Raw genomic sequence first — 57671 nt, forward strand, 5'->3', positions numbered from 1 at the left:
CGCGTTCTGTAAGTTCATAGCGGCGACGTGACATCAAAGACCTCCAAATCCGAAACCTTTGAATCACTAATCCATTCAAATAGCTAGACTATTTATGAGTGCACGACCTAGAACTTAAAGCCGCGTTTGGGCATCCAGGAGAATGCACAACGCCTGAATTATTGACTCAGATGCGAATTCCGTTCTCATCGCAAAACAGATGCATTGCCGATGTTTCAAACGAAAGGCCGACTGTAGTTCCGGCTCTAACATCGCTCCGCCCCTGAAGAACGAATAAAATTTCAGGTTCCGTTTTAAGCGAAATAAATGTCGATGAGCCTGTCGTCTCAACTGTTGCGACTTCAAGACTAAGACACGTGTCACTCGATGAAGACAGGCTGATATGTTCTGGCCGTACCCCGACAACAACACGTCGCCCTGATTGCAGAACCTGTGGTGCGCGTAACGGTTTCACAGTATCTGCACCCAATTCCAGCAGCAAGGTGAGTCCGTCCGCACCAACAATAGCAGGAATAAAATTCATTGCGGGAGAACCAATGAAGCCGGCGACAAAGCGATTGACCGGCTTATCATAAAGATCGATTGGTGTGCCCTGCTGTTCAATCAAGCCATCTTTCATCACAACAACATGATCTGCCATTGTCATGGCTTCAATCTGGTCATGCGTAACATAGACTGATGTGGCGTGAAGCCGATCATGAAGCGCACGGATTTCCTTACGCATATGCACACGCAAAGCAGCGTCCAAATTGGACAACGGCTCATCAAACAAAAAAGCTTGCGGATTACGAATTATCGCCCGGCTCATAGCCACACGCTGTCGCTGACCACCCGACAATTCGCGCGGATAACGTTTCATGAGATGAGAAAGCCCTGTCGTAGCCGCGACTTCTTCAGCTGCCTTTCGCGCCTCACGTTTGTTCACACCACGTACTTTAAGTGAATAAGTCAGGTTCTCCTCGACCGTCATATGCGGATATAGCGCGTAGGACTGGAAGACCATTGCGACATCTCGTTTGCGAGGTGGCACACCATTCATCAACCTGCCGCCAATACGCATATCCCCACCGGAAATGCTTTCAAGTCCTGCGAGAGATCGCAGCAAAGTCGACTTTCCGCAACCTGAAGGGCCGACCAGCGCTACGAACATGCCCTTTTCAATAGAAAGGTTGATATTCTTCAGCGCATGATAATTACCATAATGCTTATTCACGTTAGATAATTCGATCTGGAGGGTCATTTGAGCGCTCCCGAGGTTAGGCCGGATACAATACGGCGCTGCAAGAGGATGAAAAGAGCAAGAATGGGAGTCACATACATAGCCGCGTAAGCCATGATGTTGTTCCATTCACTCGTATTGGGCCCCATGAAGGAATTAAGCCCGACACTGGCTGGCTGAAGTTCGACAGCTTGAATGAGCGATTTCGAATAAACAAACTCGCCAAAGGCCTGCATGAAGATCAGGATCGCGCTGACGAGAATGCCGTTGCGTGCGAGTGGCAACACTATGTGGAAGAAAGCACCGATTCTGGAGTTGCCATCCACAAGGGCTGCTTCCTCAAGCTCTTGCGGCACGGCCATAAATGTCGCGCGCACCAGAACGACAAAGAATGGCAGGCTCTTGGCAGCGATGGCCAAAACAACAGCAAATCGCGGATAATCAAGAAGACCAACCTGCGAGAACCCGACAAAAATTGGCGTTATCATGAGCGATGGCGGCAACACCTGAAGTGTCAGGATCAGAAAAAGTCCGATATCAATCCAGACATTGCGATAGCGCGCAAGCACATAGGCACATCCAACACCAAGAACAGTTATCAGGCTGACTGCACCGAGCGCAATAACGATCGAGTTCCACAGATAGCGCCCCAAATTGCGGCCTTGCCAGACATTCGCGTAAGTCTCCCATTGTGCGGAATGCGGCAGCAACGTTGGCGGCGTGGCAAACATCTCCGAACCGCTTTTAAGCGATGTAATATACATCCAATAAAGCGGAAACAAATACACCGTTGCCAGAACCAGTCCGATCACGAGCATGAGGCGATTACGGGTTTTCCGGCTCATCCTCGCACCTCATGACGAGTCGAGCGCACATAGACAACTGAAGCGAGCATGACAAAACCGAGCATGATGGCCGAGATTGTAGCGCCCTTACCAAAGTCATATTGCCGGAACGATAGATCCCAAGCCCAATATTGAGCCACGTTTGATGTATTGTTAGGGCCACCGTCAGTGATAGCAGCAAAAAGATCAAATTGTTGAAGGGTGAAAATCAGCCCGAGCGCGATCATTGCACCAATTGTCGACCGCATCATCGGCAGCGTAATTGTGTAAAAGCGCTGCCATGCATTCGCACCATCAAGCTCCGCGGCTTCATAAAGATCTGCCGGTATGGCGGCAAGTCCAACCGATAACAGGATCATATTGAAAGATGTTCCCAGCCATATGTTGGCAATAACAACCGCCCAAAGCGAAAAATCAGGGTCCGAACGCCAGAAAATATTGCCATCGATAATACCACTCTCTCGGAGCATGAAGTTGAGTACGCCGAAGTCACCGGAAAGTATCCAGTTCCATATCGCACCCACCACAAGTCCGGGCATTACCCAGGACACGAGAAACACACCACGCAACCATGTTGAGCCAGGAAAATCATTCCAGAAAAATAATGCGAGTCCAAATCCGATCAGAAACTGCCCGACGATGGAAGCAACAACAAACACGAGTGTATTGATCAGTATGGGGAGCGTTTCGGGCTGTTTGAACAAATCAATATAATTCTGAAACCCAACAAAAGGCCTGGCAAAAGTGCCAAGGCTAAACATGTCAACTTCCTGAAAGCTCATTACAATGTTGTAAACAAGCGGTATGCCGGCCAACACGAATAGAAACGCAAATGGCACGGCTAGCAACATGATATCGAAGCCGCGACCATCGCTCATGCTGGAAAATATCTTCTTCATCTGACATCCCTTGGTTCCAATTGAGCTGCCTGTCACTCAGTGACAAACAGCCCATCCGGGAGGATAAAGCTCGGTTTTGTTGCGAAAGGCTGACCATGCAAACATGGTACGTTTCAGGATCCTCAGCCCTCAATAAGCTTGATCTTATCTGCAGCCTGATTGAGCGCTTCTTTTGCCGACATTTGGCCCGTTAATGTGGCTTGAATTGCATCCTGTACCGCCTTTGAAATCTTAGGCCATTGCGGCGACGGCCCACGCGGCTGAGCATATTGCAGCTGTTCGACAAAGACCTTAAGTGCTTTGTCTTTCATCTGGTTACCAGTCGAAGGCGCCGCGATATCAGATCTTGCTGGCAACTGCCCAAAGTTCTTGAACATGTCTTTGTCCTGGGACACGAAATATTCGAGGACTTTGAATGCTTGATCTGGATGCTTGCTGGTAGAGAAGATCGCCCAGTTGTAATCCCCCATCGCAGATGAACGTGGAGCATCTGCATTCGGCACAGGTAAGAGCGCCACACCCCAGCTAAATTTTGCGTCGTTGACCATTCGGTCAATTTCCCATGGACCGGAGATAGCCATACCGGCATTGCCGGCGTTAAAGGTCGCTGTTGCGTCCCACTGGCTGCGTGTGAGCGTATCCGGAGAGGCCAACTTTTCGTCAAGAATGGTTTTCCAGGTTTCCAGCGCCTTCACCGCACCATCGGCATTGATGTTCTTATAAGAACCACCGGCCATCTGCACCCATGGAAGAAACTGGAATGTTCCTTCTTCGTTGGCTTTGGCAGAGAACGCCAGTCCGTAAACATTCTTTGATGGATCGGTCAGTTTACGTGCAACATCTACCAACTCCTCCCAAGTTTTCGGTGGGCTTTCCGGGTCAAGTCCTGCGGCTTTAAACAAATCCTTATTATAATAGAGCGCAATCGTATTGGTGGCTTTCGGGATACCGTAATATTTGCCATCCCACATTGTCGATTTGAGAGGTCCTGGAAAATAATTCTCCACCGTCACCACGTCTGATGCAGCGATCCTATCAGTCAGGTCTAGAAAAGCGTTACGCGACGCAAACATGGCATGGTTGGGATTATCGATTGAAATAATATCGGGTGCATTGCCCGTGGAATAGGCGCGCATCGCCTCACTAACGACATCATCAAACTGGATTTGCCGGTATTCTACACGGATACCAGTGTTAAGCTTATTGAAGTCTTTGATCATATTAGGGGCAGGCTGGATCTCTCTATCCACTGCCCAGACATTGATTGTGATGTCTTCAGCCTGGGCTTCAATCAATGGAAACGAAACCCCGGTCAGCACCAAAACGCCAACTGCTAAATAGTTTACGATACCCATAGTCTCCTCCTCTTTGGTTATCGCGTTCAATAGTTTGACAGGTGCCGCTCCCTCGGCCACCTATCCGCTCAGTCATACCGGATCGACGATAAATTCTCCCCCACGGCATTTTTTAAGATAATTCAATCCGTGGACCTGTCCTGTCATTTCAAGTTCATCCCGATATACCGGGTCATGCCAACCCTCGATATCGATAGATCCCGACCAGCCAGCCAGACGCAGTTCCGAAATGACATCCGTCCAGTTCGTGTCGCCAAAGCCCGGCGTCCGCATGAAAACAAACTTTTCTTTCCCAAAAATCCCATGCTCTTTGATGACATCCCAGCGAATGGTCGCATCTTTGCCATGGACGTGGAAAATTTTGCTAGCCCATTTGCGGATCTGCGGTATTGGGTCAATCAGATAAACCATCTGATGGCACGGCTCCCATTCGATGCCAATGTGATCATCCGTGGTTTCATTGAACATCAATTCCCAAGCATCAGGATTATGGGCGATGTTCCAGTCACCAGTTGCCCAGTTGCCATCCATCGCACAATTTTCAAATGCGATTTTTAAACCTTTGTCAGCGGCCCGCTTGGCCAGCTCACTCCAGATTTCCTTGTAGCGCGGCAGACTGTCCGTCAGCGGCTTGCCGCGCACACGCCCCGTAAAACCAGCAACACAAGTCGCACCGAAGTGATGCGCATTATCGATGCAATCTTTCCAGCCCTGCAACGTCTCAAGATCTACATCCGTGGTTTCCAGAGGATTACCAAACATGCCAAGCGTTGAGATCGTAATATCGCGATCTCCAATTGCCTCAACACAACGTTTGCCCAGTTCTGCCAGATCCTGACTATTTGTAGTTTGCCAGAAAAATGGCTCGAAACTCTCAAAGCCCAGATCGGCAATCTGCCCGATGCGCTTTGCCGCGTCGCCCTTGGTAGCGCTGACCATTGTACCGATGCGAACGGATTTTGCCGGATTGTTCACTGTCTGCACCTCATGCTGCAATTGTTACGCGCTGCCGCAGGCGGGCGCTTTCAATCGCGCCAACCACCATCGCCAGACTGTTGATATTGTCGAAGGATACGGTTTCTGGAACCGTTCCATTTTGAACCGCATGCAGGAACGACGAGATAACGCTCGCATGCCCCTGTGTTTCGCGCGCACTCTTCGGCTCAGAAACGTTTACGGTCACAAAACCATGCAGAAGCCCCTCTTCATGCCCCGAGACGGAGGCCCGCAGATGATCCTCGCCGTCCCAGGTAATCATCCCCTTTGAACCGACAAGACGCCAGTGACTTTCCCAACTCGTCCGTTCTCCTTCCGCGCACCACGACCCGCGATACGTGAAAACCACATTGTTGGAAAACTCGAAAACCGCATTGGCAACCGCGCCATGTGCATACCACGAACCTGTCGGATTGGTTTCGAGACAATAGACGGCTTCCGGCTTCTCACCAGCAACGAACCTTGCCGCATCGAATGTGTGTATTGCCATATCAAGCAACAAAACATTCTGCATTTCCTCACGAAATCCACCAAAGTGTGGCGCAATGAAGAAATCACAATGTATCGCGGAGATTTCACCGATCAGACTTTCTTCCACAGCGCGCCGCAACCGGCGTATTCCTGCGATAAAGCGTCGATTTTGCACGATAGCATGAATCTTTCCGGCTTTTTTTGCCAGATCAATCAGCTGATGCGCCTCGTCAAGCGATGACGCCATCGGCTTTTCACTCAAAACATGGCACCCTGCGGCAAGACCAATGGAAACCACAGAAAATCGTGCCGCCGGAACGACAATATCAAACAGGATATCGGCATTTGTCGTGCTGAGCACTTCCGCAAGATTAGTGCCGATCACCGCGCTAGATAGATTAAACTCCTGCGCCAAGCGTTCTGCAGTTTCTTGGTGCAGATCAACCAACCCGGCAATGCGGATCGCTGAAGACAGCTCCGGAGACGATACGATTGCGCGCAGCCATCCTTTGGCCATAGCTCCGCATCCGCATATAACGGCATTCAATGTCACGATTTCCTCCCGATTACAGCGTGCATTCCCCTTAACGCACATATTCCGTAAACGTTTACGACGCTATGCGATGAGTGCTATTTATGTCAAGACCTGAAAAACCAGAACAAGAAATTGTGCCTTGGGAGAGTATCATGAAGGGTATACGCCAACTTGCGGAGCATCTGAATATTTCCATCGGCACTGTTTCAAGAGCGCTTAATGGCAAACCCGATGTCAACGAAGAAACGCGCCAGCGTGTGCTCGAAGCAGCGGAAAGAATGGGTTATGTCGCCAATCAGTCGGGGCGCAGCCTGAGGAAAGGCGTGACAAATGTCGTCGGGCTTATGACCGGCAGCACACCCGAAACCGTCGAAAATGCTGATAATTTCTTCGTGGGGCTGACAGATGGGCTTCAGAGCGTGCTGTCGCAACACAATCTCGATCTCATTCTTCTCCCCTGCCCCGAAGGCGAAGACAGCGAAGAATATATCAAACGTATGGTCGCCCGCCGCATGGTGGACGCCATGATTATTTCTTCGACTAAACGCATCGACCGGCGCATCGATTTTCTGATCCGGGCACGATTACCGTTCATCGCGCTTGGACGCTCACAATCGGGCGGTTCCCATGCATGGATTGATCTGGACTTTGAAGGGGTGGCGCGCTGCGCAGTCAACCGACTGGTAGCCAACGGCCATCGATACATAGCAATCGCAGTTCCGGACAATGAAACCAATCTCGGCTATCTTTTCCTGGATGGTTATAAACTGGGCCTTGCTGAGAACGGAATCTCGTTTGACCCTTCCCTGATTATTCGCGCAAAATCCAGTGAACAGGGTGGCTATCACGCGGGCAGCGAATTACTCCAGATGTCACCACGCCCCACAGCAATTGTTCTGATTTATGAACTCATGGCTCTGGGTTTATATAGACGGCTCGAAGAGGTGGGCGTCTCTCCCGGTAGCGATATCGCAGTCATTGGGTTTCGCGAAGAATCCCGTGGACGCTTCCTGCAACCACCATTGACGAGCTTCCGGTTATCTTTGCGTGAATTGGGCATATCGGTAGGACAATTGTTGCTCTCCACCATGCCATCATACAGCTCTGCATATCCAATCCAGCAAACCCAGATCGTCTGGCCAATGAAACTTGTTGAAGGCGAGAGCGGCTAATATGGCACTGATACGTTAACGTAAGCGCAGATGTAACTCGGTCTTTGACACAATTCCTATACGCGCTTCAGGCGTGCAATTTCTCGCCCCATGTTGGTAGCGGAACGCCGCAACTCACAATGACCAGCAGCGTTAAATTGATTGCGAGGAAAGTAATGAAAATTGTCGACCGGATCGTGTATCGACGTGAATCTTTGCACATGCCGCGCTGACTTAAAAACGCTTCATATCCCGCTCGCGTCCCCGGATCGACTGATCCCAACTTATCGGTGACCACGAGTCGCGGCGCATAGCCCTGACCAGATAAGAGCATACGCATGAAACGCCTGGCGGCTTTGGTATTGCGGCGTTTCTAGACCAGAACCTCCCAGGCAAAACCATCCTGATCAACCGCTCACCACAAAATGTAATGCTCACCTTTGATCAATATTACGTGTTCATCCAAGTGCCACTTGTCACCAAGATGTTGAGCGCAATGATGGATAGCTTCCAGAAAAAGCCAGTTGTTGCAGCCTTTGTCGCCCCGCGAGGCAAGGACGCTTGAAACACTTCAAGCGCAACGGCCCAATCTTCGCCCGTCATCTTCGTGCTCATGCCGACCTCCAAATCAGTCCGCATGCCATGAATCAGACAAAGCTCAACCGCCCTCCCCCCATTTCCGTTACATACGGAAATCCATCCGAACAGCCTAGCAATGGCCTGCTTGAAGAAATGCCGCGCTACACCGGGATTCCAGTGCTTAAACAGCACGAGATCAAAAGTCTGACCGTCCCGATCACTGGCTCGATAGCGATAAGTCTATTTAACTTTAATCTTTATATTGGTTTCACCAACGCGCCAAAAATGAGCCGTAGAATGCTTGCGCATCTGAGACTGCGCTGCAATTTGAAGCGAGTATCGGACAATCCGTCAGTTCAACGGTGCCATTTATACAGCAGCAAGCTGACTGAGATGTGAAACAAGATCTCCTCCGATACCGGTTGCATTCACCGTCTCGAAATAGTCGTGCCATCCAGTCGCTGTTATTGCGGATAGCAGAGCGCCCATGGCTTCCCGATCGGGCGCGCGCCAAACCGCGAAAAATTGTTGCGAGGCTGGATATTCGACATTACTTTCTGTTTGCCCCGCGGCGATAGGTTCGATCCCCATTGCCAGTAACGGCGCCATGCCCGCACCCACTTTTTCAAAGAATTGGCCGCGCTCGGCCTTGTTCAGTGAAAGCCAAGTTGATTTAGGGCTGTAGAGTTCCGCCAGATAATATGTCATTCTGATATCCATCTTCAGGTGTTACGAGGGAGCGAGCGCAAAGCGCGCTTGCAAATGCGTGCTGTAATGGGATTGCTGCTTTCATGGAGCCAACGATCACAGTGATTTCTTACCCAAAGAGCCTGTGTTTTACTTGCATCGTTGAGCCAGTTTCCAACTGAATCCTGAACATAGGCCGAAGGGTCTGCGCGCAGCGGTTCGAGGATTGGCAAGCCCAGTTCCGGTGCCTGTTTGAGCGCATCAATATGTTTGCACCACACGCCTCGCGGTCTTGTCGCTTCACTCGCAAAGCGGCGTAGCCGCTCGGATGGCTCTCTTGTCCAGACGGTAAGCTCGCTGATTGCGTTTCCAATGTCTTGTGCAATATCGGTTCGCACTGCCATCCATGCCCATTCGCGAACACCAAAATGCCTGTCGTCTGCCAAAGGCTTCATCAGATCAAGACGGTTGGAAAGGGTCAGGCTTTCATCTGCTGCGATGACAAAGCACGCCCATCCCCTCACGGTGTCAGAGGGGTGACTGCGCAATGTCTCTGCAATGCCAAGGCCCAGGCCATTGTAAATTAAACGCCCGGCTAAAGTCATTCTGCGTGAAATACCTTCGCCAGACGCTTGCTTAAGCGTGGCCACAGCTCCAGCACCCAATTGAGGTATTGCGTGGTGCATGAGTTTAGCAAAATCGACAGCCAAACATTCGGTCAGCACCGCAGCTTCAGCTGTCCCGCTGTTGAGGGCATCCAGACGGTCGGGCGCAATCGCGCTCACCTCCCTGCCACTTGGCACTTTCGTCACGATTTTTCCTCCGAAAGCGAAGCGAATGGGCTTTGGCTGCTCGTTGTCAGATTGCTCTTTGCCATTTCGAGCAAACTGCTCAACATCTCTCGCTGCTGACTGTTAAACCCCGAAAACAACGAGGCTATCCACCGACTGTGTTCATTGAACAGATCCAGCGCCATGGCCTCACCCTTTGGGGTCAAACGCACCAGCACCTTGCGCCGATCCTCAATATGGCCGTGGCGGACAAGAAATCCATCGCGCTCAAGACCATCCAGCAGCCCGGTAATTGTCGCACGCGTTACCCCGGACAGTTCTGATAGCTCGTGCGGTGAAAGGCCGTCATCCTGATTGCGCAAAAGAAAAAGCAATACAAACTTGCTTTCTGACAATTGATACGGCGCCAGCCGAGCAGCACAAGCGCGATCAATCGCAGTCGCCAATGCAAGCACTTCGAAACAAAGACGCATATCATCAATATTCGCCTCCCCACGCCGACGGGCCTCATCAATCAGAGCGGTATATTTTTGATCCAGATTTATCATACGGCACCATATAATATGGCGCCGTATTAATGTCAAACACGCATTTCACGCCGACCGGATTGTGCTCTGAAGCGTTTCAGAAAAAGTGCAAAACGCGCTCCAATGTAACGTCTCGCGACCCCATCATCACCTTGGCGACAGCGGGCGGGCGTTCTTTTGAAGACTAAACTGTCTATCTCATCTCACGATCAATATCACGTCTGAGCACAATCGCAGTTGTAAGATCTTCCACAGTCTCATGCACCGCAATCAGATCGCGAACGCGATTGAGCCCGTCAATCGACCCCGTTTCCAGCTCAACAATAAGATCAAGCTGACCGCTGACCGATGATACCCGGCGCACTTCCGGATGCCGCGCAAGGATGTCCAGCAACTCATGTGCTGGGGTCCGTCGCAAATTGATCAAAAACGTTGCGTGAATAACATTCGGGTCGATTTCGCCAATGTCAGCGCGGTAGCCGCGGATAACACCACTTTTCTCAAGATTGGTGACGCGTTCGCTTGTTGCACTTCGTGACAGCCCGATACGTCCGGCCAAAGTTTTAAGCGCTATGCGGGCTTCCTTGGACAAAATTGCCAGTATTTCACGATCTTTTGCGTCAAGTTCCCGCATTATTTACCTATTCACATGACCGGACATGTGCCGGTCCATTCCGACAAAGTGCCGGTTATCCCGACAGGATACTTGATGCCCGAAAATACATTGCATGCCAAGCTGCAGATAAGAAATCAAACTTGGAAAAACTCTGACTATGACCGATCTCTCCCATCCTGCTCCCCAGTTCTCTGCTGCCGATGCTGAAAGGCTCGCCAGGGAACTCTTCGGCGTAACGGCAAGCGCGACAGCACTCGATAGCGAACGTGATCGCAATTATCGGCTCAAAACTGTAACAGATGCCGGTTGGATTCTGAAAATCGTTAATGCCAGTGAACCAAGGCTTGAAAGTGAGTTTCAGACCGCACTCTTAAACCACCTTGCCAATGCCAATTCAAATTTAACGGTGCCGTTCCTGAAACCGAGTCTTTCGGGCGATTTTCTGGCCTCTGCTGTTGCAGAGGATGGTGAGAAACATGCGCTGCGGCTGGTTGGCTGGCTCCCCGGTACACCGCTTGCTCAGGTGCCGAGAACATTTGATCTTATGCGCAATCTCGGTCGCGCGCTTGGCGAACTTGATCATGCATTGCAGGGCTTCATTCATCCGGGGGCCTTGCGCGAGCTGGATTGGGATTTACGCCATGCAGCACGTGCGCGCACGCGCCTGCATTTTGTTCGAGATGCGCAAAAACAAGCGCTCCTTGATCGTTTTATCACGCGCTTTGAAAAATCAGTCGCACCCAAACTGTCGAGCCTGCGCGCTCAGGTCATTCATAATGATGCCAATGACTGGAACATTCTGGTTGACAAGAATGACAACGAAAAAATCGCTGGCCTGATTGATTTCGGCGATGCCGTTCATACTGTTTTGATTGCAGAAGTCGCCATCGCTTGTGCCTATGCTGCACTCGATATGGAAGACCCGATCGGTGCGGCAGCAGCGCTGACAGCGGGGTTCCACGAAAAATACCCGCTTCAGCCAGAAGAAATAGACCTTCTGTTCGATCTCATTGCTATGCGCCTTGTAACCAGCGTGACGTTTTCCGCGTCCCGTCACGATAAGACCGACGACAATCCATATCTTGCAATCAGTGAAGCGCCTGCATGGCGCCTGCTGGAAAAAATGGATGCAATGAATCCGCGCTTCGCAACAGCCATTTTGCGTAAAGCATGTGGGTTTGACGCCATTGATGGAGCTGGCGCTGTTCGAAATTGGATTGCAGAGAACAAGACGTCTTTTGCTCAGATGCTGCGTCCGGCGGCGGCAACCATGAAGAAGGCGATTGTCCCTTACGGTGATGCAACCCACTTTATGACAGTCGCATCGGCCGAGCAGCGCGCGCGCGAAGCGACACAATGGTGGGATGAATTCTGCTCAGACAACAATATCGAACTGGGCATTGGCGCATGGGGTGAAAAACGCACGGTCTACACTGACAAGGCTTTTGAATCTCGTTTCATCGAAGGGCAGCGCCGTATTCATCACCTCGGCGTCGATTTATTCATGCCCGCCGGAACGCCACTTTACACACCCTTGGCTGCAACGGTTATCAGTGTCGAAATCGAGCACGAACCCCTTGGATATGGTGGCCTGATCAAGCTTGAACACCGTCCTGACGGCTGCCCTCCTTTCGTGACCCTTTGGGGACATATGGCGCATGAAGCACTTGAACGCCTGCAGCCGGGCCAGTTACTTCAGGCTGGCGATCTTGTCGGGCATATGGGCGATATTCACGAAAATGGTGGATGGACGCCGCATCTGCATTTCGAAATAACCACCGACATCCATCTCACCGCAACGGAAATTCTGGGTGTGGGTGAAGCAGCCTATCTCGATGTCTGGGCGGATTTGTTTCCCGACGCTTCAGCCCTTGCAGGTATTCCGCCTGAAACATTCCACCAGGACGGACATACCCGCGCTGAGATTATTAAAAAACGCAAAGAAATTTTGCTGCCAAACCTGACGATTTCCTATTCGGAGCCGATCAAGTTCGTTCGCGGTGACGGCGCATGGCTCATTGACAACAAGGGGCGTGCCTATCTCGACTGTTTCAACAATGTCTGCCACATTGGCCACGCTCATCCGGACGTTGTGGCGGCAATTGCCCGGCAGGCGGCATTGCTGAATACCAATACCCGCTATTTGCACGATAATATCGTCAATTACGCTGAACGCCTGACGGCAACATTGCCGGAAGGACTAACGGTGGCCTCTTTTGCCTGTTCTGGCAGCGAGGCCAACAGTCTGGCATTGCGCATGGCCCGCACACATACCGGTCGCAAGGAAGCTATCGTTCTTGACTGGGCTTATCATGGTACGACGCAGGAACTGATCGACCTAAGCCCTTATAAATATAAACGCAAAGGCGGTAAGGGACGGCCTGATCATGTATATGAAGGCATCATTCCCGATAGCTATCATGCACCGGAAGATTGGCCTGTTGAAGAACATGCCAAACGCTTTGCTCAGAACATCGCCGAACACATTGATACAATGCGCCGTCAAGGTCGCTCTCCGGCGTATTTCCTGGCGGAATCCATCCCAAGTGTCGCCGGACAGGTTTTTCTGCCAGAGGGCTATCTCAAAGAAGCGTATGCCATGGTGCGCGCTGCGGGCGGCATCTGCATTGCCGACGAAGTGCAGGTCGGTTTTGGCCGTGTCGGCAGCCATTGGTGGGCGTTTGAAATGCAGGATGTCGTTCCTGATATCGTGACAATGGGCAAACCCATCGGCAATGGTCACCCGATGTCTGCGGTTGTGACAACGCGCGAAGTGGCCGACAGCTTCAACAATGGAATGGAATATTTCAACACGTTTGGAGGCAATCCGGTATCCTGCGCCGCCGGGCTTGCTGTTCTTGATGTGATTGAACGGGATAAATTGCGCGAAAACGCCCTCGATGTGGGCAATTATCTGCTTGCTGGTTTTAAAGAGATGCAGAAGCGTTACGACATTATCGGCGATGTCCGTGGGCGTGGTCTGTTTCTGGGAATCGAACTGGTCACGGATAGAAAAACCAAAGCTCCCGCAACCGCATTGGCACGACAGATCAATGATGGTGCAAGAGAGCGCGGTATTCTGATGGGGACCGAAGGGCCACATGACAATGTGCTGAAAATGCGCCCGTCGATGGTTTTCAGCCGCGCAAATGCCGATCATCTTCTTGATGTTCTCAATGACAGCTTTGCAGCAGCCCTGAAATAATCACTTTAAGAGAACGCTGATTTTAAGGCTGTATTTTTGTTCGGTTTGCCGGGCAAAAATACAGCCTTTTTTATTGGCCGGATTTCCCGGCGCCCATCACAACAATTCATACATGTCCCCCGGCCAGCCCTCCGACAATATGCCGGTTAATTCCGGCAATGTGTCGGGCCGGCAGACATATTGCTGGATGCTTGAATTCAGAGCCTGTGCGAAGCTCATTGATGAAGGTTGATGGCAAACCATAACCCTAGAAGAAAAAGAAAAATCCAGAGGAAACCAAAAAATGAATTCCAGGCTCAAGCGTTTGATTGCCGTTGCTGCTGTGGCAATTTCTGCAACTTTTTCAATAGCTCCAGTACAAGCTGATGAGCTGGAAAAGCTTAAAGAATCTGGCGAAATGCGTATTGCAATGAGCGGTCAATACCCCCCGTTCAGCTTTACCAATGAGCAGAATGAAGTGGTGGGCTTCGATGTGGCGATTGGCTCGGCCATTGCCGAAAAAATCGGTGTTAAGCCCAAAATCGTGACAACGCCTTTTGACGGTATTATTGCCGGTCTTCTGGCCAAAAAATACGATGCCGTTGTTGCCTCCATGACCATTACGCCGGAACGTGAGAAGGCAGTCGATTTTGTTGGACCATACTATCATGCGGGCCGCACGATCGTTGTCAAAGACAGCTCCCCTATTCAGAAGCTCGAAGAACTTAACGGCAAAACCGTTGGTGTCACAATGGGCGATTCCCACGAAAAATGGGCCAAAGCACAAGGTGATCTGACTGTTCGCACCTATAAGGGTCTGCCTGAAATGTTGATCGACCTTGATGCAGGTCGTCTGGATGCGCTTGTTATGGACAGCATTCCAGTGATGATTGCTGTGAAGGAAACGGGCCAGAAGGTTCGTATTCTCGAAACGCCAAATATTGAAGGCGCGCGCGAAGCGCTCGGTATTGCGATCCGCAAAAATAACCCGGAACTCAAGGCAGCCATGCAGAAAGCCCTCGACGAGATGCTTGCTGATGGCAGCTACGAAAAAATCTCGATGGAATGGATCGGCAGCGACATTCGCTGATCGACATCCAATCCGGCCCGGTTGCTCTTCGTCAGCTGATCCGGGCCGGTTCATACGAGTTTTCGGAGTGATTTTATGGATCTAGCGCTAATGCAGCGTGTCCTCCCGTTTTTTCTGGAGGCTGCGTGGGTCACAATCCAGGTTTCTGTGCTTGCTCTTTTATTAGGGTTTGCGATTGCAGGGTTTCTCGTCGCGGCACGTTTGTCCAACAATAAAGCACTGCGCTTTTTATCTGGTGCCTATGTCAGTGTTTTTCGGGGAACGCCCTGTCTGGTGCAGCTTTTCGTGCTTTACTTCGGCGGACCACAAATTGGCCTTGAACTGGACCCCTATGCGGCAGGTATTGTCGGGCTCGGTTTGAATATTGCCGCCTATATGGCTGAATCCATTCGTGGTGCAATTGCGAGTGTGGATAGAGGACAGACGGAAGCTGCTCGCTCTATTGGCTTTGATCGCGAACGCACACTTCGTTTAATTGTTCTGCCGCAAGCCGCCCGCCTGATGATCCGTCCGCTCGGCGTCAATGCAGTGGCACTCGTAAAAGGGTCAGCATTGGTTTCAACAATTTCTGTTGTGGAACTGACCTACACAGCGCAGCGCTTCATCAGCTCGACCTATAAGCCCTTCGAAATATTCGCCGTTGCTGCAATTCTTTACATGATCATTGTCTATATCGTTATCATGATTGTCGATCTTCTCGACAAACGTTTTGCGCCGCGTTGAGGGAGGATCAAATGCCAGCTCTCGACTTCAGTATTGTCCCTCCCTATGCCGAATTGCTGCTGACTGGATTGTGGTGGACGCTTGTTCTCGCCGTCTCGTCCAGTATTTTAAGTTTTGCCTTCGGTATCTTTTTCGCGCTCATCGTCCTTTATGCGCCGTTGGTGCTTGCATATCCGATACGCTTTTTCATGTGGCTGTTCATGGGAACGCCGCTGCTTTTGCAACTCTATCTCATCTATTATGGTCTGGTTCAGATCGGCGTCGATATTCCTGCACTGTTTGCGGGCATCATTGGTCTGAGCCTGCATTTCGCCGTTTACAATGCTGACGTCATTCGCGCTGGCATTCTCTCTGTTGATCAGGGACAGACAGAAGGCGCGCGATCAATCGGACTGAGCCGTGCGCAGGCTTTGCGCTACATTATCATTCCCCAAGGTGTCAGAAACACCATCGCGCCCATCGGCAACAACATGATCGTATTATTGAAAGATACATCCCTCGTTTCAATCATCGGCATTGCAGAGCTTGTTCACAGCGCCCAGATCGCCATCAGTGAAACATATAGCCCGTTTGAATTTTATCTGACCGCTGCCGCACTTTATTATCTGGCTAATCTTGTGATGGAAGCAGGTCTAAGGCGCATTGAAGGAAAAGTGGAGGTGACGCGATGAGCACTCTAAACCCAATGGTGGAAGTTAAAGGTGCCCGCAAAGCCTATGGCGCGCTTGAGGTTCTCAAAGGGATCGACCTTTCTGTGTCACGCGGCCAGATCATTGCCATTATTGGCCCAAGTGGATCAGGCAAGAGCACACTGTTGCGTTCTATCAATCATCTTGAAACCCTTAATGGCGGAGAGGTATGGCTTGATGGGATGCAGGTTAATCAACCTCTCAAAGGACAGGCCTTTGAAAAGCATATCAATGCCGTGCGCCAGCAGATGGGAATGGTGTTTCAGCATTTCAATCTCTTCCCGCATCTGACTGTCGTAGAAAATATTACGCTTGGGCCGATGAAGCTGAAGGGAATGTCCAAGTCTGCGGCGCGTGAACTCGCCAAGGAGCTGCTTTCCAAGGTGGGACTTTCAGAGAAAGTGGATGTTTATCCATCACGCCTTTCGGGCGGCCAAAAGCAACGTGTCGCTATTGCCCGCGCTTTAGCGATGCAGCCCAAGGTCATGCTCTTTGATGAAGCCACATCTGCGCTGGACCCGGAACTGGTTGAGGAAGTCAATCTTGTCATGAAGCAGCTTGCCGCTGAACATATGACCATGTTGATTGTAACCCATGAAATGCGCTTTGCCGGCGAAGTTGCAGATAAGATCATCTTTATGGACAGAGGTGTGGTTGTGGAGCAAGGAGCGCCGAAAGATATATTGTCAAACCCTCAGAATGATCGCACCCGTGCTTTTTTAAGGACGTATCTCGCACATTCGACGCTGCTTTGATCTAACCCAGACAATAGCATTCGAGCATAATCCCACCGGAGCGCGGCGGGGATTATGCTCTAAAATCAGTGTTTTTATCGCTTTCATTTGCAAATGTACCATCAAATGAATAACCGTCTTTGATCAGGGGATTTAGAGGTGGATAATCTAGCTAAATGCGTAAGAAGCAATTTCGTATAAGAAGCTCGTTCTGCGGCACAGGCCTTATCATCGGAGCGTTATTTTTTGCTGCTTCCCTGACACCGAGCCTCATACCCCGTAATTATGTCTTTCAGGGCATTCTGGCTGGCGTGGCGTTTGGTTCGGGCTATGGTATCGGCGTGTTGCTGCGATGGTTGTGGTTATATTTAGAGCTACCGACCCTGAATGCGCAGGCATTAAAATATGCAAAAGCAATAACAGCTGTCATTTGCTTAAGCATCATGCTTATGGCCTTGTATCAAACGGCAAGCTGGCAAAACTCCATCCGCAGCGTTATGAATATGGAGCCTGTAGAAAGCGGTTATCCGTTCAGTGTCAGCGCACTTGCACTTGTAAGCTTTGGCGTTTTGCTTCTTCTGGCGCGCGGGATGATCGTTCTGGGCCGGATCATAATCAACACACTCAATCGTTATCTTCCGCGCAGGGTTTCCATTATCATCGGCTCAGCAATGACGTTTGCGCTTATCTTTACCATCGCAAATGGCGTCTTGGTGGAATATGCGTTCCGTGTTCTGGACAGTTCTTTTCAAAGATTTGACGCTCTGGTCGAACCGGACCGGCCGCAGCCCCTCATCGCAGAGCGCGCTGGCAACCCTCAATCAAAGCTTGATTGGCGAAAATTGGGTCGTGCCGGACGAGAATTTGTTGCTTCAGGGCCGACCGCATCCGAAATCAGTCATTTTAACAAGCGAACCGCTCTTGAACCTATAAGGCTTTACGCTGGTTTGCAGATTGCCGACACGCCCGAAGAACGAGCGGAATTGCTGCTGAGTGAATTAATTCGGACAGGTGCTTTTGATCGGGCTGTGCTTGTTGTTATTACACCGACCGGCACAGGATGGGTGGACCCATCTGCGATTGATGGACTGGAGTTTTTGTTTGATGGCAATGTCGCGAGCGTTGCATTGCAATATTCTTATTTAAACAGCCCGCTTTCACTGATGTTTCAGCCCGAAAAGGGACTTGCGTCGTCGCAGGCACTTTTCCGTGCCGTTTATGATCACTGGAAAAAGCTTCCGGTTGATCAGCGTCCGGAGCTCTATCTTCATGGACTGAGCCTTGGTGCTTTCAATTCCCAGCGGTCTATAACTTTCTTTGATATTCTGGGGGATCCAATCAATGGTGCAGTCTGGAGTGGCCCACCATTCCCGAGTGAAAAATGGCGCTCGCTGACCAAAAATCGCGATGCTGGCTCCACCGAATGGTTGCCTGTTTTTCAAAATGGACGGTTCGTGCGCTTCATGAACCAGAATGGCACGCCTGAAGGCAATACAGCGCAATGGGGCAATACGCGTTTCGTGTATTTACAATATGCCAGCGATGCGATCGTATTTTTTGATAAAAGCCTCGCCTACCGGGAAGCCGACTGGATGAAATCGCCAAGAGGCCCGGATGTCTCCCCGATGCTGGGGTGGTATCCGGTTGTAAGCATGTTGCAATTGCTCATCGACATGCCCTTAGCGGACACAGTGCCGATAGGTTATGGACACGTTTACGCGCCCGATCACTATTTAAATGCGTGGTTGAATGCAACGGGAATAGACAGCTGGAAAGCTGAAGACATTGAGGCGCTTAAAAAACATCTCAACAGCAGAGCGCTGCGTGAAGACGGTTATGAGCATCGCGGCGGCTAAAGTGCCCTATCCCGTATTCGAAACACGATCTGCGGGAAAACACTCGCAGATCATCAATCCATTGTCAGTTGGGAACCCACTGAATGACCGCAGTATTTCAGCTTCCTGTCTATACGTCCTTTATAGCTTTACGGCTTTGGACGAGGCGACTTTGGCGCCTGGTTCTGTAGCCGCTGATATCTGCTCGTTTTTCGCCTGTGAACACCTTCAGTCGCACCGAATGAAGTCTGTTTTGCTCACTTAAACACCCTCACACATGGGTTCATTCTGTATACGCATGAACCCATGTCGGTTTTGCACAACTGCGACAGCAAGAAACATTGGCTTGAGCAGTTGGGCGCTTGACTCCTGTCGGGAGCAACTTCTTATATATCAGAAGTTCGTGCGGGGCGGCGATCACCGATATTTCTCTTTGAAATTTGGTCGGTACTGGCGTCCTGTATGGAACAGGTTTTCAATTGAATGGCGGGCAGCAGCACGTCATTCAGCTAGGAATGAAATATGCAGCGCGTTTTTGACGGACATAATGATGTCCTTCTGCGTCTTTGGGAAAACCAGCGTAACGGTGGTGACCCGATCAAAGAATTTATCCACGGCACAAAGGTTGGTCACATAGACCTGCCCCGCTCACGCAAAGGCGGTTTGGCTGGCGGTATCTGCGCGATTTATATCCCATCTGGCCACCATATCGAACTCGGCAAACCCGACGAAAATGGCCACTACGTAACGCCGCTATCGCCGCCGCTTCAACGTGCCCCTTCCCTTGACATTGCGCTGGAGTTTGCTTCGCTGGCACTGCGCCTTGAACAAGCGGGTGGCTGGAAGCTCTGCCGCAACGGGAAAGATCTGGACGAAGCGCTCGCGGGTGACACATTTGCCGCCGTTCTTCATATGGAAGGCTGTGAGGCCATTGATGCCGACCTGGCGGCGCTTGATGTGTTCTATGCAGCCGGCTTGCGCTCACTTGGCCCGGTCTGGAGCCGCAACAATATTTTCGCACATGGCGTACCATTTGCATTCCCAATGAGCCCGGACACCGGTCCCGGCCTGACCGAAGCTGGTGAGCGTCTGGTTAAAGAATGCAATCGCAAGGGCATTCTGATCGACCTTGCTCATATCACCGAAAAAGGTTTCTGGGATGTGGCGAAGCTGAGTGACCAGCCTTTGATTGCAAGCCATTCCAACGCCCATGCTCTGACGCCGGTTGCGCGCAATATTACAGACCGCCAGATGGATGCTATCCGCGAGCGCAAAGGTATTGCAGGCCTCAATTATGCAACCACCATGCTGGGCAACGATGGCAAAGAAGACGCCAACATGCCGCTTTCCAATATGGTGCGCCACATCGACTACATGGTCGAGCGTATGGGTATTGATTGTGTAGCACTTGGCTCCGATTTCGACGGTGCAACGATTCCAGCCGAAATCGGTGATGCAGCAGGACAACAGAACCTCGTTATTGCCTTGCAAACGGCGGGCTACAATGACGAAGAACTGACAAAGCTCTGCCGCGGCAACTGGATACGCGTTTTAAAACAGGCATGGCACGAAGCCGCCTGAGCGAAAACAGAAATATAGAAAGGGAACTAAAATGAAGAATCTCGGACGTTTTCGTCTTCTCGCAGCAGGTGCTGCCCTTGCAGCGGTCATGGCTGCAAATCCGGCATTGTCGGCAACGCCTGCCGATACGCTCGTTCAGGCATGGGCCATCGATGACACCATTACGCTTGACCCGGCTGAATCCTTCGAGCTGTCGCCTGCGGAATTCATCGGTAATGCCTATGACATGCTGGTGCGTCTCGACATTAACGACACTTCTAAGGTTGTTCCCGGTGTTGCTGCAAGCTGGACCATTTCGGATGACGGCCTCACCTACACATTCAAGATGAAGCCAGGCATCAAGTTTGCTTCCGGAAACCCGCTGACTGCAAAAGACGTGGCTTACACTTTTGAGCGCGCTGTGCGCCTCGACAAAAGCCCGGCTTTCATTCTCACACAATTCGGTCTCAATGGCGAAAACGTCATTGAAAATGCCAAGGCTGTCGATGACGCGACATTCGTTCTGAAAGTGGACAAGGCTTATGCACCAAGCTTCGTGCTGAACTGCCTGACCGCGACCATCGGCGCAATTGTCGACCAGAAGCTGCTTGAAGAGCATTCGGTCAAGGTTACGCCAACCGATGATTACAAATATGACACCGACTATGGCGCTGCATGGCTCAAAACCGGCTATGCCGGTTCTGGCCCGTTCAAAATCCGTGACTGGCGCGCCAATGAAGTCGTCGTTCTCGAACGCAACGAGAATTATTATGGCGAAAAGGCCAAGCTCGCCCGCGTCTTCTATCGTCATGTCAAGGAAAGCGCCACGCAGCGCCTGATGCTTGAATCGGGTGACGTCGATGTCGCACGTAACCTCGAACCGGGTGATCTCGAAGCCGTTCAAAAGAACAAGGATCTGGCCGTTGCCAGCGCTCCAAAGGGCACTGTCTATTATATCAGCCTCAACCAGAAGAACCCCGAACTGGCAAAGCCGGAAGTGCGAGAAGCTTTCAAATATCTGGTTGATTACGATGCAATCGGCTCGACCCTTATCAAGGGTATTGGTGAGATCCGTCAGACTTATCAGGCAAAGGGTGTTCTCGGCGCACTTGACGCAAGCCCCTACAAGCTGGATGTCGAAAAAGCCAAGGAACTGCTTGCAAAAGCGGGTCTGAAAGACGGTCTGTCAGTTACGTTTGACGTGCGTAACACGCAGCCAGTGACCGGTATTGCCGAATCTTTCCAGCAGTCTGCCGCAAAAGCCGGTGTGAAGATCGACATCATTCCGGGTGATGGCAAGCAGACACTGACCAAGTATCGTGCACGTAATCATGATCTCTATATCGGGCAGTGGGGCATGGATTACTGGGATCCGAATTCGAATGCTGAAGCATTCACATCAAATCCTGACAATAGTGACGATGCATCCACCAAGACTCTGGCATGGCGCAATGCCTGGGATATTCCGGAACTGACAAAGCAGACACAGGCCGCATTGCTTGAACGCGACAATGACAAGCGTGCGGACGAGTACAAGAAGCTTCAGGAAGAAGCTCTTAAAGAAAGCCCGTTTGTGTTGGTGTTCCAGCAGATCGAAGTTGCAGGTCTTCGCGGCGACGTGAAGGGCTACAAGCTCGGACCAACATTCGATTCGAACTTCCTCGCACCAGTCAGCAAAGACTGATCTGAAGAACGGCCAGACAATTGAATACAACAACACCTGTAAAGAAAAAGAGGGGCGCCCGACGGCGCTCCTCTTCCATCGCTATGGCGATTGCCAGTTTTCTGGCGATCGTGATAACCACCTATCTCGGCCTGCTGGCCGTCACCTTCTTCATCGGCCGCGTTGTGCCGATTGACCCTGTACTGGCCATTGTTGGCGACCGTGCTCCCGCCCATGTGGTTGAGCGCGTGCGTCAGGAAATGGGCTTCAACCTGCCCTATTACCAGCAGTTCTTCCTTTATGTGAAAGGCGTCCTGCAAGGCGATTTCGGCACGTCCGTTCTGACCACCAATCCGGTCATGACCGATATTCGCCGCGTGTTCCCTGCGACGATGGAACTTGCAACCATCGGCACGATTATCGGTGCTTTGTTCGGCATTCCGCTTGGCGTTCTGGCAGCCGTCAAGCGCGGCAGCATCATTGACCAGATTGTGCGTGTGATTGGCCTTGTTGGTTATTCCGTACCAATCTTCTGGCTTGGCATGCTGGCCCTTCTGATCTTCTATGCACGCCTCGGCTGGACCTCCGGCCCCGGTCGCATCGACATTACATTTGAATATACATTCACACCGATTACCGGCTTTTATGTGATTGATGCGATCATTCAACGCGACTGGGAAGCCCTGCGCAACATCGTCTCGCACCTTGTTTTGCCGTCGGCTTTGCTTGGCTATTTCTCTCTCGCTTATATCAGCCGCATGACACGTTCTTTCATGCTCAAAGAACTTGAGCAGGAATATATCGTAGCAGCGCGTGCAAAGGGCATTTCGGAAACCCGGATCATCTGGGGCCATGCACTTCGCAATGCGGCGGTGCCACTTGTGACCGTGATTGCACTGTCCTACGCAGGTCTTCTTGAAGGCTCGGTTCTCACCGAGACGATCTTCTCATGGCCGGGTCTTGGTCTTTACATCACCAACTCCCTGCAAAATGCTGACATGAATGCCGTTCTCGGTGGCACAATCATCATCGGATCGGTCTTCATCGCGCTCAATCTTGTCTCCGATCTTCTTTATCGGCTTCTCGACCCAAGGACGCGCGCACGATGAGCCAAATGACACAAACATCCAATCTTTCGTGGCGCGACTGGCTGCTCTCAGAGCGCCCACAATCGCGTATGCAAGCGCGCCTCGGCCGCTCCTATATGATCTGGCGTCGCTTTACCGCCAACAAGCTGGCCGTCCTTGGCCTGCTAATCATCATCGCGCTGCTGCTGGTTGCAGCTTTCGCGAATGTGCTGGCACCGCATTCACCCTATACGGGTGATCTCGCCAATGCCCGCCTGCTCCCTCCGGGAACACCGGGTTACTGGCTCGGTACTGATGATCAGGGCCGCGATATTCTTTCGCGGCTAATTTACGGCTCGCGGCTGACACTCTATGTCGTGCTTCTCGTTGCTATCATCGCAGCGCCAATCGGTCTGCTGGTTGGAACGGTAGCCGGTTATGCTGGTGGCTGGGTCGATGCTGTTCTCATGCGCATTACCGACATTTTCCTTGCCTTCCCAAAGCTCATTCTGGCACTTGCCTTCGTCGCAGCCTTAGGACCGGGCATTGAAAACGCCATTATCGCCATCGCAATAACATCGTGGCCGCCTTATGCACGTATTGCGCGCGCTGAAACGCTGACCATTCGCAACTCGGATTACATCTCTGCTGTGCGACTGATGGGGGCTTCACCATTTCGTATCGTTTTGCGCCATATCATGCCGCTCTGCACCTCGTCGCTGATCGTGCGTGTCACGCTCGATATGGCAGGCATTATTCTCACCGCCGCGGGTCTTGGCTTTCTTGGCCTCGGCGCTCAACCACCATTGCCTGAATGGGGTGCCATGATTGCTTCGGGCCGCCGCTTCATTCTTGATCAGTGGTGGGTTGCTGCCATGCCGGGTATTGCGATCCTCATCGTCAGCCTTGGTTTCAACTTCCTTGGTGATGGTCTGCGCGATGCGCTCGATCCGCGGGGTAACAACCAATGAAGCCCCTTCTGACAGTTGAAGACCTGCGCGTCACTTTCCCAACCAGAACGGGTGCTATTGAAGCCGTGCGCGGCGTCAGCTTTACGCTTGGCCGTGAGCGTCTCGGGATTGTGGGCGAATCCGGTTCCGGTAAATCCCAAACCGGACGCGCTATCATGGGGCTTACCCCTCAACATGCGCAAATCACCGCCAAAAAACTTGAGTTTGACGGTATCGACCTTCTCAACACATCTGCACGCGAACGCCGCTCCTTGCGTGGTGGACGCATCGCAATGGTGTTGCAGGATCCGAAATATTCGCTCAATCCTGTGATGACCATCGGCAAGCAGATTGCTGAAACACTCAAAGCCCATGGCAAATTTTCGAGGGCGGAAATCCGCTCCCGTTCAATGGCCATGCTTGAAGCCGTGCAGATCCGCGATCCTGAACGCGTGATGAAACTCTATCCGCACGAGGTTTCGGGCGGCATGGGGCAGCGCGTCATGATCGCCATGATGCTGGTTGCAGAACCGGAAATGCTGATTGCTGATGAACCGACATCAGCGCTCGATGTGACGGTGCAGCTTGAAGTGCTTGGCATTCTCGACAAGCTGGTTGCAGAGCGTGGGATGGGGCTGATCTTTGTCAGTCACGATCTGCGCCTTGTCTCATCCTTCTGCGACCGCGTGATCGTGATGTATGCAGGCAAGATCGTTGAGGAAATCGCTGCGAGCGATCTTGCCAATGCAAAGCATCCCTATACACAAGGACTACTCAACTGCATGCCGACACTTGGAACAGACCGTCATCCGCTTCCCACATTGCAGCGTGAGGAGGCATGGCGTCTATGAGCACCACTCCAGCACTTCGCGTTGATAAGATCGACGTGTTCTTTGATGAATTCCACGCGCTGAAATCGGTGAGTATCGATGTGGCGCGCGGAGAATCCTACGGCTTGGTGGGCGAATCCGGCTCCGGTAAGTCCACACTTCTGCGTGCTGTGGCCGGGCTTGCCCCTGTTGACGACGGTGAAATCCGTATTGATGGAAAGCCGCTCAGAACACCGCGCGACAAGGCATTTTATCGCAATGTCCAGATGGTGTTTCAGGACCCTTACGGCTCACTGCATCCACGCCAGACGGTCGACCGCCTGTTGCTTGAGCCGCTTGCCGTGCACGGCATTGGTGATGCCGAAAAGCGTATCGTGCGCGCGCTTGATGAAGTGGGCTTGGGCTCTGGATTCCGCTTCCGCTATCCGCACCAGCTTTCGGGCGGTCAGCGGCAGCGTATCGCGATTGCACGCGCACTCATCATTGAGCCGAGCATTCTGCTTCTTGATGAGCCAACCTCCGCACTTGATGCATCGGTGCAGGCCGAAGTGCTTAACCTGCTCGAACAGGTGCGCCGCGACCGTAAACTGACCTTTGTTATGGTCAGTCATGATCTTGGCGTTATCACCCATATGTGTGAACGGCTTGCCGTGATGCGCAACGGTGAAGTGGTCGAGCAGCTTGAAGCTGGCGATCTGGTCAACGGTAATATCCATGCCGATTACACAAAGAACCTGATGACAGCCAGCGAAGGCTTCCGGCGTTAAGGAATAAGGTGACAGAAAAAGCCCCTGCTGCAAGGCTCTTGCAAGTCAGAGGCAACGTCTGCCAATTTGGCGACAAAAACGGTCGCCAAATCCTGCAATAGAGCATTTCCTACTTTGATTGAATGATAGGAAATGCTCCATTCTTCAAGTGTGCTGTGAATTTCATCGACAGCAATATTGCGATCACAATAATCATATTGAAATAGAACCTGTCGTCGGGCAGAGGAAAATAAACAAACTTTCCCAATACTCCGATGGTCATAGCAAACAAGATACCGTGAAAACGGGGAAACGCCGCTCTGACCTCAGCTTTGTAAGTGGCCGCCCAAGCAATCAACATCACAACCAGCATCGCCAACCAGGTCTCGCTGTAAAGCGCGAATATCACGCCGCGAATATAGGCTTTTACGAGCAATAACGGCGAAAAATCCGGGTGAAATCCAACCATATTTTTCTGTTGTTCGATACAACTGAAATAGAGGTGCGCCCACCAACCGGGATGCTCGGCAGCATGTGAAATCATGGCACCCGCAACGGCTGAAGCAACAAAAGCAACAAGCAGAGGGAGTTTGCGCCAACCGAACATCACAGAAGCAATCAACAGAGCGAAGATCATGATGATATTATCGGGCCGGATGGTAAACGACAGCAGCAAAAGAATTGCGGCAACCCAATCCCGTTCTCGCATAAATGCAAATACCGCTGCCAAAGAAATAGCCGCCATAACGACATCGGGAAACACCGCTGCACTCATTGGCCCATAGCCTGCGATGAGAAGCGCGGGACCGATGAACAGCCCAGCTTCAAAGGCATTATAACGCCAGAGCATCACGATGATTATGAAGCCCAATGCAAGCGCCGCTGCAAGGCTGATCAAGTGTCCACCACGGACCAATCCAGTAAAAGGCTCAATCCACCGCAGCAATTGGACATAGCCTGCTTTAACGCGGTACATGACGAGTTGAGACTTAAAAAATTCAGGGTTTTCCCATTGAGCTCGACGCCAACCATCACTTGACCTCAACTGGCTAAGCTGATCCGATGACGCCGCCGCTTCAATCTGACGCCATGTTTCGGCATGAAGCGCAGTCGCATCGGGATATCGATCCTCAAGCGCAGTCGCAACATATGGGATCATATCCCAATTATTGTCGGGCTTTTCAACTGAATAGATCACGACAACAGCCATAGCAATTATAACGGATAATATGCCGGCTATTCGAAGCAACTGTCGGGATGCATAATCTGATAGGCACTTTGAACCAAGCGAGAGAATCCTGTCGATTATTGGTTTATCAGTATGCACTTGATACAGTCCCCTTAGCGTAGCGTAGCATCGTCCCTTAGCTCAAGCTTATTCCATATTCTTCGCACATACGTCATCTAATAATCAGCTGCTCCACCAACTAATTCATCCAAAGCCAACTTATCGAGAGACGGTGCGAAATTATTGACGCGTTGGATTAGAACCATTGATGTTGAATAACTGTCCCATCTGACATGCAGAGCTTTAAATTTCTTCGCTTTTTTCGATAGAGTCTTGCTGTCTGTGGGCAACCGGTCTGACTTGGGGTTTAAACGTTGCGGGCTGCATTTTCGGCCCGCATGCATCGGGGTTAATCTGCCGCTGCCACAAGTCCCACAACGATGAAATTATCAATATCAATAATGCGGCGGCAGGAATAAGCCGCGGAAATGCCCATTCGATCTTAAGATGATTAAAACACTTTAATTCGTTTAAGCATCAATCAACACCCCAGATCATAATATAAGTAAAAACTAATATTAAATCAAACAACACGTATAAATTGACACTTAATTTCCCTATACCGTATCGCTGTGTTTAACAGCGGGGGCATTGATGCAGAACACAGTTGCGAACGTAATTTTGACATCGCGCGACACAATCCAAAACCATATGGAATTGGGCAATGTGACCGGCTCAAAGCTGAAAACTTTCAAAGCACCGCAAAGAAGGAACCGCAGCCGCACCGTGCAAAGGACAGAAAACTGCACCCTTTCTCAGCACTTTGATGGCCGATACATCGACGAACACAGCCGCTTCGATCGCCAGTTGACCCGCCAAGCCTCCCGGCACACGCGAGGCGCGATGCCGATGCAGGGCGCTTATTCCATGTATTTGCACATGCGTTCATTCTGATAGGAAAGCTATCAACTTTATCCTCATAGATAAGCGCAGTTTTGCCTGCGCGCTCTACATGATTTGATTTAAAACCCGATATGAGAGGGCTCGAGCATGAATGCTCATGGAACATCGAAATTCAGAGGCTACGCACGCACGTTGGCAGCACGCTGCATTCCGAATGGAGTTTTGAATCGAAGTGCTGCCTTGCGCGGGACGCGTTTTCTTGCCCATGCCGCCAGCCTCGCCAAGTCCGGTAAACAGCGCCCCTTTCAGATGGTCAATGTGGGCGCTTGTGACGGTGTTCTCTTTGACGATGTGACGCCTTGGCTTCACCGGATTCCCCGTTCCAAAGCAGTTCTAGTCGAACCTGTGCCATATAACTTGATCAGACTGCGCAAAAACTATCCCGATACGGAACGGTTTAAAATTGAGCCGATAGCGATTACTCGGGAGCCGGGCACGATCACAGTTAAGACCTTCGATGCCAAAGCGCTAGAAGAAGGCGCATTGCCCATAGAGTTTATAGGTTGTTCTTCTGTCACAGACACGAATCTGATGTCTGGCAAGAATGTATGGGGGCCGGATGATCCGAATTTCCATAAGTTTGAACCTTACTTAAAGGAAATTGTTGTTCCGTCCGACACATTACAGGCTGTTCTGGACCGCAATAATGTTGAATATATCGATGCATTCTTAGTCGACTGCGAAGGGGCAGACTGGATTGTTTTCGAGCAGCTTGACCTGCAACGCTATCGTCCCGGCATGATCAAGGTGGAAGTTGGAGCTCTATCTCCAACGGACATTGGGAATGTTATCGTAAAACTGAAGGCTGCGGGCTACGACGTAGGTATATATTGCGAAGACGTTTGGGCGTTCAGCTAACGGCGTCCAGCAAGCCAAGTGCGGTTAACGAGTACCCTGATCGCGAGAGGCAATTTTTATCTTACCCAATCGGAGGCATAATCTGACCAGAGTAAAACAAGGGTCAATAAATTTATGCTTGAAGTATAAAATGTTAGAGCGCCGATCTGATTTAATCAGATCGGAACGCGTTCTAATGCCAGTGGCGGCATTTTGACGTTTTGCCAATACCGGGATTGAAGCTGTTGGTAGGATCAAGTGAGCGATAAAAATCCTTGAGGGCGGGTTTTGCATCGTAAAGATGCCCGACATTATGCTCTGCTGGATATTCCGCGCCACGCGCATCAAGAAGCGCACAGATTTCATGCTCCAACGCCGCGCAGTCCGTCCCCTTTTTGACAAGATACTCCTGATGCATCACTTGGCAGAAGAAATGGCCTACATAGATTTTGAGCGCAATTTGCTTATCGATTGGTGCCGGAAGAGTCTCGAACCAGTCAATCGTATCACGTGGTAGCGCAACGTCGAGAGCAACAATATCTTCAACAGTCCGCCGGTGAACAGCACGATAGCGCACAACGGCACTGCCCACGGTAAAGCGGTTGAGGAAAGCGGCACTCCCTTCTCTATCGCCACACTCGATGAAATTACCGCTGGCGCTCGGAAATACGGATGCAAGATACTCACGCATCTCCGTGATACAAGCATCCCCTGCCCGGATCATCAGGTGGTGAGGATAACGGTTGCGATAATCCACAAGACGGGCTGGCATATGCTCTGGTAAGAAACGACTGAAAAACTGAAGCAGATTGTCCGAAACTGACTTGCCGAGACCCAGCTTCTCCGTCACGCCGTCAAACCAGCTTTTGGCTTTAAAAGCGCGCGGAACGTTCAGCGTTCCAAAAGTTCGAATGAAAAGAAACAGGTCCTTACCCCATATTTGCGCAGCGCGAAATGCATCCGAATGCATGTATTCCCCCGCGATAGGCAGGTTTTGAAAATTGGCAAGGACATGACGGCGGATTGTCTGAAGTTCAGCCGGATCGTTGGTACCGATGTAGAATACTTTTTCTTCGCTGGCGGTCGCGAAAGTATCAAGACGTAGCGCGAAGACCCCGATTTTTCCGGCAGAGCCCGATGCTTCATAATGTCGGCGCGGATCCGCGTTGAAGCGGGCGGGAGTTTTTGCGGAGATATCGCGCACATGCTCTTTATATTCAATATCCGAGGCCTGCGCGCCTTGAGGGAAGTCGATATCCTGTTCGGTATAGTCTCCGGCATCAAGCCGAGCGAGCATCTGTTCAGGATTATCTCCGAGACGAATTCCGAGATGATTAACAAGATGCAGTTTCCCTTCGGCATCGACCTGCGCGAAAAGAGCCAGTTGCGTATAAGCCGGGCCACGCTGCACCAGCGACCCGCCGGAATTGTTGCAGATACCACCAGTGACAGAGGCACCAATACAGCTTGAGCCGATGACAGAGTGCGGTTCGCGACCGAGTGGCTTAAGTCGCCTTTCGAGCTGATCAAGCGTCGCGCCAGGCATGCTGAGAATCTGCCTGCCGTGATCTATCAGGTCAATTCTCGTATTGCGAAGGGTGGAGACAATGACAATCGGGCGATCATAACCATCACCGAACGGCGTGGAGCCGCCGGTCAGCCCGGTATTGGCTGCCTGAAAGATGATTGCAACATCGGCAGCCACGCAAGCTTCGAGAACCCGCCATTGCTCAACGAGCGTACCCGGCTCAACCGCAGCCAAAACCTGACCATCGCCATAGCGATAACCCTTGCGAAAGCGGCGTGTGGAAGTGTCGCCAATATGAAGATAGCGGCGGCCAACGATTTCCTGCAGTTTTTGGATCAGGGTTGCGGTCATGGCACTCCAGCCTCGTAAAAACAATTCATAAAGCCTGCTCCGGATCCGGGGCAGGCTGTTTTGGGTTCTGGTTATACGGCTTAGCGCCCCATCAGCCCCGGCAATGTCATACTAATTGCCGGCACAAAGGATACGACCATCAGACACGCAATAATCACCAAAACGAAGACAATCAGTGGCCTGAGCATAGCCGTCACCGAGCATCCTGCGATCTGTGCGGCAGCGAACAGATTGACGCCCAGTGGCGGTGTGATCATGCCGAGAGCCAGATTGATGACCATCACAGTTCCAAAATGAACTGGCTCGATGCCGACCCGAACTACAGCTTCTTGCAAGATCGGAGCGAGAACGATGATACTTGCGCCTGTTTCGATGAACATACCGACGGTAAAGAGCATTGCGTTGATTGCCAACATCAACGATACCGGGCCATCGAACGTACTGGTAAGCCAAAGCGCTGCAGCATCAGGAACGCCCTGTCTGTTCAGCAGATACCCCATCAGCGTTGCAACACCAATAATAAACATAATTACAGCAGAGGTGATAACGGTCTTGCGGAAGGCGTTAACAACATCCCTGAACGTCATTTCACGGTGCAGAAAAAGACCGACCAGCAAGGCATAGACAACGGCAACAACACTGGCTTCGGTTGGCGTGGTGATGCCACCATAAATACCGCCCATGATGAAAATTGGCATAAGAAGCGCCCAGACCGCGCGGCGCATCGCAACCAGACGTGGCTGACGACCTTCTCCATCACGCTTGCCCCAACCCTTCATGCGGCACCAGATGATTGCCGTTAGAAGCAGTGCGCCAGCGATCATCAAACCGGGCAATACGCCAGCGAGAAAAAGCTCCGGAATCGAGGTCTGCGTTGCAACACCATAAAGGATCATGGGTATGGATGGTGGGAAGATCACACCAAGTTCCGCAGATGCAGCCATAAGGGCCGCAGCGAAACCCACCGGATATCCATAGTTGCGCATAGCGGGAATAAGAACAGCGCCAACTGCAAATGTCGTGGCAACACTTGAGCCGGAAATTGCGGAGAACAGCATGCACGTCAGGACGCAGGTTGCCGCAAGTCCCCCCTGAATCTGCCCGACAAAAGAACGGGCGAATTCGACCAACCGGCTCGAAAGCCCACCCACTTCCATAAGATTACCGGCAAGAATAAAAAATGGAATGGCGGCAAGTGGAAACTTGTCCAGTGCGATGAATATCTGCTGGGGTATGATGATCGATGGTAGGCTGGTAAAGCCAATAAGCCCGATCATTGATGCAAGGCCCACAGAAATAGCGACGGGTACCGAGATGGCAAACAACACCATCATGGCAGTAATCATTGCAGCGGTCATTCTGCTCTCTCCCTGCCCAGATCTATGAAATGGACAATTGCCCCGAGTGCTGCAAACACTGATCCAACCGGAATCGCCGCATAGCCCCATGCAATGGAAATATCGAGACCCGCCATTTCCTGAAACCGGACGCGCTGGGCCATTGCAAGGCCGAACCAGAACAGCGTTGCGAACATGATCATGCAGGAGACCAGCGTCGTTGCTTCAATGCTACGACGAAGCAATCCTGATGTGTTTTCCCGCGCCAGATCAATCGCAATGAACGCACCTTTACGAAGCGCTGTAGAAATTCCCAGAAGAACCATCCAAACCAAAGAAAGCCGCGTTAACGCTTCAGACCAGGTAGACGGTGAATGAAAAACAAACCGCCCCATCACCTGCCAGAAGCTTGATACGACAGCTATCGCAAGCGCGATGGAGGCGGCAACAGCCACCGCCGCTGCCAGAGCCCCGTCGACTTGACGGATGAACCTGGACACTGCACTCATTTGGCTTTCCAGTCACGAATGCGTTGCAGAAGCTCGGCGCCAAACTGATCTTCGAAGCCTTTGTTCGCGCTCGCCATGGCATCGCGATAAGCGTCACGATCTTCAATCGCGATAACTTCGATACCACGCTTGCGCAATGTTTCGATACCAGTTGTATCGTCTTGCTCAACGCGCGCGCGATTGGCAGCAGTGGCCGCAACGCCAGCCTCATCAACAGCCTTTTTCTGTTCTTCTGTCAGGCTTGCAATAAAGTCTGGATTGCAGACAAAAATGCCGGGCGAGTATACGTGCCGGGTGAGGTACAGATGTTTCTGCATCATATCAAGATTGTTTGACAGAATAACCGGGATCGGATTTTCCTGTCCATCAATTGTGCCCTGCTGCAGTGCCGAAGGCAGCTCAGAAAAGGCCATTGGTGTCGGCAGCACACCGGCAGCCTGCCAGGCTTGCATATGGATCTGGTTTTCCATAGTACGAATCTTCATGCCGCGCAGATCTTTAGGCGAATTCACCTGCTTGGTGCCCGTTGTAAGATTACGGAAGCCATTTTCCGTCCAGGCAAGACCGTAAAGTCCACGCGCTGGAAACAGAGCGAGCAATTCCTGACCAACGTCCGAATCCAGAACACCACGCGCATGTGCGTAGTCATTAAACAAAAACGGAATGTCGATCACGCGGGTCTCGGGAACGAAATTACCCAGAGGCCCAGCCGAACCGATAGCGCATTCCTGTGAACCAAGCTGCACGCTCTCGATGGCTTCCCGTTCGTTGTCCAAACGCTGGATCACAACATTCAACGTCCCATTGGAGCGTTCCTCGGCTACTTTTTTGAAGGCAAGCGCCCCTTCGCCAAAATGGCTGTCGATGGGTGACGAATGCGTGATGGTCAATACGGTCTGGGCCGTCGCGGTGAGCGTGGTTCCGGCCAGCAGCAGGCTGGCCAGGACCGCTGTTTTTACTTTAGTTCGAAGTGTCATATGGTTCCTCCTCCATATCGAATAATCGCCGCAGGGAAATGAATATAGAGAGGACGCTAAAGCGCCCCCTCCGGCAGCAGAGCTGCGGGAAAATTCTGGTAGCTAACCGGGCGAAGAAAGCGCCGAATAGACATCGTGCCCACACTGGTCGCCCCGAAATTTGTCGAAGCGGGGTATGGTCCCCCATGCACCATTGAATCAACCACTTCAACCCCCGTTGGAAAGCCGTTGACGAGAACACGACCAGCCTTGCGCTCCAGCACAGGCAGAAGCGCTTTTGCTGCATGGATATCCGCATCGTCCATGTGGATTGTTGTCGTCAACTGGCCTTCGAAATTTCGCGCCAGTTTGTGCATGTCTTCAAGTGACTTCACCCGGACAACAAGGCCAAGCGGTCCAAAGACTTCTTCGGCTAACGCATGATTTTCAAGAAAACGTTCTGCGGTCGTCTCGTAGAGGTTGGGGGTTACTTCCCGCCCTTCCGACACAGTCTCATAAACGACATCAACAGCATCATTATTCTGGAAACGCGTCTGACCATCGCGATAGGCACTTGCGATGCCGCCGGTCAGCATGAGCTGTGATCCTACGCTGGAAAGCCCCTCTTTGGCTGCGGCTACAAATCCATCAGCATCCGGGCCATCGAGCACCACGGCAATGCCGGGATTGGTACAGAACTGGCCGGCGCCCATCACAAGAGAGCCTGCCCAGCCGAAACCAATTGCCTCTGCGCGTACTTTGAGTGCTTCAGGCAGAATGAACATCGGATTGACGCTGCCCAATTCACCGAAGAACGGAATAGGTTCAGCACGTTGCGCACAGAGATCAAACAATGCCCGTCCACCCGCCAGCGAACCGGTGAACCCCACCGCCTTGATCAATGGATGCGTGACCAGCGCACTGCCGACATGACGATTGCCACCCTGTACCAGACTGAATACGCCGGGATTGACGCCCGTCTTGCGGATGGCTGCGAAAATGGCCTCAGCGATGATTTCACCTGTGCCGGGATGAGCGGAATGCCCCTTCACGACAACAGGGCAACCGGCTGCAAGTGCCGCTGCCGTATCACCACCAGCTGTTGAAAAGGCCAGCGGGAAGTTGGACGCCCCAAAGACTGCGACAGGACCGATGGGGCGCTGTATCAACCGAATATCAGGACGCGGCGCGGGCAGACGATCCGGCAAAGCAGCATCATGGCGCTTGTCGAGATATTCACCCTTCTCAATATGGTCGGCGAAAAGCCTCAACTGCCCACAGGTGCGTCCACGCTCACCCTGAAGACGGGCTGCGGGCAGACCAGTCTCCTGAGTGCCAATCTGGGTAATGGCTTCGCCACGTGTTTCGACCTCATCCGCGATGGCGCGCAAAAAAGCCGCGCGCTCCGAGATTGTGGAATAACCGTAAGACCAAAACGCATCTTCCGCTGCTTCAACAGCACGATTTACCAGTTCGACCGTTCCCAGCGAAAACGCATAGGCTTCACCCGAAACAGGCTCATTTTTGAAAGTTTCGTCGGTAGAAACCCACTCACCAGCAATGAGATGTTTGCCATGCGGTTTAAAAGTCATGTTTTTCTCCTACAGATACACTCTCACAGCGCTTGTTGCAGCATTGCGCGGTAATCTTCTGACGATGCGTCGCGCGGATTGGTGCGATGGCTGTGATCGGCGAGTGCTCCGGTTACGACCCGATCAAACAGGTCTTCGGTGACACCGATCTGCGACAAACGGGAGGGCAAACCAATAGCTTGGGTCATTGTTTCGATTGCAGCGCCAATATCTGCGCCAGCTTCAAGGCCCATAGCATCTGCAAGACGCGCATATTTGTTCTCGTCGATCGCCGTCTGCGCGCTGCGATTGAACTCAAGAACTGCCGGCATGAAGATTGCGTTCAGCGTGCCGTGATGAAGCTTTGGATTGATACCGCCCAATGAATGGCTGAGGCTGTGAACACAACCCAGACCTTTTTGGAAAGCCATCGCGCCCATCGTCGCGACGATTGCCATATTTGCGCGTGCGTCTCGGTTGTTCGGCTCTTCGACCGCGCGGCGGATGTTGGCCCAGCCCCTGCGCAAACCCTCAAGTGCAATTCCGTCGGCCGGCGGATTAAATGAAGGTGCAAGAAAGGTTTCGATGCAATGTGAAAGGGCATCCATACCTGTCGCTGCTGTCAGCATCGGTGGAAGGCTGAGTGTGAGTTCAGGGTCGACAATTGCTGCCTTGGGAATGAGATAGGGTGAAAGCAGCCCAACCTTGCGTCCATCATCCAGAATAATGATTGCGGCGCGACCGACTTCACTGCCCGTTCCCGCGGTTGTCGGCACTGCAATCATCGGAAATGTCTTGGCGGTGATTTTTTCCATACCGCCTTCAATAACTGCATAGGTCTTCAGAGGACCGCCATGCGCCGCCAAAACAGCGACAGCTTTTGCCAGATCCAGTGCAGATCCACCACCGATCGCAATGATGCCATCACCATTTGCTTCACGGAAGAGTTCCGTGGCCTTTATGGCGGCGGCTTCGTTCGGATTACCAGGGGTTTCATCATAGACAGCCGCCGGTGTAACACCCGTTGCAGCTTCTATCCGCTCGAGCATACCCAGTGCGCGCACACCTTTGTCAGTTACAATAACCGGACGGTTAATACCCGCAAGCGCCAGCTCCGATTTCAGCGTTGCGATCTCACCGAAACCGAATTGAACACGGGTCACATAGTTGATTAGGCTCATGCGCCTCTCCCTTTGTATTCCAAAATGGCAATCCGGTCACGAATTGGAATATCGACGCGATGGATGCTTTTCTGGAGAGGCAAAATACTGGTGACATTAATGCTGTAAATCCGCTATTTCATGATACTGGTATAACAAAAAGGAAACTTACTATCGATGCCGCGTTCCTATGCCAAGCCGATATTACGGCTGTCTCTCCGTCAGATGCTGTTGATTTCGGCCATCGATGACAACGGATCGCTGAAACGTGCTGCGGAATTAATCGGCATGAGCCAACCGCGCGCAACAAAGGCATTACGGGAGGCGGAGGAGCTTTTAAGCCGTAAACTTTTCAATCGCACCAATCGCGGACTGACACCGACAGCCGCAGGGGATTGTATGATTCGGCATGCTAAGACGATGCTGTCCCAACTGACAGTTATGGAACAGGAGGTTCAGAGCGCGTCCGATATCGAGTGGGGCAGACTGCGGATCGGGACGATCATGGGCGCGGTGCCCTACATTACAGAAACGATCAGCAATTATCTACGGCAATACCCGCGCACCTCAATAGAGATTCTTGAAGACACGAGTGTCGAGCTGCTGCGTCAGCTTGATCGCGGATTGCTTGACCTTGTCATCGGTCGCAGTTCGGTAAGCGCGACACCGCAACTTTATAATGTGACGGCTTTTCACGACGAACTGCTGGCTGTCGTCGCAAATCCATCACACCCGCTGGTCGGTCGAAAGCGTGTCAAATTAAAGGATCTCGTTGATTCACGTTGGATTGTTTACACCGCATCAATGCCCATGCGTTTGTCGTTAGAGCAGGAGTTCAGGCAATCGGGACTAACCATTCCCACAGCCTTGTTGGAAACTCGCTCAGCTCTTACAACCATGTCGCTTATGCAGTCCGACATAAATACTGTAGCTTTGCTTTCGAGCGATGTCGCAGCCTTTTTCGTCAATTTTGGCATGGCCTGTATCTTGCCCATGCATCTGCGATCCAAAAGCGAGCCTTATGAAGTCATAACACGCCAATCAACTGAGCTTGGGATTCCTGTTCTTCGATTCATCGATGAATTGGTGGCGGGAACCATTATGAGAAGCAGCGCCGGCAAGGTTGATGCCCAGTTAGAGCACGCTCCGATCTAGAAGGTCATAACGACTGCTTTGTCAACCAATCCAATCCCGCAGTTCAATTTCGGCGCGCTCCAATGCGCTGTAATTCAAAAGCTTCCGAAGCAGAGCGACTGTTACCGCACGCGAACGCAGGTTAAAACGCCCCTCCTCCGGCTCGCCCTTTTCCTGATACACGCCCAGTTTTTCGTAGAGTTGCTGTAATCTATTCTGCACGCTTCTGAGCGACAGGTTCCGTCGGCGCGCAATAACGCGGTCGGTCAGACCAAGCGCGATGTCGATCAGAATTTCATATTCGCTTTCACTGAACCCGCTGGTGTGGCCGAGGCTTTTTTGTTGCAAACCACGCACTTCACGGTCGATCACACATTGCGCTTCAACGAAAATACTGCGCAGCGCCAAGCGCAACTTATCGTCGGACGCTGATTTCAGCACATAGCCATAGGCCGCCCCTTCCGGCACGATACGCGAGACACCGCGCACATAGGCTTCATCGGCGTAATTCGACCAGAACAAGATGCGGGTTTCCGGGTTTTCCTTCCAGATGGTGCGCGCGGCTTCAATGCCATTGCGCCCGCTCATTTGTAAATCCATCACGATATGGGCCGAACGATGCATCCGTGCGAGCTTTTCGCCGGTTGAACCGTTATCCGCTTCCAGCACATCACTGCATTCGGGTAATGCTGCGCGGATCGCCTCACCCAGATAGGTGCGATGCAGCGGATCATCCTCCACGATCAGAACCTGCATCTTACTCTCCATTTGTATCATCCATTTCCAGCGGCAGATGAATCGTCACGCATGTGCCGCTGCCTTCGATATTCTTCCTGATCGTAAAACTTGCTGAAATCAGTCGCGCCCGCGTGCGCATATTATCGATACCATGGCCAGTGCGCTGCGTCTGACGATCCATACCAATGCCGTCATCCATGACTTCAACAAGAAGCCGACCGCCCTTATCGCGAAAGCGAACACGGATTTCACCGGCAAGAGCATGCCGGATCGCATTGTTGATGGCTTCCTGCACGATGCGGAAAAGCGAAGTCGCGACTGTCTCCTCAAGCCTGTCGGTCATACCATCGCTCTGGTCGTCCAGAACCCATTCGATTGCAGCGCCGCTTTCGCGGATAGAGCGATCAAGATGATTTTCCGTTGCCTGCGCAAAACCAAACAATTGCAGCACCGAAGGTTTGGCTTCTTCGATAATCTGCCGCAAGTCCTGCATACAATGCTGCAAGCCACGAAACAGCGGTTCAAGCTGTTCGCCCGAAAGGTCGGGCGCACGCGTCAACCGCTCGACATGACGGGCGAGACGCGTGAGGTCAGCCAGTGTCTGATCATGCAAATCCATGCCGATCCGATGACGCTCGGTCTCCAGCGCCTCTGTGAGCTTGAGTGCGCCAAACCGCAAGCCCTCTTCACGCGCCCGCGCTTCCGTCTCGACAATCGCCGAGCGTTTGGCCTGTTCGGCGGCACGGATTGCAAAAAAATATGGCGTCAGAAGATCTGCAATTGATTGTGCATTTTCCACATCACGCATCGCATAACTGCCCGTTTGCAAACTTGAACAGCTCAGTGCACCGATAATATCGCCCTGTGCTTTGAGCGGAACATGCAGGCGTGCTTTGAGATCATGCTCAAAGATCGGTGTTGAAAACGCGCCTTCGAAATGAAAGCGCGGATCAGTGCGGGCATCATCCGTCAACAGATATTCGACCTCACCGGACAAGACGGTGCGAATAGGGCTTCCGGAAAGAAGGGCGGGCGGATTGCGGCTCCAGGCTGTCGCAATACCACTCTCATAAGCGATGTGAAACTTGCCGTCGATCATCTTGATGCAGACATCGAGATGATCGTAGGGCAGGATATGATTGATCTCGGTGGCAACGGCCTGAATGATGGAATCGAAATCAAGTTGCCCCGCTAACAATCTGGAAATATTTAGGTAGCGATCCAGCAGGCGCGCAGGCGCGAGTTCCAGCAAGCGACTCTCCTCCCAAAGACAGGTTGCTTTGTACGTATAATACGCCGCTTTTCTACCGGCACGTCTTGCGGGTTCCCGCAATTTTGCTGCGCGAACCCGCAGCATGGTTGCTTCGATCAGCCTTCACAGCGCAGCGCATTTATTTCATCCTCGCTTCACCAGAAAATTGCCCGCAAGACAATAGGAAATGTCACGGGAGAGTTGGTGTCGTTGAGGAGCGGCGGTGCGGGAGGTTTCGCACCACATTCAAATTCGAACGATCCGAAGCGCTCATAAGCGTTGCGGAGCGTATATTTGCAACTGGGAGGAATGAAATGAAGCTTGGGAAAACTCTTTTGGCATCCGCCGCACTCGCCCTATTGATGACGAGCGGTAGCGCATTCGCTGACACATCATCGAAAAAGATCGCTTTCTCCAACAATTATGCTGGCAACTCATGGCGTCAGGCGATGCTACAGAGCTGGGACAAGGTGACGAAGGAAGCCGTCAGCGCTGGCACAGTTTCGGCAGCCGATGCTTTCACCACCGCTGAAAATCAAGCGACGGAACAGGCCGCGCAGATCCAGAATATGATCCTGCAAGGCTATGATGCGATCGTTATCAACGCCGCGTCGCCAACCGCTCTGAATGGTGCTGTCAAGGAAGCCTGCGACGCTGGCATCACCGTCGTTTCGTTCGATGGTATCGTGACGGAGCCTTGTGCATGGCGCATCGCGGTCGATTTCAAGAAGATGGGCGAAGGCCAGGTCGAGTATCTCGCAAAGCGCCTGCCGGAAGGTGGCAATCTGCTTGAAATTCGTGGCCTTGCTGGCGTCTCCGTTGATGATGAGCTGCATGCCGGCATTCAGGAAGGTGTGAAGAAGCATCCGAATTTCAAGATTGTCGGTTCGGTCCATGGCGACTGGGCGGCTGATGTTGCGCAGCGTGCGGTCGCAGGCGTTCTGCCAAGCCTGCCAAAGATCGACGCCGTGGTCACGCAGGGCGGTGACGGCTATGGCGCAGCACAAGCCTTTGCCGCGGCAAAGCGCGAAACGCCGATCATCATCATGGGCAACCGCGAAGACGAACTGCAGTGGTGGAAGCAGCAGAAAGACGCAAACGGCTATGAAACCATGTCGGTTTCGATTGCGCCGGGCGTTTCAACGCTTGCTTTCTGGGTTGCACAGCAGATTCTTGACGGCAAGGAAGTCAAGAAAGACCTCGTTGTTCCATTCCTAAGCGTCAGCCAGGAAACTCTCGATAAGGAGCTTGCCAACACCCAAAAGGGTGGCGTTGCGAATGTCGAATATTCGCTTGAAGACGCGCAGAAGGTCATCGCGGAAGCGAAATAACCTCATCACCTTATCTCCCAGGGGGTGGGCGTGTCTCACGCCTGCCCCTCCCTCATCTCCAATACAGTTCGAGTGCATGGCAAATTCAATCGACAAAAGCGAGGTCGTCGTCGCACGCAATATCCGCGTGCAGTTCGGTGCGGTAAAGGCACTCGATGGCGCCGAACTTGTGATCCATAAAGGCGAATGTATCGGACTTGTCGGCCATAATGGTGCTGGCAAATCCACGATCGTCAATGTCATCAATGGTGGCCTTAGCCCACATGAAGGCAGCCTCACCTATCACGGCGAAGCGGGTCATGGCGTGGCGACTGCACGTAAGCATGGCGTGCGCTGCGTCTTTCAGGAGCTGTCGCTCTTCCCCAATCTGACAATTGCCGAAAATGTCCGCATCATGCAGCGCGACCTTGCGGGTGCCAACTGGCGCGGCAAGGCTGTTGATCTCATAGCAAACAAGCTCAGCGAGATTTTTCCCGGCCACAAGATCGATTGCTCCGCGACCGTTGATGAGTTGTCCATTGCCGAACGCCAGATGGTTGAAATCGCCATCAACTTCACTGCACCCGGCACAGCGCCAAAACTCGTCATTCTTGATGAACCAACCTCTTCACTTGATGCAGGCATTGCCGCGCAGCTGATGGCCTATGTCCGTCGCTTTGTCGGCACGGGTGGATCGGTGATCCTCATTTCGCATATGCTTGGAGAAATCCTCTCAACCTCCGACCGCATCGTTGTGATGAAGGACGGCAAGGTTGTCGCCAATCGCGCCGCAAGCGATTTCACCAATCGCAGCCTTGTCGAAGCGATGGGTAGCGTCGAACGCGAAAAGGCGGCGCGCCGCACAGCAAAAGCGGACATGCCAGGCACCGTCGTTCTCTCTGCAAAAAAGCGCGCCAATGACAGCAAGCCGTTTCAGGCTTTCAAAGGTGAGGTGATCGGCCTTGCCGGGCTTGCCGGTCATGGCCAGACAAAAATGCTGCTTGATCTTTATTATGCCCGCCGACCAAACTGGTTGCCTGCGCGCAATTGCGAAATCGCTTTCGTGGCGGGTGATCGCAGCCTTAACGGCACGTTTCCGCTCTGGAGTATCCTGCACAACCTCACCATCGGTTCGCTTGATCGTCTCTCATCGCTGAAGCTTGTCGATCAAACGCGTGAAGATCAGCTCGGCGCACAATGGAAAGACAAAATCCAGATCCGCACGCCGGATGTGGGCAATCGCATCCTGTCGCTTTCCGGCGGCAATCAGCAAAAAGTGCTGTTTGCCCGTGCGCTTGCTACCACTGCCGATGCCATTCTGATGGACGACCCCATGCGTGGCGTCGATGTCGGCACCAAGCAGGAAGTCTATGAAATCCTGCGCCATGAAGCTGAAAATGGCCGCACCTTTGTCTGGTATTCCACCGAAATGGACGAGATCGAATTGTGCGATCGTGTCTATGTCTTCCGCGACGGTGCAATCGTGACAGAACTCGTCGGCGACGAAATCACGGAAAAGAACGTGCTTGCTGCATCTTTTGAGGGAGGACACGAATAATGCGCCTCTCGGCCTCATCCCTTCGCCTGTTAACGCCGGTTTTCTCGCTCGCTTTGCTGCTGGCTGCTGTTTTCTACATGCAGCCGCGTGCCATGAGCTATACCGGCCTCAACCTGCTGTTTAATCTCGCGGTGCCGATTGCGCTGGCAACAATTGCGCAGATGCTCATCATGGCGGTCAATGATCTTGACCTCTCGATGGGAACCTTCGTGAGCTTTGTGGTCTGCGTGGCTGCAACCTATCTCAACACGGATCCCATCATCGGCGTTCTGATCCTTGCCGCAGCGATTGCCGCCTATGCGGCCCTCGGTGCCATCATCCATCTGCGCAATCTGCCTTCCATCGTCGTCACACTCGGAATGTCGTTCGTCTGGGGTGGTCTTGCAGTTCTGCTGCTGCCCTCACCCGGCGGCCAGGCGCCGGACTGGGCACGCTGGATCATGACCACAAAACCGCCATTTATACCCATGGCGATTGTCGCAAGCATTCTGATTGCCGTTGTCACGCATTTCATCGTTATGCGCACGACCTTTGGCGTGCTGATGCGTGGTGCTGGCGGCAATGGACGTTCCATTGAGCGCGCTGGCTGGTCGATCACCGCAATCCGCGCCGGAACCTATGCGCTTGCAGCCTTTTTTGCGGTGCTTGCCGGTATCGCACTTGTGGGGCTTACCACTTCGGCAGATGCCAATATTGCGCTGCGCTATACGCTGCTTTCCATCGCCGGTGTCATTCTGGGCGGCGGCGAATTTGTCGGTGGACGCATTTCACCGATTGGCGCTGTCATTGGTGCGCTGACGCTCACGCTCGCAGGTTCATTCCTCTCTTTCATGCGCATTTCGCCCGACTGGCAGATTGGTGCGCAAGGCGGAATCCTCATCCTCGTGCTTGCACTTCGCCTCTTCCTCAACCGCCTCGATCGTAAGGGGAATAAGCAATGAACGCTGTCTCCGTTCTTACAAGCCGCCCATGGATCTGGTCATTCATCGCAACCATCGCGGTCTGGATCATCACCGTCTTGTTTACCGGTGGTGCGGGTGCCGGAGGATTGTCACATGCAGCCTTCACCTTCGCATCCTTTTCGGTGATTGTCGGCCTCGGGCAGATGTTCGTGATCACGCTCGGACCCGGCAATATCGATCTCTCGGTTCCTGCCACCATGACCCTTGCTGCAACATTGGCATTGAAACTGATGGATTCGCAGGACAGCATGATCCTGGCGGGACTTGCAGTCGCGTTGCTGATCGGTCTTGGCATTGGCATCTGCAATTATGCGCTGATCAAGCTGCTGCGTATTCCGCCGATTATCGCAACGCTGTCGATGAGTTTCCTCATCCAGTCGACCGCTATCTGGAGCAATCGCGGCCTGCGCGTAAAGCCGCCTGAAGTGTTGGCTCAGTTCACCACGTCTTCCGTTTTTGGCATTCCCAATGTCGCAATCGTGGCGCTGCTTCTGTCGGTCTTAGGCTGGGTGCTTCTCAAGAAAAGCATTTATGGCCGCTGGATTTCGGCCATCGGGCAAAACCCGTTTGCCGCACGTATGGCAGGCGTTCCGGTTGATGGAACACGCTTCGTCACCTATTTACTTTGCGCGGTTCTGGCTTCGCTTTGCGGCTTCCTGCTTGCCTGTTTTTCTGGCGGTGCCGCACTCAATATGGGTGCTGAATATCTGCTGATGTCGATTGCAGTCGTCATCATCGGCGGCACGGCCGTCGCCGGTGGCGATTCCAACATCCCCGGCATTTGGGGTGCCGCTCTTTTCATGTTCCTCATCGTCTCAATGCTCAACACCTATGGCTTCGGTGCCGGTGTTCGTCTGGTCCTGACAGGGCTCACCATCATTGCGGTGATTTTCCTTGCCAGCAGCCGCAGACCAGAGCGTTAAACAACATTCCCCGGAGTTATTTCCTTGTCTCAGCATCCTTCGATTTACGAAATTCACAACGATCGCTTCAAGCAGATGATCGTGCCGAGTGCTGCTCTCGATGAACTTTACAGCGATTGTCGCTGGGCCGAAGGTCCGGTCTGGTTTGGCGATCTGAATTGCCTGCTCTGGAGCGATATTCCCAATCAGCGTATTCTGCGCTGGGTGCCTGAGGGCGGCGTTTCTGTTTTCCGCCAGCCTTCAAATTTTGCCAATGGCAATACGCGCGACCGCGAGGGACGGCTGGTTTCTTGCGAGCATGGCGGACGCCGTGTCACCCGCACAGAACTGGACGGCAGCATCACCGTGCTTGCGGACAGCTATCAGGGTAAGAAGCTCAACGCGCCCAATGACGTCATCGTGCGTTCTGACGGCACGGTGTGGTTTACCGATCCGACCTACGGCATTATGGCGGATTATGAAGGCTATAAAGCCGATCCCGAACAGCCAACTCGCAATGTCTATCGGCTTGATCCGAAAAGCGGTGCGTTAACGGCGGTTATCACGGATCTCGTGCAGCCAAACGGCCTCGCCTTTTCGCCCGATGAAATGAAACTCTTTGTCGCCGACAGCGCCTATAGCCACGACGAAAAGGCGCCGCGTCATATCCGGGTTTTCGATGTCGTGGACAATGGCAAGCGCGTAACCGGTGGCAAGGTTTTCTGCACGATTGATAATGGTCTGCCAGATGGTTTCCGCTTCGACACGGACGGCAATCTGTGGACCAGTGCAGGGGACGGCGTGCATTGCTTCTCAGCAGAAGGCAAGCTTCTTGGCAAGATCAAGACGCCGCAAACAGTCGCCAATCTCACTTTTGGTGGCCCTCGCCGTAATCGGCTTTTTATTACCGCGACGAAGTCACTCTATGCGGTCTATCTGACCGTCACGGGCGCACAGCATCCATAAAGATCAAAATTTATGGCCTTCTTGCCTATGCTTTTAAACATATATCGCGCTTTTGGCTTTTCGAGTGCATTTTAATCTCTTTGAAGCATAATTTCATCGCTCCTTGATCGCATTCACAAGCCGAAAGCAACGGAGCGGCCAGCGTTTTGAATGAACGTTGGCCTTTTCATCTGCGCCTGCCAGCCGCTTTTCATTCTGGGCCAACGTTGCGGGCAGACGCTCGCGACATCACAACACAGATGAATGCAATGCCCTCGACAAGGGCAAACAAGGCATTATACTATCGTATAAACGTTTTGATTTAGATTTTTACGTAAGTGCCGCGAACAAACAATGGCCATATGCAAATCAACAACAAGAATATAGAAGGTGAGACACGTATCGAGCGCGTCTGATCGTCTAACCTTCGACAACCCTGCAGTGCACGCGCATGACGCGGGTTGTTTCCAGTTTCAGACGCTCCAGTCTGCAATGTCGCATTGGCTTGCAGATGTAGTCGGGAAAATAAAAAAGGAAAATCCATTGAGTTCATCAGACGATCAACCGCTTGTGAAGCGTTTCAAACGACTTTCTGACATTTTGCAGGCAGAGCAACGAAAGCTTCTCACAGAAGCTGCGGAGTGTGACGACCTGCCGAATAAAAACATCCTTCGACAGATCGCCGAGCTTGAACTGAATATCGCCGCCGTCGAGAACAATCTGGCAGACCTGCAAGTGAAATGAGGAGCGAACATACGGTCATCAGGGCACGATGAGCGAGGCGCCTCTTGGGCGCATCGTGTCTTAGGAGCTGAAAGACCACAACGGCCGAGCCGTTTATCAAAAATTGTTGATCTCTCGGCCCTCATAGACCAATCCAATAACGATAAAGCCCTGACGTTACGCCACAAGATCAATCCCCGCTTTATTCGTACTTCAATGGCGATTGTGCGCAGCAAATCGATAAGTTGCACGCGCTCGCCATAATACGGCTCCTACGAGGCGAAACTTAACGAAACTTCACGACGCGCAAAGACATTAGAATATTATTCTATTTTTGGTGTGCAATTATTTTATTTATTGCTTGTTGAGGATTGTCTCCAATGGGATTAACAAGACTTATAAACCCCTATTGAAGACCTCTAGCGTCAAAGTGCAAAGCATGTCTCACCAGAAGAGCCCGATCATTTCTCTACAGCCTTCGCGGCGCCAGTTTCTCAGCATGTCGGCCAGTGCAGCTATCGCAACCGGTATGGGAATGACCGCTACGGGTTTGCTGTTGCCCTCACAGGCGCGCGCGCAGGACATGCAGCCGCGCAAGGGCGGCAATCTGGTAATCGCAATGCACTCGGCATCGAGTTCCGATCATCTTGATCCCGCATCCTACACAATGGCCTATATGTATACTGTTGGCTTCCAGCTCTTCAACACATTGCTGGAACTTGGCCCCGACGGAAAACTTACGGCCGCTTTGGTGGAAAGCTGGGAACCAGCAAATGCAGATGCCAGCAAGTGGATATTCCGCCTTCGCAAAGGTGTGACATTCCATAACGGCAAAGAACTCACTGCAAAGGACGTGGTTTATTCGCTCAATCATCACCGGGGAGACGACACCAAATCAGGTGGCAAGGGTGTGTTGCTCGCCGTAACCGATATTGTTGCTTCGGACACGCATGAAGTGACCGTCACGCTGAATGCAGGCAATGTCGATTTTCCGGCTGCTTTCGTCGATTATCACCTTGGCATCGGACCGGATGGCGAAGACTTCGATAAAGGCATTGGCACTGGCGCATTTATTCTGGAAGATTTCCAGCCCGGTATCCGCGCGTTGACGCGCCGCAATCCGAATTACTGGCACCCGGACCGTGCGAATGTCGATTCCGTTGAAACCATCGCAATGGACGATACGACTGCACGTATGGCGGCGCTGATGAGTGGTCAGGCACATATTATCAATGCGGTCGAACCACGCATGGTCAGTCATCTGAGCGCGCGTCCGGACATTCAGATTTTACGCACGCCCGAAAATTCGATGTATTGCTTTCCGATGCGCACGGATTCCGAGCTTCTGAAAAACAATGATCTGCGGCTTGCGCTCAAATATGCGATTAACCGCGAAGAACTGCAGAAAAGCCTGCTCGTCGGAACGGGTGCGGTCGGCAACGATCATCCGATCCCATCATGGAACGCCTTATATGCAAAGGATATTCCGCAACGCGCTTATGATCCTGAAAAAGCAGCGTTCCATCTGAAAAAATCAGGTTTCTCTGGTTCTATCCCACTTAGCGTTTCAGACAACGGCTTTACCGGTTCGGCAGATGCAGCCCAGCTTTATCAGGCATCTGCGGCTAAAGCCGGCATTACCATTGATGTCGAGCGCGTACCATCGGATGGCTATTGGGATGAAGTCTGGCTGAAAAAGCCGTTTGTGGCATCCAACTGGTCGGTGCGCCCAACCGCCGATGCAATGCTTTCAATGCTGCTGCAAAGCGGTGCTCCGTGGAATGAAACAGGCTGGAGCAATGAGACATTCGACAAACTGCTTGCTGCATCCCGTATTGAACTTGACGAAGCCAAGCGCAAACAAATTTATCACGACATGCAAGTGCTGATCGTGGACGATGGTGGCGAGCTGATCCCTGTGTTCACCGACAATCTTGCAGCAGCCAGCGGCAAAGTGAAGGGCTATGTATCCGTTCCCGGTGGTGGTGACATGAGCGGCTATCGACTGGCCGAAAAAATTTGGCTTGAAGAATAAGGTAACGGGTTAGCGACCGTCTTTTTAGTAATCCGAATAAGAGTCTTGGCAGAGAGGCGTCGAAGGGCTAACACCATCGGCGCCTTATAATGCAGCAAGATTGCATGGCGGACTTTCAACCACTCGCCTTCACTGATCGCCTATGACCTGGACCGCCAATGACAGACGTGCCAACACACCAATCACAAACGATAATCACGACAGCAGCGGATAAACGCCAGCGATATTCGATTGGATTTATGCGTAAAAACACGCTTTTTGGTTTGGTTGTCCGACGCATCCTTCTTGGCATTGCGCTTTTGTGGGCAATTTCCGTCGTTATCTTTGCCGGAACGCAGATTTTGCCGGGCGACGTTGCAACAGCAATGCTGGGGCAGCAGGCAACCCCACAGGCCGTTGAAAATATCCGCAAGGAACTGGGGCTGGAAAGACCCGCTGTCCAACGCTATGCTGAATGGCTTGGCGATGCGGTTCAAGGGGATCTTGGACGCAGCTATTCCAACAGGCAGAATATTGCGAAAAGCATAGGACCGCGTCTGTCCAATACGCTTTATCTGGCAGCGATGGCAGCCCTGTTCGCTATTCCACTGGCATTGGTGCTGGGGGTGGTTTCAGTTCTCTATGCGGGGACTGCAATTGATCGCGGCATCGCTGTGGCAACGCTTGGCACCATATCGCTGCCCGAATTTTTCGTAGCCTATATATTAATCGCCTATTTTGCGATTTCGCTCGGGCTTTTGCCATCAAGCGCCCTTGTCAACTCATCAATGAGCGGTTGGCAGCGGCTGACCGCAATTGCTCTACCCTGTATGACACTGGTGATTGCTGTAACCGGGCATATGGTCCGTATGACACGTGCATCGCTGCTTGCCGTGATGTCATCACCCTATATCGAAACCGCCCAGCTCAAAGGCTTGCCACGCTGGCGCATTCTTCTCAAACACGCCCTGCCCAATGCGCTTTCACCTGTCATCAATGTGATCGCACTCAACCTGGCTTATCTCGTTGTTGGTGTGGTGGTAGTCGAAGTGATCTTTGTTTATCCGGGCATGGGCCAATATATGGTCGATCATGTCGCCAAGCGTGATGTACCGGTGGTGCAGGCCTGTGGTCTTATTTTCGCGGCTGTCTATATCGGCCTCAATATCATTGCGGATGTCATTGTCATTCTGACCAATCCACGGTTGAGGCATCCACGATGAAAAAACACAGACAAGGTTCGCGGTTGCTTGCTGCTATCGGCTTTGGTGGCATCGCCTTCTTCCTATGCGTCGCCATCTTCGCCAACTGGCTCGCACCCCATCCTATCTCGGAAGTGGTCGGTACCGTCTGGCAAGGACCATCGCGTGAGGCGCTGCTTGGAACGGACAATATTGGCCGCGATCTTCTGTCCCGTCTCATCTGGGGCACCCGATTGACATTATCGATTGCAGCAGCAGCGACAATGCTTGCCTTTCTGATCGGTGTGCCGCTCGGCTTTCTTGCGGCCTTGGCGCGTGGATGGCCGGACCAATTGCTGTCGCGCGGCAACGACCTGCTCATGGCCATACCCACGCTTATTTTTGCGCTGGTTGTATTGGCCGTTCTACCCAAAAGCGTCTTCATTCTGATAGCCGTGATGGCGGTGCTGGAAGCGACCCGCGTTTTCCGCGTCAGCCGCGCTATCGCTCTTGATATTGTGGTTTTGGATTTCGTCGAAATTGCACGCCTGCGCGGGGAGAGCAAACGCTGGATTATCTTCAATGAAGTTCTGCCCAATGCATTGTCACCCTTGTTGGCAGAGTTTGGGCTGCGCTTCGTTTTTTCGATCCTGTTTCTTTCCACTTTGTCTTTTCTGGGGCTTGGCGTGCAGCCGCCGATTGCCGACTGGGGCAGTCTGGTCAAGGAAAACAAGGATGGGCTGATGTTCGGCGTATTTGCGGCCCTTATTCCCGGTGCAACCATTGCTCTGCTTGCGATCAGCGTCAATTTTGTTGTCGACTGGATTTTGCAGCGCACGTCCAGCCTGAAGAAAGGCGTGCAAAACAATGGCTGATCAGGACACAAGCCCACTGCTGAAAATTGATGGCCTGAAAATCAGCGCGGGTGAAACACTTGTCGTTGATGGCGTTGATCTGACGCTGGAAAAAGGCCGGGTGCTTGGGCTTATCGGGGAATCGGGTGCCGGCAAATCGACCATCGGTCTTGCAGCTCTTGGCTTTGCGCGCGGTGGTCTTGAGATTACGGGCGGAACCATCACGCTGGATGGGCAGAATATTCTTTCCCTGTCCCGTAAAGATACGCAGAAACTGCGTGGCTGCCGCATTGCCTATGTCACACAATCCGCTGCTGCCGCTTTCAATCCAGCACACAAGCTGATTGATCAGGTTACCGAGGCCGCGGTCTGGCATGGTTTGATGAAGCGCACGGAAGCCAAAGCCCGCGCAATCGAACTTTTCACCTTGCTTGGTCTGCCCGACCCGAAGCATTTTGGCGAGCGCTATCCGCATCAGGTATCAGGCGGACAGCTTCAACGTGCGATGACGGCAATGGCGCTCTGTGCCAGGCCTGATCTTGTAATCTTTGATGAACCAACGACCGCACTTGATGTCACAACACAGATTGAAGTTCTGATTGCCATTAAGAGAGCGATTGAAACAACCCACACTGCAGCGCTTTATATCTCCCATGATCTGGCCGTTGTCGCCCAGATTGCCGACGACATTATGGTATTGCGTCATGGACGCATGGTTGAAACAGGCTCTGTTCGCGCAATTTTCGATGCGCCGCGCGAAGACTACACGCGTCAGCTAGTTGCTGTTCGCCAGAAGGAAATAGAAGGGAAGCCCCAAACATCCGCCCCCCTTCTCTCTATTACCAATATTTCTGCCGCCTACGACCCGGCAACACCGGTGCTCAAGGCGGTTACGATAGATCTCGCGGAAGGTCAGACCTTGGCTATCGTGGGTGAATCCGGCTCCGGCAAATCGACGCTGGCACGCGTGGTCAGCGGCCTTCTTCAGCCCTCCGGCGGAGACATCCGTTTCGACGGGGCGCAGCTACCGCCAAGCGTGGATCAGCGGTCGAAAGAAACGCTGCGGAATATCCAGATGATCAGCCAGTTGCCCGATCTCGCACTCAACCCGCGTCGTACCATCGCCGATATTATCGGCAGGCCGTTGCAGTTTTACTTCCGCATGGGACGTGAGGAACGTCGAAACGCCGTTCATGAGTTGCTTGAGTTGAATGAGCTGCCACGAACTATTCTGGATCGCTATCCGGCAGAATTGTCGGGCGGTCAGAAGCAGCGGGTTTGTATCGCGCGTGCCCTTGCCGCGCGCCCCAAGTTGCTTTTGTGCGACGAACCAACCTCTGCACTTGATCCACTGGTGGCGGAAGGCATTCTCGACTTGCTGCGTCGGATACAAAGCGAGACGGGCACGTCTTATCTTTTTGTCACACATGACCTCGCAATCGTTCGTGCCATTGCCGACAAAATTGCCGTCATGCATCAGGGATCCGTGGTGCGCTATGGCTTGAAGGCAGACGTCCTAAGCCCACCCTATGACGATTACACCGCAAAGCTTCTGGCCTCCGTTCCGCAAATGAAGCCCGGCTGGCTGGATAGTATCATTGCCCAGCGAACAGATGTTGCCGCGATGAATAACAACAAGGACATAAAATGATGAGCAAGAAGACAATCATTCTCGACGGGGGCATGGGCCGCGAATTGGAGCGCGTTGGTGCGCCTTTCCGCCAGCCGGAATGGTCGGCGCTCGCTCTCATGGAAGCACCGCAGTTTGTTCGTCAGGTGCATGATGACTATATCGCCGCTGGTGCAGATGTCATCACCACCAACAGTTATGCAGTCGTGCCTTTTCACATTGGTGAAGACCGTTTCGCATCACAAGGCCACGCACTCGCTGGCCTCTCCGGCACAATCGCACGCGACGCGGCCAATGCAGCCAGCCGCGATGTGAAAGTAGCCGGTTCATTGCCGCCGGTTTTTGGATCTTATCAGCCAGAGCTTTTCGATCCTGCGCGTGCGGGTGAACTGCTCAATGTGCTGGTGGATGGGCTGTCCCCATCCGTTGACCTCTGGCTTGCAGAAACCCAAAGCAGCCTCATCGAAGTGAAAGCCGCCCATGAAGCGATCCGCGCGACAGGAAAGCCATTCTGGATTTCCTATACATTGCGGGATGATGTCGCGCCCGATGCCATGGCAGAAGCGCAGCTTCGTTCCGGTGAATCAGTTGCCGATGGAGCAAGGCTTGCAGCCGAACTGGGTGCAGAAGCCCTTCTTTTCAACTGTGCGATGCCTGAAGTGATGGATGCAGCAATCATCGCGGCAAAACAGGTCTTTGATGCGTTGGGCAAGGATATTCCAGTGGGTGTTTATGCCAACGCATTTCCGTCCCAGCAGGGCGATGAAGAAGCCAACGCAAAAGTGACCGAAATTCGCGCAGACCTTGATCCCGATGCCTATGGGGCATGGGCAACGCGCTGGGTCAAGAACGGTGCAGGCATTATTGGCGGATGCTGTGGCATTGGCACCAATCATATCCATGCATTATCGAACCGATATCTCTGCGCATAAAATAAAAGGGCGGCCTGGGAGCGCCAATCTGATAAAATCAGATTGAAAAGCACTCTACGCCGCCCACTTCATTTCAGGACAAAATGCGCGCAGCAGCAAGCGACAGCGCAACAACGCCATTGGCAATGCAGCGTTCGTCAGGCTGATAATCGGAATTATGCAGCTTGTCGTCGCGACCTTGCTGTGCTGCACCAATGCCAAGCTGGAACGAAGGCACTCTTTCACCAACCAATGCGAAATCTTCTGCGCCAAGGCTCCCCCCGCGCTTGAAAAACACATCACCATAATGCTCGCGAATGACCGCTCCGGTGGTCTCGATCAAATAGGAATCCGACACCATCGATGGCACTCCGCGTACATAGTTGATGGCACAGCGCACACGCAATGACGCTTCAAGCCCCCCACAAATGCGGCGAACGGCTGCTTCGATAATATCGCGTGCGCCACAGTCCTGACAGCGCACGGTCCCCATGATGGCGACAGAATCCGGGATGATATTATGCGTGTGACCACCATGGATTGAGCCGATCGTTAAAACAGCGGCCAGCATCGGATCGACTTCACGCGAGACAATCGTCTGAAGCTGCGTGATGAGCTGTGCGGTTGCAACAATGGGATCCACTGCCTGATGCGGTCGTGCTGCATGGCCGGATGCGGCATGAACCGTAATATCGAACTCGTCGGACGATCCGTTAGCGACACCTTCAACGAAGGTGAAAGTGCCTGTTGGCTCATCCGGGTGGTTATGGAAACCCAGAGCATAATCGACACCATCGAGAATACCATCGGCAATCATGGCGCGCGCACCACTTTCCTGCGTTTCCTCGGCTGGCTGAAACATGAGTTTCACATTTCCGCTCAGACGTGGCGCAATGTCTTTTAAAACCTTGCCAATACCGATGAGTGTTGCTGTGTGCAGATCATGTCCGCAGGCATGCATTTTTCCGGGATACTGGCTTGCGAAAGGAAGATCTGTCTGCTCCTCAATCGGCAGTGCATCCATATCGGCGCGGATCAGCAATGTGGGGCCCGGACGCCCGCCTTTTATCCAACCAACCACACCGGTGCGACCAACACCGGTTTGATGCTCAATTCCCAGACTTTCCAATTCGCGTGCAACAACGCCTGCAGTGCGCTCAACGTCGAACCCTGTTTCAGGATGCGCATGAATGTCGCGACGAATTTCAATCAGATGGGGATCAATCTCATCGGCAAGCTTCTGCACCAATGATGAAAGATCGTTCAACAGATTTGGATCGGATTGGGTAGTCATTTATGCATCCAGTTTTTCAAGATAAATCTGATTAAACCGCAACCCGGCTGATGACCAGTTCAAATCAATTCGATCGCCATTTTTTAATAAGGTAAAAGTTTGGGCTTCCGCGGATGTCATTTTCGAACCGGATAAGACGTAACACGGAACCGTTCTGATCGCTTGTTCTGTTGCTGGCAAAGCAACGCTCCGTTCGCGCATGTCAGTCTGGTGCTTGCTTTTAAACTGATCATACTGTTAGGCAGCGGTAAGACAAAAACAAGGAGGCCCGCGTGAAGGGGAATAACGTATTTGCGATGCGCCATATCTGGCTGCACGTATTCGTCCTGCTTATCATCTGTATTTCAGAGCTGATTGGCATTCGTAAAATATCCATCGGCATTGGCGCGGTTATCTTTCTGCCAATGCTTTACGCGTTTGCGCTCGGTGTGATTCTCAATCCACATATCCTGAAAGCGACTGGAAAAGTCCTCAAATCTGATTCTATCAAGCTATCAGGCACGATGATTACCATCGCCATTATGCCATTCATTGCAAAATTTGGCACAACAGTCGGTCCACAGATTGATAATATTATTGCAACCGGACCGGCACTGATTTTGCAGGAAATAGGCAATCTGGGAACAATCGCCATCGCCTTTCCGATTGCCGTCTTCGTGCTGCGCATGGGACGTGAGACGATTGGGGCGACCTACTCGATTGATCGTGAACCCAATCTGGCACTGATCGCGGATAAATATGGCCTCGACAGCCCTGAAGGGGCAGGTGTCATGGGGGTTTACGCGACAGGAACTCTTATCGGTACATTCGTATTCGCAATTATGCCGCCATTGGTGCACAGTCTGGGCGTGTTCGATGTCCGTGCTTTGGCCATGTCGTGTGGCGTGGGCTCTGGCAGTATGCTTGCTGCCTGTACGGGCGGTTTGGTGAGTGTTATCCCCGAACAACAGGATCTCATTCTTGCGCTCGCTGCGGCCAGTAACATTCTCACTTATGCAACGGGACTTTATGTCGGTCTGTTTGTGGCTCTGCCGCTGACTGAATGGCTTTATAAAAAGTGCCGTCCCGAAGAATACCGTAACGCTGCATAAGGGGAGAGATCGATGACTTCACAATCAGTAAAAAACAAAGTCGATACATTGACCTTGTCTGTCGAGAGCACAGACGAACGCAAAATCGATATTCTTGAGAATGCGCTGCTTCTCATCATTGCTTGCTTTCTGGGTCTGATTGCCAACTGGGTTGGCACAGGTGTCACGCCTGTGCAGGCTTTGCCGGGTATGGCAGTGCTTTATGCGGCATCTCTTGGTGGCCTGATTATGGCGCGCTACATGCCGTTTTATCTGCCAAGTGTGGCTTGGGTTTCGCTTATCGCTATTATCATTACGATCCCCGGCGTTCCCGGATCAGAATTCGTTTTGGCCAAGGTGGGTGAGCTTAACTTTCTGGCGCTCGCAACACCGGCGTTGGCCTATGGTGGTCTGGCACTGACGCGGAATGAATTTGAAATTGCCCGTCGCTCCGGTTGGAAAATCGTCATCGTCGCTATATGCGTGATGATCGGCACCTATCTTGGTTCGGTTGTTGTGGCCGATCTGATGTTGCGTATCATGGGCTAAATTGTTCTCCGGCGGGTCCGGTCACAGGACCCGTCAGCAATCTATTGGGAGCGTTCAAATATGGCTGCTGTTCTGAGTGAAGCCGATATTGCGGAAGCCACAGCATGGCGGCACGATCTGCATCGACATCCGGAACTCGCATTTGAGGAAAACCGGACATCAACATTCATCGCCGAGAAACTTCGGCTGTGGGGTTATGATGTTCGAACCGGTTATGCGAAAACGGGTGTCATCGGCAGCCTTAAACGCGGCTCATCACCACGTGCGATTGGCATTCGGGCCGATATGGATGCTTTGCCAATCGTCGAAAAGAGTGGCGTTGCCTATGTGTCAGAGACTTCCGGCAAAATGCATGCCTGCGGCCATGACGGACACGTCACCATGGCTCTTGCGGCGGCGAAAGCGGTTAGTAAGCTCGACTTTGACGGAACGGTTCACTTCATATTCCAGCCGGCGGAAGAAAATGAAGGTGGCGGTCGGGAAATGGTGCAGGAAGGTCTGTTCAGAGATTTTCCGGTCGATGCAGTTTATGGCATGCATAACTGGCCAGCACTCGATGTGGGCACATGTGTAGCCCGCGACGATGCAATGATGGCGGCTTTCGGTACTTTCGAGATTGAACTGAAGGGCAAAGGCGCTCACGGGGCAATGCCGCATGAAGGAGCCGATCCGGTGGTGGCGGCGGCGCAATTGGTCACCGCTCTACAGACTATCGCCAGCCGCAATGTGTCGCCACTGGAATCGGCAGTTGTATCCGTTACACAGATGCATGGCGGCGATGCCTGGAATGTCATCCCTGAGACGATGATCATACGCGGAACAACACGCTGGTTTCTGCCTGAAGTCGGCCAGATCATCGCACGTCGTATGCAGAATTTGTCTGCTTCGGTTGCAGAAGCTTTTGGCTGCACAGCACGTGTGGATTATGAGGAGCGCTATCCTTCAACGATCAATACGGCAGAAAATGCACGCAAGATTCGTGCGCTGGCCGCTGCACCCGACCTCGGTCTGAATGTTTTGGATGTGGCGCCAAGCATGGCCGCGGAAGATTTTGCGTTTATGTTGCAGGAAAAGCCCGGTTGCTATTTCTGGCTGGGCAGCCGACGCGATGGCTCCAATCCGGGGCTGCACTCACCTTATTATGACTTCAACGACGCCCTTTTGCCCATTGGTGCCAATTTCTGGATCAAACTTGTTGCAAGCGAGCTGGCACCAGCTTGAGTTTTGCGTTGCAATATACGCAATGCATATTGATTAGCGGTGCCTTCTCAGCAACAAACGATCATGGAAACACTGGACGCTAAAGAGTTACGCATGTTCATGGCTGTTGTGCGGTTCGGGTCTATCCGTGCCGCAGCCGAGCATGTGCGCGTTGCGCCATCGGTTGTCAGCCGCCAGATTGCTGAAACAGAGCGCAATATCGGTTTGCCTCTGTTTGAACGCACGGCGCGTGGCATGACTTTGACAGAGGCAGGTGAACTTGTTCTGGAACACGGCAGGCGCGTTCTTGAAGAGCACAGTTTGCTGACTGAGCAACTCGGCTTTCTCAAGGGCGTGCAGCAAAGGCGTGTCCGTATCTTATGCGGTGAGGGCTTTCTTGCCGATGTTCTTCAATATGGCCTCGGTTCCTTCGTCAAAATCTACCCCGATGTGCAATACGACCTACAACTGGGCGGGACACAAACAGTGTTGGACGGCATTGCCAATGGAGATGCCGATATCGGCATTGCTTACAACCCTCTAATGGACGCACGCGTTCGCTCGCTGGCGATTTCAAAACAATCGCTGTGCGTGGTGACGCCCCCGCACCATGCTTTATTGACGAAAGCCAAGCTGGAACTGGCGGACTGTGCGGGCATAGCCAACGCGCTGCTGGCGCCGGGGCATGGCATTACACAGCTTGTTACGCGTGTTGCTGCAGACCGGGGTTTCGTTATTTCGCCACTCGTCGAGACGACATCGATCGATGTCTTGCGGCGTTTTGTAATTGCTGGCCTTGGCATATCGTTTCTGCCTCGTTTCGCTGTCTCCACAGAATTGGCGCGCAACGCAGTCGCCGTAAGAGAGCTGTCCGATCCGCTACTTGCGGAAGCAAGTGCGCATCTGCTGGTGAGGGCACGCCGCCGCTTGCCGCTTTCTGTCGAAAGACTGAGTGGCTTTCTTGCCAATAATATGGCTGCGTTCAGGTAATACCGAGGATCGGAAAGCATGGCTCATAGAGCCCTGGTTAAAACCGTGTGACGATTGAGCATTTTCAAGGCGTGATACACCAGCGTCTTAGCACCTTTGTATAAGTTCTTTAAGGGACTGTTGCACCACGTGGGACACAACGTTGTTGCCGGGCCGACTATGCGTTTGCACGCTTTGATGCGAGCTTTTCTTCATTCAAAATGCGGTGGACGCGGGTCTGTTCGCAAAACAATGGAGATGTGGAATGTCGCAACAGGAAAAACCAATTGTCG

53 protein-coding genes (1 of these 53 running past the window's edge) are annotated in these 57671 nt (G+C 52.4%); 32 read left to right on the top strand and 21 right to left on the bottom strand.

Annotated elements, in window-relative coordinates:
* Nucleotides 1-166: 166 nt before the first annotated feature.
* The 6 genes from ABE530_RS14350 to ABE530_RS14375 all read right to left on the bottom strand — a co-directional run bounded on the left by ABE530_RS14350 (nucleotide 167) and on the right by ABE530_RS14375 (nucleotide 6338).
* On the bottom strand, nucleotides 167-1240 hold the full coding sequence (locus tag ABE530_RS14350) for an ABC transporter ATP-binding protein (RefSeq protein ID WP_499694948.1): 1074 nt from the start codon (nucleotides 1238-1240) through the stop codon (nucleotides 167-169).
* Nucleotides 1237-2064: a carbohydrate ABC transporter permease gene (locus ABE530_RS14355; RefSeq protein ID WP_499694949.1), complete on the bottom strand. Its 828-nt coding sequence runs from the start codon at nucleotides 2062-2064 to the stop codon at nucleotides 1237-1239. The genes ABE530_RS14350 and ABE530_RS14355 overlap by 4 nt, the downstream gene beginning before the upstream one ends.
* Nucleotides 2061-2963: a carbohydrate ABC transporter permease gene (locus tag ABE530_RS14360; RefSeq protein ID WP_499694950.1), complete on the bottom strand. Its 903-nt coding sequence runs from the start codon at nucleotides 2961-2963 to the stop codon at nucleotides 2061-2063. Before ABE530_RS14360 ends, ABE530_RS14355 begins: the two co-directional genes overlap by 4 nt.
* A gap of 122 nt (nucleotides 2964-3085) precedes the next feature.
* On the bottom strand, nucleotides 3086-4318 hold the full coding sequence (locus ABE530_RS14365) for an ABC transporter substrate-binding protein (RefSeq protein ID WP_499694951.1): 1233 nt from the start codon (nucleotides 4316-4318) through the stop codon (nucleotides 3086-3088).
* 72 nt (nucleotides 4319-4390) lie between these two features.
* The gene (locus tag ABE530_RS14370; RefSeq protein ID WP_499694952.1) at nucleotides 4391-5293 is read right to left on the bottom strand and encodes a sugar phosphate isomerase/epimerase family protein; all 903 of its coding nucleotides are present in this window, start codon (nucleotides 5291-5293) and stop codon (nucleotides 4391-4393) included.
* A gap of 10 nt (nucleotides 5294-5303) precedes the next feature.
* Nucleotides 5304-6338, bottom strand: a complete 1035-nt coding sequence (locus ABE530_RS14375) for a Gfo/Idh/MocA family protein (RefSeq protein ID WP_499694953.1) — start codon at nucleotides 6336-6338, stop codon at nucleotides 5304-5306.
* A 134-nt stretch (nucleotides 6339-6472) separates the two neighbouring features.
* On the opposite strand from ABE530_RS14375, the gene ABE530_RS14380 reads away from it, so the two are divergent.
* Entirely contained in the window at nucleotides 6473-7492 is a 1020-nt protein-coding gene (locus ABE530_RS14380) for a LacI family DNA-binding transcriptional regulator (protein ID WP_499694954.1), read from the top strand.
* A 429-nt stretch (nucleotides 7493-7921) separates the two neighbouring features.
* On the opposite strand, the gene ABE530_RS14385 is transcribed toward ABE530_RS14380, so the two are convergent.
* The 5 genes from ABE530_RS14385 to ABE530_RS14405 form a co-directional block, all read right to left on the bottom strand.
* Nucleotides 7922-8086, bottom strand: coding sequence for a hypothetical protein (locus ABE530_RS14385; RefSeq protein ID WP_499694955.1), 165 nt, complete (start codon nucleotides 8084-8086; stop codon nucleotides 7922-7924).
* Between the two features lie 333 nt (nucleotides 8087-8419).
* Nucleotides 8420-8758, bottom strand: a complete 339-nt coding sequence (locus ABE530_RS14390) for a DUF6616 family protein (protein ID WP_499694956.1) — start codon at nucleotides 8756-8758, stop codon at nucleotides 8420-8422.
* A 14-nt stretch (nucleotides 8759-8772) separates the two neighbouring features.
* A complete protein-coding gene (locus ABE530_RS14395) occupies nucleotides 8773-9549 on the bottom strand; it encodes a DNA alkylation repair protein (protein WP_499694957.1) in 777 nt (258 codons plus the stop codon).
* Nucleotides 9546-10076 carry a MarR family winged helix-turn-helix transcriptional regulator gene (locus ABE530_RS14400; RefSeq protein WP_265985865.1) on the bottom strand — a complete coding sequence of 177 codons (531 nt, stop codon included), beginning with the start codon at nucleotides 10074-10076 and terminating at the stop codon, nucleotides 9546-9548. Before ABE530_RS14400 ends, ABE530_RS14395 begins: the two co-directional genes overlap by 4 nt.
* Nucleotides 10077-10248: 172 nt before the next feature.
* Nucleotides 10249-10689: an Lrp/AsnC family transcriptional regulator gene (locus tag ABE530_RS14405; RefSeq protein WP_265985866.1), complete on the bottom strand. Its 441-nt coding sequence runs from the start codon at nucleotides 10687-10689 to the stop codon at nucleotides 10249-10251.
* Nucleotides 10690-10828: 139 nt separating this feature from the next.
* On the opposite strand from ABE530_RS14405, the gene ABE530_RS14410 reads away from it, so the two are divergent.
* The 12 genes from ABE530_RS14410 to ABE530_RS14465 all read left to right on the top strand — a co-directional run bounded on the left by ABE530_RS14410 (nucleotide 10829) and on the right by ABE530_RS14465 (nucleotide 25763).
* Nucleotides 10829-13876, top strand: coding sequence for an aminotransferase class III-fold pyridoxal phosphate-dependent enzyme (locus ABE530_RS14410; protein WP_499694958.1), 3048 nt, complete (start codon nucleotides 10829-10831; stop codon nucleotides 13874-13876).
* 283 nt (nucleotides 13877-14159) lie between these two features.
* Nucleotides 14160-14945: an ABC transporter substrate-binding protein gene (locus ABE530_RS14415; protein ID WP_265985868.1), complete on the top strand. Its 786-nt coding sequence runs from the start codon at nucleotides 14160-14162 to the stop codon at nucleotides 14943-14945.
* A gap of 75 nt (nucleotides 14946-15020) precedes the next feature.
* A complete protein-coding gene (locus tag ABE530_RS14420; protein ID WP_265985869.1) occupies nucleotides 15021-15668 on the top strand; it encodes an amino acid ABC transporter permease in 648 nt (215 codons plus the stop codon).
* A gap of 11 nt (nucleotides 15669-15679) precedes the next feature.
* A complete protein-coding gene (locus ABE530_RS14425) occupies nucleotides 15680-16339 on the top strand; it encodes an amino acid ABC transporter permease (protein ID WP_265985870.1) in 660 nt (219 codons plus the stop codon).
* On the top strand, nucleotides 16336-17112 hold the full coding sequence (locus tag ABE530_RS14430) for an amino acid ABC transporter ATP-binding protein (protein WP_323054559.1): 777 nt from the start codon (nucleotides 16336-16338) through the stop codon (nucleotides 17110-17112). Before ABE530_RS14425 ends, ABE530_RS14430 begins: the two co-directional genes overlap by 4 nt.
* 155 nt (nucleotides 17113-17267) lie before the next feature.
* Nucleotides 17268-18947, top strand: coding sequence for an alpha/beta hydrolase (locus ABE530_RS14435; RefSeq protein ID WP_499694959.1), 1680 nt, complete (start codon nucleotides 17268-17270; stop codon nucleotides 18945-18947).
* A gap of 501 nt (nucleotides 18948-19448) precedes the next feature.
* Complete coding sequence (locus tag ABE530_RS14440) at nucleotides 19449-20507, top strand: dipeptidase (protein WP_265985872.1); 1059 nt, start codon at nucleotides 19449-19451, stop codon at nucleotides 20505-20507.
* 31 nt (nucleotides 20508-20538) lie between these two features.
* Nucleotides 20539-22170: an ABC transporter substrate-binding protein gene (locus ABE530_RS14445; RefSeq protein ID WP_499694960.1), complete on the top strand. Its 1632-nt coding sequence runs from the start codon at nucleotides 20539-20541 to the stop codon at nucleotides 22168-22170.
* An 83-nt stretch (nucleotides 22171-22253) separates the two neighbouring features.
* Nucleotides 22254-23258, top strand: coding sequence for an ABC transporter permease (locus tag ABE530_RS14450; protein WP_499695014.1), 1005 nt, complete (start codon nucleotides 22254-22256; stop codon nucleotides 23256-23258).
* The gene (gene nikC / locus ABE530_RS14455) at nucleotides 23255-24187 is read left to right on the top strand and encodes a nickel transporter permease (RefSeq protein WP_265985874.1); all 933 of its coding nucleotides are present in this window, start codon (nucleotides 23255-23257) and stop codon (nucleotides 24185-24187) included. The genes ABE530_RS14450 and nikC overlap by 4 nt, the downstream gene beginning before the upstream one ends.
* Nucleotides 24184-25017, top strand: a complete 834-nt coding sequence (locus ABE530_RS14460; RefSeq protein WP_265985875.1) for an ABC transporter ATP-binding protein — start codon at nucleotides 24184-24186, stop codon at nucleotides 25015-25017. The genes nikC and ABE530_RS14460 overlap by 4 nt, the downstream gene beginning before the upstream one ends.
* Nucleotides 25014-25763 (top strand): ABC transporter ATP-binding protein, encoded by a 750-nt coding sequence (locus tag ABE530_RS14465; RefSeq protein WP_499694961.1) that lies wholly within the window; start codon nucleotides 25014-25016, stop codon nucleotides 25761-25763. Before ABE530_RS14460 ends, ABE530_RS14465 begins: the two co-directional genes overlap by 4 nt.
* Nucleotides 25764-25872: 109 nt before the next feature.
* Here the strand turns inward: ABE530_RS14465 and ABE530_RS14470 are convergent, their stop codons facing one another.
* Nucleotides 25873-26940: a hypothetical protein gene (locus ABE530_RS14470; protein WP_499694962.1), complete on the bottom strand. Its 1068-nt coding sequence runs from the start codon at nucleotides 26938-26940 to the stop codon at nucleotides 25873-25875.
* A 684-nt stretch (nucleotides 26941-27624) separates the two neighbouring features.
* Here ABE530_RS14470 and ABE530_RS14475 point away from each other — a divergent pair.
* Entirely contained in the window at nucleotides 27625-27924 is a 300-nt protein-coding gene (locus tag ABE530_RS14475; protein WP_499694963.1) for a hypothetical protein, read from the top strand.
* A gap of 96 nt (nucleotides 27925-28020) precedes the next feature.
* Entirely contained in the window at nucleotides 28021-28791 is a 771-nt protein-coding gene (locus ABE530_RS14480) for an FkbM family methyltransferase (protein ID WP_265985879.1), read from the top strand.
* Between the two features lie 172 nt (nucleotides 28792-28963).
* Here ABE530_RS14480 and dld read toward each other — a convergent pair whose 3' ends face one another.
* From dld to gbd, 6 genes are all read right to left on the bottom strand, one after another.
* Nucleotides 28964-30649 (bottom strand): D-lactate dehydrogenase, encoded by a 1686-nt coding sequence (dld, locus tag ABE530_RS14485; protein WP_499694964.1) that lies wholly within the window; start codon nucleotides 30647-30649, stop codon nucleotides 28964-28966.
* Nucleotides 30650-30729: 80 nt separating this feature from the next.
* Nucleotides 30730-32007 (bottom strand): TRAP transporter large permease, encoded by a 1278-nt coding sequence (locus ABE530_RS14490; RefSeq protein WP_499694965.1) that lies wholly within the window; start codon nucleotides 32005-32007, stop codon nucleotides 30730-30732.
* A complete protein-coding gene (locus ABE530_RS14495) occupies nucleotides 32004-32495 on the bottom strand; it encodes a TRAP transporter small permease (protein WP_499694966.1) in 492 nt (163 codons plus the stop codon). Before ABE530_RS14495 ends, ABE530_RS14490 begins: the two co-directional genes overlap by 4 nt.
* The gene (locus tag ABE530_RS14500) at nucleotides 32492-33472 is read right to left on the bottom strand and encodes a TRAP transporter substrate-binding protein (RefSeq protein ID WP_499694967.1); all 981 of its coding nucleotides are present in this window, start codon (nucleotides 33470-33472) and stop codon (nucleotides 32492-32494) included. Before ABE530_RS14500 ends, ABE530_RS14495 begins: the two co-directional genes overlap by 4 nt.
* Before the next feature lie 56 nt (nucleotides 33473-33528).
* Nucleotides 33529-35043: an aldehyde dehydrogenase (NADP(+)) gene (locus tag ABE530_RS14505; protein ID WP_499694968.1), complete on the bottom strand. Its 1515-nt coding sequence runs from the start codon at nucleotides 35041-35043 to the stop codon at nucleotides 33529-33531.
* A gap of 23 nt (nucleotides 35044-35066) precedes the next feature.
* Complete coding sequence (gene gbd, locus ABE530_RS14510) at nucleotides 35067-36203, bottom strand: 4-hydroxybutyrate dehydrogenase (RefSeq protein WP_499694969.1); 1137 nt, start codon at nucleotides 36201-36203, stop codon at nucleotides 35067-35069.
* 204 nt (nucleotides 36204-36407) lie between these two features.
* Between gbd and ABE530_RS14515 the strand changes: the two genes are divergently transcribed.
* Nucleotides 36408-37337 (top strand): LysR family transcriptional regulator, encoded by a 930-nt coding sequence (locus tag ABE530_RS14515; RefSeq protein ID WP_499694970.1) that lies wholly within the window; start codon nucleotides 36408-36410, stop codon nucleotides 37335-37337.
* 21 nt (nucleotides 37338-37358) lie between these two features.
* Here the strand turns inward: ABE530_RS14515 and ABE530_RS14520 are convergent, their stop codons facing one another.
* Entirely contained in the window at nucleotides 37359-38072 is a 714-nt protein-coding gene (locus ABE530_RS14520; protein ID WP_265985164.1) for a response regulator transcription factor, read from the bottom strand.
* Nucleotide 38073: 1 nt separating this feature from the next.
* Entirely contained in the window at nucleotides 38074-39306 is a 1233-nt protein-coding gene (locus ABE530_RS14525; protein WP_499694971.1) for a GAF domain-containing sensor histidine kinase, read from the bottom strand.
* A gap of 314 nt (nucleotides 39307-39620) precedes the next feature.
* Between ABE530_RS14525 and ABE530_RS14530 the strand changes: the two genes are divergently transcribed.
* The 11 genes from ABE530_RS14530 (at nucleotide 39621) to ABE530_RS14580 (ending at nucleotide 52317) form a co-directional block, all read left to right on the top strand.
* The gene (locus ABE530_RS14530) at nucleotides 39621-40637 is read left to right on the top strand and encodes an ABC transporter substrate-binding protein (RefSeq protein ID WP_499694972.1); all 1017 of its coding nucleotides are present in this window, start codon (nucleotides 39621-39623) and stop codon (nucleotides 40635-40637) included.
* 76 nt (nucleotides 40638-40713) lie between these two features.
* Complete coding sequence (locus ABE530_RS14535) at nucleotides 40714-42174, top strand: ATP-binding cassette domain-containing protein (protein ID WP_499694973.1); 1461 nt, start codon at nucleotides 40714-40716, stop codon at nucleotides 42172-42174.
* Complete coding sequence (locus tag ABE530_RS14540) at nucleotides 42174-43115, top strand: ABC transporter permease (RefSeq protein ID WP_265985159.1); 942 nt, start codon at nucleotides 42174-42176, stop codon at nucleotides 43113-43115. Before ABE530_RS14535 ends, ABE530_RS14540 begins: the two co-directional genes overlap by 1 nt.
* Entirely contained in the window at nucleotides 43112-44059 is a 948-nt protein-coding gene (locus ABE530_RS14545) for an ABC transporter permease (protein WP_499694974.1), read from the top strand. The genes ABE530_RS14540 and ABE530_RS14545 overlap by 4 nt, the downstream gene beginning before the upstream one ends.
* A gap of 75 nt (nucleotides 44060-44134) precedes the next feature.
* Entirely contained in the window at nucleotides 44135-45004 is an 870-nt protein-coding gene (locus tag ABE530_RS14550; protein WP_499695015.1) for an SMP-30/gluconolactonase/LRE family protein, read from the top strand.
* A gap of 522 nt (nucleotides 45005-45526) precedes the next feature.
* Complete coding sequence (locus tag ABE530_RS14555; protein ID WP_499694975.1) at nucleotides 45527-45727, top strand: hypothetical protein; 201 nt, start codon at nucleotides 45527-45529, stop codon at nucleotides 45725-45727.
* Nucleotides 45728-46145: 418 nt separating this feature from the next.
* Nucleotides 46146-47741 (top strand): ABC transporter substrate-binding protein, encoded by a 1596-nt coding sequence (locus ABE530_RS14560; protein ID WP_499694976.1) that lies wholly within the window; start codon nucleotides 46146-46148, stop codon nucleotides 47739-47741.
* A gap of 239 nt (nucleotides 47742-47980) precedes the next feature.
* Nucleotides 47981-48943 (top strand): ABC transporter permease, encoded by a 963-nt coding sequence (locus tag ABE530_RS14565; RefSeq protein WP_265985151.1) that lies wholly within the window; start codon nucleotides 47981-47983, stop codon nucleotides 48941-48943.
* Entirely contained in the window at nucleotides 48940-49776 is an 837-nt protein-coding gene (locus ABE530_RS14570) for an ABC transporter permease (RefSeq protein WP_265985150.1), read from the top strand. Before ABE530_RS14565 ends, ABE530_RS14570 begins: the two co-directional genes overlap by 4 nt.
* Nucleotides 49769-51406 (top strand): ABC transporter ATP-binding protein, encoded by a 1638-nt coding sequence (locus ABE530_RS14575; protein WP_499694977.1) that lies wholly within the window; start codon nucleotides 49769-49771, stop codon nucleotides 51404-51406. Before ABE530_RS14570 ends, ABE530_RS14575 begins: the two co-directional genes overlap by 8 nt.
* Nucleotides 51406-52317, top strand: coding sequence for a homocysteine S-methyltransferase family protein (locus ABE530_RS14580; RefSeq protein WP_499695016.1), 912 nt, complete (start codon nucleotides 51406-51408; stop codon nucleotides 52315-52317). Before ABE530_RS14575 ends, ABE530_RS14580 begins: the two co-directional genes overlap by 1 nt.
* 73 nt (nucleotides 52318-52390) lie before the next feature.
* Here the strand turns inward: ABE530_RS14580 and ABE530_RS14585 are convergent, their stop codons facing one another.
* The gene (locus ABE530_RS14585; protein ID WP_499694978.1) at nucleotides 52391-53590 is read right to left on the bottom strand and encodes a M20 metallopeptidase family protein; all 1200 of its coding nucleotides are present in this window, start codon (nucleotides 53588-53590) and stop codon (nucleotides 52391-52393) included.
* A gap of 296 nt (nucleotides 53591-53886) precedes the next feature.
* Between ABE530_RS14585 and ABE530_RS14590 the strand changes: the two genes are divergently transcribed.
* The 5 genes from ABE530_RS14590 to ABE530_RS14610 all read left to right on the top strand — a co-directional run.
* Nucleotides 53887-54681, top strand: a complete 795-nt coding sequence (locus tag ABE530_RS14590) for a DUF3100 domain-containing protein (RefSeq protein ID WP_323054552.1) — start codon at nucleotides 53887-53889, stop codon at nucleotides 54679-54681.
* Between the two features lie 12 nt (nucleotides 54682-54693).
* Nucleotides 54694-55209 (top strand): hypothetical protein, encoded by a 516-nt coding sequence (locus tag ABE530_RS14595; protein WP_265985101.1) that lies wholly within the window; start codon nucleotides 54694-54696, stop codon nucleotides 55207-55209.
* A 60-nt stretch (nucleotides 55210-55269) separates the two neighbouring features.
* On the top strand, nucleotides 55270-56430 hold the full coding sequence (locus ABE530_RS14600; RefSeq protein WP_499694979.1) for a M20 aminoacylase family protein: 1161 nt from the start codon (nucleotides 55270-55272) through the stop codon (nucleotides 56428-56430).
* 63 nt (nucleotides 56431-56493) lie between these two features.
* Nucleotides 56494-57399: a LysR family transcriptional regulator gene (locus tag ABE530_RS14605; RefSeq protein ID WP_499694980.1), complete on the top strand. Its 906-nt coding sequence runs from the start codon at nucleotides 56494-56496 to the stop codon at nucleotides 57397-57399.
* Between the two features lie 193 nt (nucleotides 57400-57592).
* A protein-coding gene (locus ABE530_RS14610) for an NAD(P)-dependent oxidoreductase (protein ID WP_499695017.1) crosses the window boundary here: on the top strand, nucleotides 57593-57671 show its start. 863 nt of this gene lie beyond the right edge of the window; the window shows 79 of its 942 coding nt (coding positions 1-79); it begins with the start codon at nucleotides 57593-57595; its stop codon lies off the right edge, out of view.

This window comes from Brucella sp. TWI559 (assembly GCF_039674265.1).
Lineage (GTDB): Bacteria > Pseudomonadota > Alphaproteobacteria > Rhizobiales > Rhizobiaceae > Brucella > Brucella chromiisoli.

Bases quoted from the DNA above. Each gene is read 5' to 3' on its own strand.
- ABE530_RS14515 (WP_499694970.1), top strand. From the start codon at position 36,408: ATGCTGTTGATTTCGGCCATCGATGACAACGGATCGCTGAAACGTGCT.
- gbd (WP_499694969.1), bottom strand. From the start codon at position 36,203: ATGAGCCTAATCAACTATGTGACCCGTGTTCAATTCGGTTTCGGTGAG.
- ABE530_RS14430 (WP_323054559.1), top strand. From the start codon at position 16,336: ATGAGCACTCTAAACCCAATGGTGGAAGTTAAAGGTGCCCGCAAAGCC.
- ABE530_RS14595 (WP_265985101.1), top strand. From the start codon at position 54,694: ATGACTTCACAATCAGTAAAAAACAAAGTCGATACATTGACCTTGTCT.
- ABE530_RS14415 (WP_265985868.1), top strand. From the start codon at position 14,160: ATGAATTCCAGGCTCAAGCGTTTGATTGCCGTTGCTGCTGTGGCAATT.
- dld (WP_499694964.1), bottom strand. From the start codon at position 30,649: ATGACCGCAACCCTGATCCAAAAACTGCAGGAAATCGTTGGCCGCCGC.
- ABE530_RS14390 (WP_499694956.1), bottom strand. From the start codon at position 8,758: ATGACATATTATCTGGCGGAACTCTACAGCCCTAAATCAACTTGGCTT.
- ABE530_RS14365 (WP_499694951.1), bottom strand. From the start codon at position 4,318: ATGGGTATCGTAAACTATTTAGCAGTTGGCGTTTTGGTGCTGACCGGG.
- ABE530_RS14600 (WP_499694979.1), top strand. From the start codon at position 55,270: ATGGCTGCTGTTCTGAGTGAAGCCGATATTGCGGAAGCCACAGCATGG.
- ABE530_RS14535 (WP_499694973.1), top strand. From the start codon at position 40,714: ATGGCAAATTCAATCGACAAAAGCGAGGTCGTCGTCGCACGCAATATC.
- ABE530_RS14380 (WP_499694954.1), top strand. From the start codon at position 6,473: ATGAAGGGTATACGCCAACTTGCGGAGCATCTGAATATTTCCATCGGC.
- ABE530_RS14565 (WP_265985151.1), top strand. From the start codon at position 47,981: ATGCGTAAAAACACGCTTTTTGGTTTGGTTGTCCGACGCATCCTTCTT.
- ABE530_RS14465 (WP_499694961.1), top strand. From the start codon at position 25,014: ATGAGCACCACTCCAGCACTTCGCGTTGATAAGATCGACGTGTTCTTT.
- ABE530_RS14440 (WP_265985872.1), top strand. From the start codon at position 19,449: ATGCAGCGCGTTTTTGACGGACATAATGATGTCCTTCTGCGTCTTTGG.
- ABE530_RS14450 (WP_499695014.1), top strand. From the start codon at position 22,254: ATGGCGATTGCCAGTTTTCTGGCGATCGTGATAACCACCTATCTCGGC.
- ABE530_RS14580 (WP_499695016.1), top strand. From the start codon at position 51,406: ATGAGCAAGAAGACAATCATTCTCGACGGGGGCATGGGCCGCGAATTG.
- ABE530_RS14385 (WP_499694955.1), bottom strand. From the start codon at position 8,086: ATGAGCACGAAGATGACGGGCGAAGATTGGGCCGTTGCGCTTGAAGTG.
- ABE530_RS14490 (WP_499694965.1), bottom strand. From the start codon at position 32,007: ATGACCGCTGCAATGATTACTGCCATGATGGTGTTGTTTGCCATCTCG.
- ABE530_RS14350 (WP_499694948.1), bottom strand. From the start codon at position 1,240: ATGACCCTCCAGATCGAATTATCTAACGTGAATAAGCATTATGGTAAT.
- nikC (WP_265985874.1), top strand. From the start codon at position 23,255: ATGAGCCAAATGACACAAACATCCAATCTTTCGTGGCGCGACTGGCTG.
- ABE530_RS14560 (WP_499694976.1), top strand. From the start codon at position 46,146: ATGTCTCACCAGAAGAGCCCGATCATTTCTCTACAGCCTTCGCGGCGC.
- ABE530_RS14590 (WP_323054552.1), top strand. From the start codon at position 53,887: ATGCGCCATATCTGGCTGCACGTATTCGTCCTGCTTATCATCTGTATT.
- ABE530_RS14435 (WP_499694959.1), top strand. From the start codon at position 17,268: ATGCGTAAGAAGCAATTTCGTATAAGAAGCTCGTTCTGCGGCACAGGC.
- ABE530_RS14425 (WP_265985870.1), top strand. From the start codon at position 15,680: ATGCCAGCTCTCGACTTCAGTATTGTCCCTCCCTATGCCGAATTGCTG.
- ABE530_RS14460 (WP_265985875.1), top strand. From the start codon at position 24,184: ATGAAGCCCCTTCTGACAGTTGAAGACCTGCGCGTCACTTTCCCAACC.
- ABE530_RS14530 (WP_499694972.1), top strand. From the start codon at position 39,621: ATGAAGCTTGGGAAAACTCTTTTGGCATCCGCCGCACTCGCCCTATTG.
- ABE530_RS14500 (WP_499694967.1), bottom strand. From the start codon at position 33,472: ATGACACTTCGAACTAAAGTAAAAACAGCGGTCCTGGCCAGCCTGCTG.
- ABE530_RS14360 (WP_499694950.1), bottom strand. From the start codon at position 2,963: ATGAAGAAGATATTTTCCAGCATGAGCGATGGTCGCGGCTTCGATATC.
- ABE530_RS14405 (WP_265985866.1), bottom strand. From the start codon at position 10,689: ATGCGGGAACTTGACGCAAAAGATCGTGAAATACTGGCAATTTTGTCC.
- ABE530_RS14570 (WP_265985150.1), top strand. From the start codon at position 48,940: ATGAAAAAACACAGACAAGGTTCGCGGTTGCTTGCTGCTATCGGCTTT.
- ABE530_RS14585 (WP_499694978.1), bottom strand. From the start codon at position 53,590: ATGACTACCCAATCCGATCCAAATCTGTTGAACGATCTTTCATCATTG.
- ABE530_RS14355 (WP_499694949.1), bottom strand. From the start codon at position 2,064: ATGAGCCGGAAAACCCGTAATCGCCTCATGCTCGTGATCGGACTGGTT.
- ABE530_RS14575 (WP_499694977.1), top strand. From the start codon at position 49,769: ATGGCTGATCAGGACACAAGCCCACTGCTGAAAATTGATGGCCTGAAA.
- ABE530_RS14550 (WP_499695015.1), top strand. From the start codon at position 44,135: ATGATCGTGCCGAGTGCTGCTCTCGATGAACTTTACAGCGATTGTCGC.
- ABE530_RS14495 (WP_499694966.1), bottom strand. From the start codon at position 32,495: ATGAGTGCAGTGTCCAGGTTCATCCGTCAAGTCGACGGGGCTCTGGCA.
- ABE530_RS14480 (WP_265985879.1), top strand. From the start codon at position 28,021: ATGAATGCTCATGGAACATCGAAATTCAGAGGCTACGCACGCACGTTG.
- ABE530_RS14505 (WP_499694968.1), bottom strand. From the start codon at position 35,043: ATGACTTTTAAACCGCATGGCAAACATCTCATTGCTGGTGAGTGGGTT.
- ABE530_RS14540 (WP_265985159.1), top strand. From the start codon at position 42,174: ATGCGCCTCTCGGCCTCATCCCTTCGCCTGTTAACGCCGGTTTTCTCG.
- ABE530_RS14410 (WP_499694958.1), top strand. From the start codon at position 10,829: ATGACCGATCTCTCCCATCCTGCTCCCCAGTTCTCTGCTGCCGATGCT.
- ABE530_RS14520 (WP_265985164.1), bottom strand. From the start codon at position 38,072: ATGCAGGTTCTGATCGTGGAGGATGATCCGCTGCATCGCACCTATCTG.
- ABE530_RS14475 (WP_499694963.1), top strand. From the start codon at position 27,625: ATGCAGAACACAGTTGCGAACGTAATTTTGACATCGCGCGACACAATC.
- ABE530_RS14545 (WP_499694974.1), top strand. From the start codon at position 43,112: ATGAACGCTGTCTCCGTTCTTACAAGCCGCCCATGGATCTGGTCATTC.
- ABE530_RS14445 (WP_499694960.1), top strand. From the start codon at position 20,539: ATGAAGAATCTCGGACGTTTTCGTCTTCTCGCAGCAGGTGCTGCCCTT.
- ABE530_RS14400 (WP_265985865.1), bottom strand. From the start codon at position 10,076: ATGATAAATCTGGATCAAAAATATACCGCTCTGATTGATGAGGCCCGT.
- ABE530_RS14420 (WP_265985869.1), top strand. From the start codon at position 15,021: ATGGATCTAGCGCTAATGCAGCGTGTCCTCCCGTTTTTTCTGGAGGCT.
- ABE530_RS14605 (WP_499694980.1), top strand. From the start codon at position 56,494: ATGGAAACACTGGACGCTAAAGAGTTACGCATGTTCATGGCTGTTGTG.